Below are 57671 nucleotides of genomic sequence, written 5' to 3'. Positions count from 1 at the left end.
ATCTGATCTTTTTTTGCTTCACCTGAATGGTTCCTTTAATAAGGACACGGCGCAATGGAATGCCAGAGAAATAAGAAAGCGTGATGCACATGTGATCGGACCCGGCCACGAGGGGCATTCTGAACAAGCGCATTATTCCTTTATAGATAAGTACCGGCGAATGAACATTGCTAAAATGTCATTGCCCGAATATCTGAAGTTGCACGAGTACAGTCCTGAACGAAATGCGGAAATTGACGAGCTGGTTGATATTGAAGAGACAACCATCCAGTTGGAAATGCTGATTTACCTTAAGTTTTGGGAAGCTGATCTAATCATCAAGAAATTGTATCAGTTTGTCCGGCTTTTGAACGGTGAACATTATGATTGGTATTTCAGGGTTCAGGAATCATCCCGCGATGCTGATGCAACAGGATCGCGTCAGGATATTATACGCCTAAAGATCAGGGACAGGTTAAAGAAAATCTCTCCCACCATTTATCAGATGATAAAAGATACATACAAGACGCAACTTAGAAACAGCATTGCCCACTCCAATTATTCTTTTCTCAGTAGATACATCCACCCCAATAATTTTGTGAAAGAAGACCTTGCAGCACAACTGAAGGCAGTCTCTTTCGACGAATGGATTGATATTTTTCACAATACAATCAGTTTGCACAATCAGTACATCAATCTGGATAACATGATCCATGAGCACTATCGTGAGATTGCAAGGAAGAACAATAATGAGGTGCCGGTAAGAGTGACCGACAGTAAAGGCAATCAGTATTTACTCACAGTAATTTACAGAGAGGAATGGGATGACTGGAGATATAAGCAAACAGACGAAAAATAACTTCACGCTGTATATTTTAAAAGATCCCGGACGTTACGCTTCAGGCAAAAGTGTTCTCAATCATCAGGTCAATGGCTTGTATTGGCGGACAAAAAACTGCCTAGCTCTTAGGATGACAAGTGACTTGAAGTTGGTGCACCCGTTGCGCTTTTAAACAACACCATTTCCATCGCATTTCCTTCGCATTTCATCTTCCTCTGCATTCTGGCACCACGCCATCATGTTACTAAGCTGGGAAGAAACTGTTTTTTTTGGCCAGAGCAACTAGGTGGACTGCTGGTAAGGCATTCAAAGCAATAGGTTTGCAATATGGGCTGAGAAATCAGAAAATTGCTGAGGAAGGGTTTGATGCTATGAAAAAATAAAAAATAAATCCATCTTTTTAAAAAAAACTATTCAGTTATGAATATTCAAAATGACTATAAAAATGCACTAATAGCGGCGTGCGACGTAATCGGGCTAAAAATTCCATCTGCGAAGGAGGCATTTACACGTCTTGGTAAATTCGAAATGCGACATGGAAACTTCCCATATACCGCTACGGATATAAAAAATTTTGGAGCGATCCGACTTAGTCGTTTCCACAATAATAATCCATTTCTTATTTCCGTGATGGAAAAGGAGGAAGCTTTCAAATACTACAAAGTGGCGGATACTCGAGCGCTTAGCCTATTTCTTAGTAACTATTTAGATGGAATTCTATCGTTTTTATGGTTCATCAAAGACAATTCTATTGGAGCGGGCTGCCTACTAATAGAAGATCAGATTAAATTCGATGCTCCAGATAACTATATGCATATCGAAGATCGGCAAATACGAAATAGTATGGCATCGGGGATCTATCAACCAATGACATTCACTAAAGAAGAAATAGATCGGGCCTATGAAATCTACCAACGGGCTAAGGAATTAATGCCTAATCATATACTTGATAGGCACATACACATAGAAACACCAAATCCAATAGCAAACAAAAATCCATTGCATGCAGTTGATTATAATCGATTTTCAAGAATTGAGCGTTCGCTACAATTTCTGACTATTGCTCGATCCTTTTCTTTCCTTCCGCACAAGATCGCCTTCTATATGGCGATCTACGAGTGCTTATTTTCATCTGATAACGCCGAGATCGCTCATAAGGTAGCTTATCGTGCAAGTTGCTATTTAGGTGGAAAAAAAGAGGATAAAATTGCTAACTATGAGATTCTAAAAGATGCTTACAACTTAAGATCGCAATATATTCACGGAGCTTCTTTATCTAAGGGAATATTAGATAAATATAAAGGTATCGACATGATTTGTGTTGGCGTTGACACCCTAACAAGGCAGATATTAACAAAAGTCGTTATGGAGGATTATGAGAAATTCCTTTTGAAAAAAGAGGGCATCGATGATTGGTATAGCAGCTTAATTTTTACATGAAAAAAAACCTCAATTATCCAGGTGTAAATTTGTTACACTATTATATATCGAGAACATTCATTAACCACTTTGCATCTGTCCTAAAAAAGCCGCGCCGCTTTTTCCTGAGTTTTGGAGGATCGAGAACCTGTACCTGACAAGTGAGTTTGGTGCGTTAGCAGCGCCCGGATGGGACATTCCTCGGCAACCAGCGTTTCCTTGAATTTGCAGAACGAACTTGAGTGAATTTGAACTCGAAAAGCCGCTATTCAGAGAAAACGATGAAAGGGTACTAGCGTCAAACAAAAAAAGCCTTCAAAATCGCAGATTTTGAAGGCTTTTACTATTAAGTCGGGGTGAGATGATTCGAACATCCGACCCCCACGTCCCTAACGTGGTGCGCTAACCGGGCTGCGCTACACCCCGAGAATTCTACCGGTTTTAGCTGAACATTTCCAGCTACCCATTTCTCTTTTATCGGAATCAAAAACCTTGCATTTCTGCTCATTTTCGACCCGTTTCAAGCAAAACGGCTGCAATAATACTAAGAAAGATCAACTCTCAAAAGCCGATCGGCAGGCACTACTTCTTTTTCTTGTCCTTTTTCAGCGAATTGAAAAACTTCACCCAGTTGAATGGGTTCAGGAAGGGATTTGTAACGGGCTGGAATTTGTCGCTGGTAGAGCTGGCCCACTGGTTCAGGTAGTACCGTTGGTTTTGGTAGCCATCCATGGGGGTGGTCTTCAGCATTAGCGCCAGGAGCTCGTCATTGAAATTCCTTTTATCAATGCGCGCATCGTCGGCGGGCAGGTTCATGGCGAGAACGGCCTGTTTGAAAATTTCTTCTGTCGGGAACGGCACAACCACCACTTCGGGCAGCATGGTCGTGTCCTGTACCAGGCTGACAATGATGGTCTGGTATTCGGGGGCGTTCTCGGGAACTGTAAAGTAGCGGTGTTGAAAGCCTATGGAGCTGATGACGATCTCATCGCCCACCAGCACGGGCATGGAGAAAAAGCCTACGCTGTTGGACGTCGTACCGCGGCCGGCTTTGGGTACGTAGATGTGCACTCCAGGAATGCCGGAAACGCTGTCCTCACCCAAAATCACCCCGGAAAGCTGGATAACCCGCTTTCGTTGTTGCGCTTCCGCCGTCTGCAGGCCACTCAGGACTGTCAGGATCAGCACCAGGGCGAATAGGAGTCTCTGCTGGTTCTTTTTCACGTGTTCTTGAACTCTGATTTCAAATATAAAGATAAGCCCTATAACGCCCTAATTTCTATACCTTTGGCGGTAAAGGAAGGATGTACCATGCGCCTGAAAAGTTTTAATCTCACCCTCGGATCGCAGATTTTTAAAGCCTGCGCGGATGAAGGCCGATTGCGCATTCTGCACCTGATTTTTGTGAACGGCGAAATGTGTATCACCGACCTGGAAAAAATCCTCGATTTTACACAGACCAAAACCTCGCGCCACCTCATTTATCTGAAAAACGCGGGTATCCTCAGCCACAAACGCGACAACCACTGGGTTTTCTATTACATAAAAGACGAAGTCGGCGACATCATCAAACAGATCTTCCAATTTTTACGAAAAGATGTGCAGCTGCAAAAAGATCTGCAGGTGTACCAGACCATGTTCACCAACCGGGAGCTGGCCGTCAACAAGCGGCAGATCCAGGAGTGGCAGCAACGGGGCGGCGCCCGGGTGTAAGAATGACAACAGTGGAACGAAAAGTGATGAACGAAAGAAATATGCAGACGGCCGGAGGCGTAAGGAAAGGTTATAAATGTGTGCTTTTTGATCTCGACCACACCCTGTGGGACTACGAGACCAACTCCCGCGAGACGCTGGAAGAACTCTATGGCACATACAACCTCGCGGCCCGCGGTGTAACCGACTTCGAAAGCTTCATGACCAGCTTCCGCACGGTGAACCTGGCCCTGTGGGACCTCTACGACACGGGTCGCATCGACACCGAAACACTCCGCCGCGAGCGCTTCAAACAAGTGCTCGAACCGTTTGGCGCCTACAGTGAAGCACTGCTCGTCGACCTCAACCGCGACTACCTGGCGATCTGTCCGCAAAAAGCCAACCTCATGCCGCACGCGCACGAAATTCTGGCGTACCTGCACGGCCGCTACGCGCTGACGATCGTTACCAACGGTTTTGACGAAATGCAGCATACCAAGATGCGCGCCGCCGGCCTGCACCGCTACTTCGGCCACGTTGTGACCTCGCAAACCGCCGGCTGTAAAAAACCCGCGCGCGGAATTTTTGATTATGCCTTGCGCAGCAATGCAGCCGTGTGCCACGAAGCGATAATGATCGGCGACAACCTCGTCACCGACATGGGGGGCGCACGCGATGCCGCCATCGATCATGTGTTCTTTAACCCCGAAAAGAACAGCCATCAGGCCGTTGTAACACATGAAATTACCTGTCTTTCCGAACTGCGTCAGATTCTATGATTTCGATTACCTTTGCCCCCCTGAATAACGCATTAGTCTAATACCTACTTAACGGATCGAATTATGCCAAAAGGATTTTTTCAGGTTCCCTATCCCAAAAATGAACCGGTGCTGAGCTATGCCCCCGGCAGCAAAGAGCGCACAGCATTAAAGAAAGCAATTGAAGAGGCACGTGCACAAGAATTGGATATACCGATGTATATCGGTGCCGAAGAAGTGCGCACCGGCGAGAAAAAGCGCCTGGCACCGCCTCACGACCACAAACACACCCTGGGCTACTTCCACGAAGGCGACGCTGGCCACGTAGAGCAGGCGATCAATGCCGCCCTGGGCGCCAAAGAACAGTGGGCCAACCTGGGCTGGGAACATCGCGCCGCCATCTTCCTGAAGGCAGCCGACCTGCTGGCCGGTCCGTACCGCTATAAGATCAACGCCGCGACTATGCTCGGACAATCGAAGAGTCCGTACCAGGCAGAGATCGACTCTGCGTGTGAGCTCATCGACTTCCTGCGCTTCAATGTATACTTCATGACGCAGATCTACCAGGAGCAACCCGAGTCGTCTCCCGGCGTTTGGAACCGCATGGAATACCGTCCGCTCGAAGGCTTTACCTTCGCCCTGACACCTTTCAACTTCACCGCCATTGCCGGCAACCTGCCCTCCAGCATGGCCCTCATGGGTAACACCGTGGTGTGGAAGCCAGCCCATACACAAGTCTATGCGGCCAACGTCATCATGCAGGTGTTTCGCGCGGCGGGCCTGCCCGCCGGTGTCATCAACCTGATCTATACCGACGGCCCCGCGACGGGCGAGGTGATATTCAACCATCCCGACTTCGCCGGTCTGCATTTTACCGGCAGCACCAAAGTGTTCCGCGGCATGTGGAAGACCATTGGTCAGAACATCGAGAAATACAAAACCTATCCCCGCATTGTCGGAGAGACCGGTGGCAAAGACTTTGTGATGGTACACAACAGTGCCAACGCGCGCGAAGTAGCCACGGCGTTGTCACGCGGTGCGTTTGAATACCAGGGGCAGAAATGCTCGGCCGCATCCCGCGCCTACATCCCGTCCAACCTGTGGGAAGATGTGAAAAAATTCTTGCTGGAAGATCTGAAGACGTTCAAAATGGGCGGCACCGAAGACTTCGGTAACTTTATCAACGCTGTCATCGACGAGCGTGCGTTCAATACCATCACCGGCTACATCGAGCAGGCCCGTAAGAACCCGATGAACGAGATCATCGCCGGGGGTAAGTACGACAAGACAAAAGGATACTTTGTAGAGCCGACGGTTGTTGTCTCGAAAGACCCTTCGTCGGTTACCATGTGTGAAGAGATCTTCGGACCGGTATTGACAATCTATGTATACCACGAAGATAACTTCGAAGAAACACTTGAGCTTGTAGACAGCACATCTCCCTACGCACTGACGGGTTCGATCTTCTCGCAGGATCGGTACGCCATCGAGCTGGCAGCGAAAAAGCTGTCGAACGCGGCGGGTAACTTCTATATCAACGACAAACCCACCGGCGCCGTAGTAGGCCAGCAGCCTTTCGGTGGCGCGCGCGGTTCAGGCACCAACGACAAAGCAGGTGCCAAAGTAAACCTGCTGCGCTGGGCGTCTCTGCGCACCATCAAGGAGACGTTTGTACCGCCGGTAGATTATCGTTACCCGTTCCTCGACAAAGAATAAGAACACGATATACTGAAACAGAAACAGCAGGCCCCCTTCCTTGGCCTGCTGTTTTTTTTATAGACAACGGTATGAAACCCTATGAGCCCATAGGAGTATCCTGTGCAAGCACCTCTTCCTTGTACCACGTTATGTGGCGGGAGAAATACATGACCAACGCGATAACAATAAACAGTCCGATGCTACCCAATAACAGGGAATAGTCTTGCAACTGAATGATCACAAAAATGAAACCGTAGAAGAATACCAGTATAGCGCCGAAGAAAGCGATCATGCCACCCTTACGCAAGAAGCTGGCCGCGTACAAACTTACCAGCAATACCGTAGCACCAGATGCAATCAAGTAGGCGATGTTATAACCCACGTGTTCTGACAACGACAGCAGCAGGGTATAATAGATAATCAGCGCGGCACCGATGAGCAAATACTGAAAAGCGTGAATGCGGATAGTACGGATGATCTCTACCAGGAACAACGAAACGAACGTCAACAGAATGATCAAGATGCCATACTTCGCTGTGCGTATGCTTTTCTGATATTGATCGACGGGGATCAGCAGGCGTGTGCCAAAGCTGGCGCCGGAAAGCTCGGTGTTGGTGCCCGTCCACTCTTGTGCAAATGGGCGATTATAATGGAGCACCTTCCAATGGGCGCTGAAACCCTTGTCTGTAATCTCACGCTTCTCCGGTAAAAATTCACCGTCAAAGCTGGGGTTAGCCCACGGGCCGTTCAGGCTTACGTCGGTAGTTTTTCCAACAGGCACGAAGTATAGCAAGCTACTGCCTTTCAGGTTAAGCTTTGCGGTAACAGTGCCGTTAAAGTCGGCTTCGGTTTGCCACGGCAATGTAGTAACAATGCCGGTTCCGCTCGGCCCTGCGCTCTCGGCCGAAACAGCCGGGGTGTACGTTTCATCGCCACGATCGTCGTCCAAAAACGAAGACACACTTGCGCTGGGCGTAGAGAATCCGATTTGGTTGGAAGGCTCACCATTCAATACGGCTTTCCCGTTCATAAACACCGGATTGTCACTAATGCCGCGCAGATCGCTCAGACAGTAAGCCAGTTGAGCCTCACCCCAGTGAATATCCTGGGCGGCGACGCCAAGCTTTTTGAAATTAGGCTTTGCAAAGGTTGCTTTAAGATCAATGGCCGACTCGTACACGGCAGCGTCAAACAGTCCGCGGTGCAAGACTTGCGGGGAGACGTTACCGTTAACATCGAGTTGTTCTGGCAGGAAGTATGCTTCCTGTTTCCATTCGCGGATCTCGACACCGTTTTTGCCCTTGTCGATACGCTCGCGGTTCGTGAATGGAATGATGAGCACGGGGCCGGCCAGTGTTTGCGGTCCCGACCATTTCGAGGTGATCTCGTTTACAACGGAGCTGGCCCGGTACTGTCGCTCGCGGACCAATGACTCGATCCATGACTGCGGAATGAGCAAAATAAGCGTGAGGAAGCCAATGGTGAAAAGTTTTACAAAGACCGATTCGCGAAACCAGGCGCCGATGCGGTCAAAGATGCTGAGAGTTGAAGGTGTAGTTTCCATAAGAAGTTAGTTGTGTTATGCTATTGAAGGGTGAGGGTTGAAGATGCTGGGAGCGGCTGTTCGACTGCAGGCTCGGGTTTGGTGCGCACTTTTGCGAGAATCGCTTCCAGCAGCGGCAGCATATTCTCCAGGCTGCGGGTCTTGATCAGGACATTCCACAGGGGCTCGAATTTTTTCCAACCACCACTGTAGAGAAAATGTTTAAGCATGTGTTTGGCAGAATCGTGCGTGAGACTCGCTTTGGTAATGTTGCTCCAGCGATAGAATTCGCGATATGCCCAATGATACCCCTCCTCCAGGGCTTCGGCCGACAGGCGACGCGTTTGGTAGACCACGTGCCGGGTGTCGTACAAATCCCAGTTGTCCGTCAGTATACGTCCCTGCCGTTGCATGTCGGTATACAGCGCAGTGCCAGGGTAAGGCGTTAGAATGTGATAAGTAGAAGTAGTGATGCCGTTGCTGACGCCCCAGTCGACGGTGCGTTTAAAAACATCCGGACCGTCGTCGTCCAGGCCGAACACAAAACTGCCGTTGATCATAATGCCGAGGGAATGCAGGCGCTTGACCGCACGCTGATAGTCCTTTTGCAGGTTTTGTTTTTTGTTACTCTGCCGCAGGTTCTCGGGCGAGAATGTTTCGAAACCTACAAACACACTGCGCAGCCCAGCTTCTGCCGCCTGTTCGATGAGGTTACCCCGCAGAATGGAGTCAATGGTGGAGGCGCCCTGGAACACCCGGTTCATACCCTTCATGCCTTCGAAGAGCGCGGAGGCAAATTTTACATTGCCCAGCAAGTGGTCGTCCAGGAAATAGAGGTGGCGTCCGGGCAGGCGATCGATCTCCGCCAGGGCATCGTCCACGGCCTGGGTATAGAACGTTTTACCGCCTTCGAAAAATGCGTCTTTATAACAGAAGGTGCAATGGTGCGGGCAGCCACGTGTTACCACGATGGAATTGGGAACCAGGTAAAGATGGCGTTTGATCAGGTCACGCCGTATGGGGGGAATACCTTCCAGCGTACGAATCGCAGAGAAGTAGCGCTTCAGCGGTCTTTTGGCGCGGAAGTCGCGCAGGAACTGTGGAAAGGTTTCTTCCCCCGGACCGAGAAAGATCGTATCGGCATGCGGCGCGGCTTCTTCCGGTAATGAAGTTACGTGCAGCCCACCCAGTACAACATACGAACCCTTCGCCCGGTAGTGATCGGCGAAAGCATATGCGCGGTACGCATTCGTGATGTATACCTGTATCACGACCAGGTCGGGCCGGTCGTCGAGGTCGACGCGCTCTACGTGCTGGTCTTGCAGCTCGACCGTATCGTCCGGCGACAGATACGATGCCAGCGTCGCCAATCCCAGGGGAGGGAAGAGCGAATATTTGATTGGGCGCCAGAACGGACTCTCTGCTTCCGTCAGTGCAGGCAATATCATTTTAACCTTCATATATTACTACAGAAGTACTTTTAAATTGAAAGTGTATCGATAAAAAAAATCAGTCGCGTTGCTGCCTTACCACCGCCTCGAGGGCGTCGATGTGTTTCTTAAAGGCGTGCCGTCCATTCGCCGTGATCTTGTATTTTGTTTTTGGCTTTCGCTCGACAAAAGATTTTGTCACGGCCACATAGTTTTCCTTTTCCAGCGCTTTCATGTGCGAGGCCAGGCTGCCGTCTGACAATTTCAGCTCCTCTTTAAACGTATTAAAGTCAATAGCGTCGTGCATCAGCAGCATAGACATGATCTGCAGCCGCGTGCTGTGCTCTAATACCTTATCGAGTTGTTCAAAAGGGTTTTTCACGTCGTCGTTGCTTCACTCACTTCTCATATTTTCGATACATGATGCTGCCGTAGAAAATATGTAATAAACCAAAACCGATTGCCCAAAAGATCAAGCCGTATCCCGGAAAGCTCGTGGCGATGAGCCCGAGAATAATTTCCGAGTAACCCAGGTACCGAATCTCGTCCACTGTATTCGAGCTGCCGTGTATTAGCGCCAGCCCATAAAAAACGAGACAGGCCGGGGCGGCCAGACCGTAGTGTCCGGTACCCAACATGATCAGGACAAATATACCACCTGTAAGCAACGGTATCGATACACTGAGCAACAATCTGCGGCTGGCGGGAGTCCAAAGGCTGCTGCCGTCGTGCCGTGCCTTGCGGCTGCTCAGGATAATGCCCGTTGTCAGCGAAGCGATTAACACCACAACCGCTACGGCGATCAGCTTCAGCAATGTGGCAGGATCTTGTACAGAGTAAATACGGTACCGCAACGGTGACACCGGGTAATACGCAATAAAGTAAGCCGCTACCGCGCCGCCGAGGGCATAGATACCTGCTAACACACCCGACAGGCCACTCAGGGAGATGAACTTGGCGGATCGCTCCATCATCGTTCGGATCGATGCGAGATCCTTTTCATACTCCTGGATTTTCTTCATTGCTAAAGTACTTTGGGTAACAAAGTAAACTTACGAACAATTTGGATCAGAGTTGCCAAAACAGCAGACATTTTCTACAAGCACCTGCAACGTGTTGATATTCAGGTGGACTAATAACCGAGTTTTTTCAGCCAGGCCACGCTCAGATCCGGCCAGGTGTTCAACGCATCATCTTTTGGAGCCATGCCATAGCCGTGGCCGCCGTGGTCATAAACATGGAGACTGGCGGGTATGCCATGCTTGCGAAGGGCTTGATAGAAGAGGAGGCTGTTTTCCGGCGGCACGGCCTGGTCGTCGGTAGAGTGAACTAAAAAGGTAGGAGGGGTGTGTGCATCGACGCGGTTATAGGTCGAGAGCGAATCAACCAGGGCATCGTCAGGGTTCTTACCGAGCAACATCTCACAGCTGCCGCGGTGCGCCGCCGGGCCCGACAAAGCAATGACTGGATAAATCAAAATAGAGAAGGCCGGCCGCGAGTTGTATTGCTCCAACGGCGACTTTGCTTTCTTCACTGCCGGCAGGTGCATGGTGGTGGCCATAGAAGCCAAGTGACCGCCCGCGGAAAATCCCAGGATGCCGATGCGCTCGGGGTTCAACTTCCATTCTTTTGCACGCGACTTGATCACGCGCAGGGCTGTCGTCACATCGCGATATTGGTCGGGGAACCGATGGCCACTTTGGTCGGGCGAGTTCAGGCGGTAGTGCAGCACAAAAACATTGTAGCCATGCCGGTTATAAAAGGCCGCAACATCACGCCCCTCGTGCTGGTCGGCCAGGTGCGAATAGCCACCCCCGGGGCATACCAAAATGGTCGTGCCGCTGGCGGAGTCGGGCAGGGCCTTAAAGAACTCCAGGTACGGCGGTTCCTTATCTTTTTCAAACCCGTCGATCGTTGTTTTCTCCGTGGCGGGGTACAACGGAATTTTTTGTCCCAGGACGGAAAAAGCCATAAAAAGAACCGATAGCGTGTAGAATGATTTCAAAATGAGGCGCATAGATAGACCTGAATTTTTCCGAAGATGTTCATTTTTTTGGGCTACGGTGTCCTGCACGACACTTTTTTAAAAATTGTAAGAAAAATCTCCCCAGCTTTTGGATTATTCCCCCTCAACCTATTAATATTGCACTCCCAAATTTAACATTCCTCCTTAGCTCAGCTGGTTAGAGCATCTGACTGTTAATCAGAGGGTCCTTGGTTCAAGTCCAAGAGGAGGAGCCCTGGCAAGTCCAGAACATCAAAAAACCGCTTAAACATTTAAGCGGTTTTTTTTATGCCGATAATCTCTTCTCCCGGAAAAGTTAGCCGACGTGGTCCGGTCTTACAGCCAAAACGCACCGCCATGAAGTCGGGGAAATAGATTGTAACAGGGCGGCACCCCCCCCGTCCTTATTTTTATCGAATCAGGTTTTCCCTCATGTAAATAGTCGCAATAAGGTGCACTTTTGTTTGCGCCCGCCTATAACAAGGAATATCTATGCAGATTCAATCGACGGACCTATTTGTACCAGGTAAACTGATGGAGAATATCATCTCACTTCTGGTGGACGGGTTGCTTGTTCTTAATGCCGACAACTGTATTGAAGTCGGAAATGATATATCCTTAAAATTGCTCGGCTTTTCCTCGTCGTCGGAATTAAAAGGAAAACATATACGCAGTCTTTATGCATATCCCGGCAATGCGGAAAAAATAATCTGGTTGATGGGTATGAACAGCCATTTGTACAACTGCGAGGATACATTTATAACACGGTATGGGCAAAGTTTTATCTGCTCGTACTCTTGTTTGCAATTTCGGAATCCGGATGGAATTACTTTTTCTAAAATTATCCTTCTCCGTGATTTGACCGATAAAACGATTGCCGAACAGAAAATTGCCATGTATACCAAGCGTCTTAATGACAGCGCGGCACCGGACCAATTGAAGTATCTGGCATCGCACGAGCTTCAGGCTCCCTTACAGGCAATCTACAATCTTATTCTTTGGCTGCAGGAAGACACCGAACTGTCCTTATCTAATGGGAGCATCAATATCAATATACTAAAGGACAGGGTGACGAGATTTGGTCTTCTGATAAACGACATCCTGAAATACTCAACGGTAGGACAATCGGCGATCAACACAAGTGCGGTGGACCTCTATACGGTTGTTAAGGATGTTACGGACTTGCTCAGTCACCATCTCATAGGGGGTGGAATACCTTCCGAGAATAGTTACTACACGCGGTATTGACCGCGTGTAGTGCGCTTGTCATTATTTTAAATCACGATGCCTCACAGGGCTATTAATTCTGTATCCTTTACACTTATGCGCAGCCAATCGTTATGTATGAGTATGCCCTACTGTTTGTAATAATTCATAAGTGTTTAAATCACAGGGCAAATTTATTCGTGTTATTAATTCACTGATTTTTTTTCGTGCTTCACAAGTGTTGAAGTGACGGTGATAGTGCGTCATCTCGTGCAATTGTCGCCCGATTAGCTATTAATAGATGATTTTCCTACAGCACAGTAGCGATACAGTGGCGGGGAGTATATGCGGCATGAAAATGGGTACAATAAATAATGGTGAAAAGTGATGGGAATCCGGTCTCGCTTTAGTGACTCCTTGCAAAAAGCGCGCAGTTTACTTATCTTCAATAAGATGATCTTCGATACATAATAAGAAGGATTGCCCGCATACGCTGCGTTAGTTGAAGAAGAAATGCGTAGGGCCAACCTTACGTCCGATTTGTTTCGGGCTGTAGACGAGTATTTTTTTACATGAGCTCCATGGATTTGATGCCGATGTTGTACTGTCTTGGCGACTCACTGGTTGATATCAATGCGTATGAGACACGTAGCTCCGGCAGTTATATACTTTCACTAAGCATCTTATTCTGGTAACTGCAGTACGTCAGAGAGTATGCTGTTTAAATTATGTAAGATGGTGTGTTTAATGACGTGAGCAAATTTAAAAGAAATCATTTCATGCAGTTTGACATATCCCAGCAAAGAGAGTTAGAAAGCAGGTTTACGGCAGTTGCCAGAGAGTTGGCAAGTCTGATTGAAAATGCCAACGTTCCGATATTTGGGATCGATCGAAACGGATACATTAACGAATGGAACACGGTGATTTCTGGCCTGTCTGGAATGACCAAATTGGACCTTCTGGGCAAACGTTGGGTCAATGAATTCGTTGGAATAGAGAATAGGGCGGCGACAGAACACATGATCGCGCGTGTCTTGCAAGGCGATGCCATTAGCAATTTTGAATTGCCCGTGTTCACAAAAAATGATAAGAGACTTGTATTACTGCTAAGTGCTTTTCCAAGGCGAGACCCCGAGAAGATAATCAATGGAGCCATCTTTGTCGCACAGGATATTACCGAGCTTATAGAATATAGGCGAAACCTTGAAAAGATGGTGCAAGATCGGACACGTGAGCTGAATCATGCCTTACAAAAAGAAAAGGAACTGGTCAATATGAAGAGCAAGTTCGTTTCCATAGCCTCCCACGAATTCCGTACGCCGTTGTCGACAATCACCTCGGCCACGGAGTTTATCAAGAAATTAATGCCGCCGGGCATGCCGTTCGAGGTTGAGCAGAAACTTATCCAAATTGAGAAACAAGTTGCTCACATGACCCATTTACTCGATGATGTATTGACGATCGGAAAGATTGAGGGCGAAAAAATACCGGTACGATTATGTGTAGTCGACATTCGCGATTTTTTCAGGCGCCTAAGCCGCGAGATTGAGCAGAATACGGGTGGTACCCATAAGATTAGACTGATATATAATGTTTTATTCGACACGATTGAGTCGGATGAGAAGCTGCTCAGAAACATCGTCATCAATACGTTGACAAACGCAATTAAATTTTCGCCTGGCGCGAAGTATATTGACTTAACACTCGCCGGCGATGATGAGAAATTGACCCTCAACGTCCGTGACTACGGTATCGGAATTCCAGATGTGGACATGAAGCAACTTTTTGAACCATTCTACCGGGGCAGTAATGCAAACGCTATTCAGGGGACCGGGTTAGGATTGTCGATATTACAGAAGGCGGTGGATTTGCTTCATGGATACGTCGATATAAAAAGTGAAGTCGGAAAAGGTACCGAGCTTACCGTTACCTTGCCGCGAATGCACAAACCGCGTTACCCGGTCTCCGCATCGGCATGAAGCGCGATACCGGGCTCGCGTAAAACATAGATCATGTATATAGCATACTCGCGGACGACGCGGTAGCATGGGAATGATTTTTAAGCAATTCGTTGTATAGATGCAAAAAATGATAAAAGTTGTAATTGTCGACGATCATGGTCTCTTACGACATGGTTTGCGATCGCTGTTGAATACAGCACCTGATATTGAAGTGCTCGCAAGTATTAGCAGTGGAGAGGAGGCAATCAATCTGCCGGATATACTGCAGCCCGATGTATACCTCATGGATATTGTCATGAAGGGAATGAGCGGTATAGAAGCAACCCGTTGGATCAAGGAGCAAAATCCGGATGCGAAGGTTATTTTGATCTCAAGTGAAGTGACGAAGGATTTCGTTACGGCGGGGGTAGAGTCGGGTATAGATGGGTATTTGCCGAAGGATGTTGATCAGGATCACCTGCTTCAATCGATACGAACCGTTTATAACGGCGGCAGATACTTTAGCCAGGAGGTTATGTCACTTGTTTTCGAAGACTTCTATCTCAGAAAAACCGAAGGCAGAGGGCTTCCCACTAAAAAGTCGAGGGAGCTCACCCGGCGCGAGAATGAAGTTCTCGTTTTAATTGCGAGCGGAAAGAGCCTGAAGCAAATCGCCGAGGAGCTTTTCATCAGCATAAAGACGGTTGAAACGCATAAGCTGCACATTCAGGACAAAATGGGTTTCTCGAATACAGCGCAGCTGACAAAGTATGCGATAGAGCATAAGCTCATTTAGTGAATAGTGTCCGCACACTATCCAGCCACACCGCTGCGGGGGCGTTTGTTTGTGTTTTTTTAACACGTTTAATGTTGGGTGATACAATAAGTGTTAAATCAAGTGAAGTGGGCGATTACCAAATTATAGGCCGGCCGTACACGCCGTTGGGACATTACAGGCAATCCAAATATTCGTGTTTTCGGTTTTTTTTGATTCTGTCAGCATTCCTGATATTTCGGAAATCAGCTTTTTCCTGATTCCTCCAATCCGTCAAATGGAGACCTTTGGAATACCGAAATACTTATCAAATGATTCCAGATGAAATTTCCGGATCTTCTGTGTCAAGAACCCTTTTTATTGACTTTGACTTGTACACAGACGGCGATGAAGAATTTAAACAAGAGCTGATTGATTCGATGATCGATAACCTTGTGGAAATGCAGCAAGTATTGCAAGAAGCGTCGCAGCGCAATGACGCAGGACTTTTTCAGGGGGTATGCCATAAAATCAAGCCTACACTCGAGATGCTGGCAGACGTCGAGCTCCTCGACACCGTGAGTAAGTTAAAAGTTAATGTCACCGATCCTGCGAACATTACGTTGTTAAATAGAATATGTAAAGGCATCGTTCAAAGTCTTAAAAATGCATAACCGCCGAGCCGCCCTTAAAACAATGATGCAGAGGACGACAGTATTTGTATATATATGGAAGATGAGGTACTCGATAAAATTGATATTTTTCTTACCGTTGACAGGCAAACAATCAATAGTTATTTTAATATTCATGATCCCGCTCCAATTTATAAGCGTCAGCTGAGTCATCAGTTGGAGGAGTATATCAAAACGTGTGTAATTCCTGCGAAACGCTATACGGCCATATTTTATAAGTTTACATGCACGAGCGAAGTTGATAAGCAGTTTGCGGCGCCTTTGATGTATGCCATCAGGCGACATTACCTGCAAAAGAAACAGATACGGGAGAAGGAGTTTAAAAAATTCAGAAGCCGAAGCTGGCTGTTACTGATTGTTAGTCTGGTGGTCGTGCTTGTATGCCAGGGGTTCGTGCCGCTTTTGTTAGATCCGGAGAATCATTTCCACACAGCGTTTGGCAATAGCCTGGATATCTTTAGCTGGGTGCTTTTATGGCGCCCGATTGATGTACTGCTTTTTTATTGGAACCCTCATCTGAAGGATATTTTGTTGCTGAATAAACTATCCACATCTGAGCTAATAATAATTGACAATGAGAAATAAAGTATTGCTTGTTGCCGCTTTTGTTTTTGCGCAGGAGATACACTCATTTGCCCAAACCGGTCTTGAGCAATATTATTGGAGGGATAAGAATACAGCGACCTTTATGCCCGTCGTCCATTTTCAGAATGCGAAAAATTGGTATGCCGAGGCCCGCTTTAATTACGAGGAGATCGATACATACTCGCTCAATGTCGGGCGTACGTTTGAGCAAGAGAATAAATTCGGTTCTTACACCCTTACGCCGTTCGTGGGTGCTGTAGCAGGGGAACTGAAAGGGGGGTCTTTGGGTTTTTTGACGACCGGTGAATACCGCGACTGGTTCTTTTCTTCCCAATCTCAATGTACGCTATCGAGCCAGACCAGCGATGCGAATTTTTTGTATTGCTGGGCAGAGCTAGGTTATATCCCGGTGCGCTGGTTCTACTTCGGACCCAGCGTGCAGCTGACGCATTTCACGCGTCAAGGCGACACTGTGGCAGACCCGGGGGCTTTTATCGGCTTTGAATCCGGAAATTGGACATTTCCTATTTATGGCTTCAATCTTCAGAATGCGGGACGGTATTTTCTGGTAGGTTTTAATTTTACAATAGAAGGAAAAAAAACAGGTGACTTGTGATGCTGGCGTATACTTTTCCAAAGACAATCGACGTGTTTATGGTGTTACCGCTGTGGGCGAAAGTGACTACCATAGTCGTGTTTGTACTTTTAGTGCTGGTGTATTTCTGGAGAAGGATAAAGCAACTGACGCATGAGAAATTGGAGCTTCAGCGTTTGCTTGTGGAAAAGAATGAGCTTTGGTCCTACGCCGCTGAGCGGGAAAAGAAGGCGCTCGAAAAAGCGTCTGAAATTGATTCCGCGAAGAAGAAGTTGCTGTCCACGATAAATCACCAAATCCGGACGCCCATGAACGGTGTTATCGGGATGGTCTCGTTGCTTTCAGAAACACCGCTTACACCCGAGCAGGTAGAGTACAACGAAACGATACGAAGCTGTAGCGAGAATCTGTTAACGGTTATCAACGATATTCTATTGAGCGATGTCCTGGCGTATTCGAAAGTTGAGTCCAATTCAGATGAGTTTTCCAATAAGGATTTTAACCTGCGAAATGCAATAGAAGAGGTCTTTGATGTATTTGCAAGCCAGGCGGCGCAGAAGGATGTGGAATTGATTTATCGCCTGGAGAACAAGATACCCGCGCATGTTGTGGGAGATGACGCTCGCTTACGGCAGGTGCTGATGAATCTTTTGGAGAATTCTGTCAAGTTTACCAACCGTGGTGAGATATATATTGAGGTGTGGATTCGCGGCGAGGAGGCGGGGATACTGGACCTGGGTTTTGAGATACGTGATTCTGGAATCGGAATCCCCCCGAACGAGGTTAAATTTTTAATGCATTCCATTTCGCAGGCCGGCGCGCAGCGGTCCGGCGTTGGGCTGTTTCTCTGCAACCGGTTAGTGGCCAGCATGGGTGGGGCTCTTACCATCGATAGCCGGATCAACGAAGGGACTGTAGTCCGGTTCAATATTTTGGTGAGCGTCAGTACGGAGCCTCAGCGGATACATGTCGAGATGATGGGTGTGGAGGGTAAAAAGGTATTGATTGTAGAGGATAACCTAACGCTGAGAAATGTTCTCCAGCAAGAGTTACTAAATTGGAAGCTTGTTCCGATTTTGGCGGAATCCGGCGCGCAGGCGCTGGAGATCTTATCGGAGAAGCGAGGAATCGATTTGGTGTTGGCAGAAATGCAAATGCCTGAAATGGATGGTATGCAGCTCTCGCAAACTATCCGGATGCTCTATCCGGCGATTCCCATCATCCTGATCAGCGCCGTGAACGACGAAGGCAGCAAGCAGCACCCGGAAATCCTGAGCTCCCTGGTGCCGAAGCCTATTCGCCACAATATTCTCGCCCAACACCTTCTAACCGGGCTCATCCATGAAAGCCAGATCGCGGGTATAGAAAAGGCGATCGTAAAACAGAAATTGTCCAGTGACTTTGCTATAAAATATCCCCTTACCATACTCATCGCCGAAGACAACGTGGTGAACCAGAAACTGGCGATCCGTGTGCTTGGAAAACTTGGCTATAAACCCCATACCGTCATGAATGGCAAAGAGGTATTGGAGGAAGTAAGTCGTGTGGAGTATGACCTCATCCTGATGGATATCCAAATGCCGGAGATGGATGGCCTTGAAGCAACACGCATGATCCGATTGTGCCTTACCAATCAGCCGATCATTATCGCGATGACGGCGAACGCCATGCAGGGCGATCGCGAAGAGTGTATAAATGCGGGAATGGACGACTATATCAGTAAGCCCGTGAACATCGAAGAATTGGTTATTATTTTGGAAAAATGGGCACTCCAGGTAAAGGCAAAAAAATGATGAAGTTCGGTTTTGTTTTCGCTGTTATGGTCTTGCTGTTTTCCGGAACGGGCACGGCACAGATCCATACTATGAGGTTCGAAAACCTGTCCGTGAACGAGGGGTTGTCACAAGGCAACGTCAGCGCCCTGGGGCAGGATAAATTCGGCTTTATCTGGATTGGTACGGAGGACGGTCTGAACATGTATGACGGATATACCTTTCGGGTTTTTAGAAACGACATTCGGGATACCACGAGCATCAGCGACAACAGCATTACCAGTATCGTTGGCGATATAAATAACAATTTGTGGATCGGCACAAAAGAGGGGCTGAATTTTTATAATCGGGAAGCGGATCGGTTCGAACGATATATCTCCCGTAAGAATGATCCTGGATCCCTTAGCAATGGTATGGTGAAGTGCGTCTTTATCGATTCAAAAAGTAATTTATGGGTGGGGACTGAGCATGGACTTAATTTATATGATCCCCAAACGAAAAAATTCAAGCATTTTTTCCATAAAGCAGGCGACGACCAGTCGCTGGTTAACAGTTCTGTAAAGGCGATCGTTGAAGACGGTCAGCACCAGCTATGGATTGGAACAGCCAAGGGACTCAGCTTGTTGAACCCCGATCAAAAAACATTTACAAATTTTTTAAGTCGTAAGGATGATCCGACCACCCTTAGCAGCGACGCCATAACATGTTTGTTTGTCGATAAGGAACAAACATTATGGGTCGGTACAATGGATAACGGCCTGAATAAAAAAATGCCGGCCGGCCGGGGCTTTATCCGGTATGTGCACGACGACGCAAATACGGCCAGTATATCCAATAACTACATATACCACATCGCGCAGGACGCTGCCGGGAAATTGTGGATCGGTACAGACGGCGGGTTAATAGGAATGAATACCGTAGAGGATTCTTTCGCGCTGTATGATCATAATCCCCGGGACCGCAGTGGCATCAGCAACAATACCATTTCCGTGTTGATGATTGATGTAAACGATCGCCTGTGGCTGGGAACGCGCTATGCCGGGGTGAATGTTTACGATAAAAACCGGTATTCATTCAATAACTACAAGTTCGATCCCTCCAGTGCCAATAGTATCGGTAATGACGTCGTGTCTCACTTCGAGGAAGATAAGAATGGTAATTTTTGGGTTGCTACGGATGGCGGCGGGCTGAGCTATCTCGACAGGAAGTCGAACCAGTTTACGTCATACGGAGATATATTTACAAATAAGAAAATACTGGCCATTGAAAAAGATGCCGACGGAGGTTTATGGCTGGGGATGTGGCGTGGAGGATTAAATTATTATAACCGCGCTACGAAAAAAGTAAAAAAGTATCGCCATCACCCCTCGAAAGGAAACTCGTTAAGTGATGACAATGTATTTTATATCCGCCGGATGCGAAACGGCGACATCTGGGTGGGCACATGGGGCAATGGTGTTAGCAAGTACAACCGCAAGACGGACGATTTCACGCGATTCACGAATAATCCGGACGATACTAATTCAATCGCCAGCTCCGGGATAGCCTATCTACTGGAAGATTCGAACGGGCTCGTATGGATTGGCACCGAGGGGAACGGGGTAGATCGGTATGACCCGGCGACGAACATCTTTACGCATTTTAAAGCAAGTGCCGAAGCGGGCGCATTAAGTAATAATTTCGTAACGACTATTTTCGAAGACACGCAAAAGAGGATCTGGGTAGGGACATATCGCGGATTAAATCTTTTCGATCCGGCGACGCAAACGTTTAAGTCGTATCATGTGTACGACGGCATGCCGAACGAAGCTGTTGTCGGTATACAAGAGGACGGGGCGGGTAAATTGTGGGTCAGTACGAATTTCGGCATCACGTGTTTCGATCCGGTTCATAATAATTTTAAAAATTACACGGTTCATGATGGCCTTCCGGGGAGCCAATTTAACCGGTGGGCATCTGCGAAGCTCTCGACGGGTGAGCTGCTTTTTGGTGGAACTGAAGGCTTTACGCTGTTCCATCCAGATAGCATGAAGGTAAATACAATCAAGCCACCGGTGTATATTACCGGCTTTAGGGTCTTGAACAAGCCGGTCATGATTGGCGAAAATGAGATTCTGAAGAAAAATATACTGTGTACGTCAGAGATCGAGCTAAGTTATCTCGACAATGTTATTTCGTTCGAGTTTGCGGCGTTGAATTATCTTGAAGCCGACAAAAATCGGTACCGGTATAAAATGGAGGGATTTCAGGACGAATGGATCGAAGCCGGAAACGAAAGGAAAGCAACCTACACCAACCTGGCTCCGGGAGAATATAGGTTCCGGGTGATTGCCGCCAATAACAGCAGTGTTTGGAACGAACAAGGAGCCGCTGTTAAAATTGTTATTACACCGCCTTACTGGCGTACGTGGTGGTTCCGGACCCTCCTGGCAGTGGTTGTCGTGGGGGGAATCGCTTCGTTCGTGATGGCGCGAAATCGACATGCCGCAAAACTGAAAGCGACGCTGGAAGAGCAGATCCAAAAGAGCACGGAAGAAATAATGGGGCAGAAAGAGGCATTGGTCGCGCAGACCGAGGATATGCAAACGCTGAACGAGCAATTGCAGGGACAAACGATATTTCTGCAACAGATCAACAATGAGCTTGAAAAGCAGCGTGAGGAAGCAGAAAACGCGCGGCGTGAAGCCGAGAAAGCAAACCAGGCCAAAAGTATATTTCTGGCCACCATGAGCCACGAAATCAGAACGCCCATGAACGGCGTGCTGGGTATGGCGTCATTGCTGGCGGAGACTCCTCTTACGACAGAACAAAAAGAATATGCCGATACGATCAGGGGCAGCGGCGAAGCCCTGCTCAGGGTTATCAATGATATTCTTGATTTTTCTAAAATAGAGTCGGGCAATCTGGAGCTTGATAGTCACACGTTCGATTTACGGCAGTGTGTGGAAGAGGTAATGGATGTCTTTTCGACAAAGGCGGCGCAAAAGGGACTTGACCTTGTGTACCAGATCGATTATCAAATCCCGGCACAAATTATAAGCGATAGTCACCGGCTTCGGCAGATATTGCTCAACCTGATCGGTAATGCGATGAAGTTTACAGACCGGGGCGAGATCTTCGTCGGCATCGAGCTGTTGAAAATGGATCACAGCCATATTGAGCTGGCCTTCCACGTAAGAGATACGGGGATCGGCGTGCCGCCGGATAAACTCTCGCGGTTGTTCAAAGCTTTTTCGCAGGTGGATTCTTCCACCACACGCAAGTATGGCGGCACAGGGTTAGGGCTTGTGATCAGCCAGCGATTAGTGGAATTAATGGGTGGTTCTATTGCTGTGGAAAGCGAAGTAGGTGTCGGCACTTCGTTTGGATTTACGATAAAAGGCGAGGTGAGTCAGGAATCTATCCGTCAGTATGTACATACCAACATCACCGGTAACGAAGGAAAGAAGGTATTGGTGGTCGATGACAACAGAACCAATCTTAACATTTTGAAAGGCCAACTCGAGCAATGGAAGCTGGTACCGACATTAGCGTCTTCCGGAGCCGAGGCCTTGCAAATCCTGGAGAGTAGTGAAAACTTTGACCTTGTCATCACGGATATGCAAATGCCGGATATGGATGGTGTTCAGCTTACAAATCTGATTAAAGCGAACCATGCGTATTTGCCGGTTGTATTACTAAGCTCTATTGGTGATGAAAGCAAAAAGAACCACCCCGACCTATTCGCGGCGGTGCTCAATAAGCCCGTGAAGCAGCAGCAATTTAGCCGTGTACTTCATTCGGTTCTCCGCACGGGTGACGAGGGAGTACTGGTGGAAGAAAAGAAGTCGAAACAGGTGCTTTCAACAGAGTTTGCAGAACGGTATCCGCTCCGCATTCTCGTTGCGGAAGATAATCCGGTAAATCAGAAACTGACAACGCGGGTACTGAACAAACTTGGCTATATGGAGATCGTTATTGCTCCCAATGGCCTGGAGGCGGTCGAGCGGTTTCATGAGCAATTTTATGACGTGATCTTAATGGACGTGCAAATGCCGGAAATGGACGGATTGGAGGCAACACGGCTGATCAGGGCAAAACAATACCATCAACCTTACATTATCTCGATGACCGCCAATGCCATGCAGGGGGATCGGGAGATCTGCATGCAGGCCGGAATGGACGATTATGTCAGTAAACCCATTAAATTGGAAGCCGTCATTGTTGCCCTGGAAAAGGGCTATGAATTTATACATCGGAAAGTCGAGGAGGAGTAGGACGGGGCAATGCATGGTGTGCGTCCACGTTAGGGCTATTGTCCCTTGTTGCAACAACGAATAGTATGCACGCATAAAAGCTTTCAGAAAGGTTTTGATAGCCACGTGTATATTTTACAGTATATCCTGTTAATGCCTGATTTTTCCCGAATCAGCTTTTTGCTGATTTTTTTTATTGGCCCCTTCGATACCTTGAGGAATGCCCTCGGGCCAAAAATTATCATCATGAAAAGGACTTTAATCTTGCTGATCACCCTGGTGATAGCTCGGTATACGCATGCACAAAACGTAGGTATTAATGCAACGGGGGCGGCTCCGGATGCGTCCGCTATTCTCGATGTTGCTTCGACCAGCAAAGGCCTCCTGGTTCCCCGGGTGGCATTGACAGCTACCAATGCCGCCGGTCCTATTACTTCTCCCGCTACAAGTTTGTTGGTGTACAACACTGCCACGGCAGGGAGCGCCCCGAACAATGTGGTGCCCGGGTATTATTATTGGAATGGCACGATATGGGTTGTCTTTTCAACAGCCAGCAATACGGCCTGGACACTCACTGGAAATTCGGGATTAAACCCGGCCACCAATTTCATCGGGACCACCGATGACAAGGCGCTCATTTTTAAGTCGTTTAACAACTCCTTTTTAGAATTCGGAAATCGTGGAACCCTGGGATTAACGCAGGGATATCCGGATTATGATAACGCGACCGAAAAAGTGACCTATGTGCGTTCAGCCTTGCAGTTCGAAGCTGCCGCGGCCAACTTCTATAAACCAAAGATGTACACGGATACGGATGGGAATTTCAGGATCAAGGGAAGCTCTGCAGGCACAGACTTTTTTGAATTCGGCTCTACCGGTAGCAGTAACAGCGGTGGGTTTGAATTCGTCATAGGCGATGATGGCGATGAGCCGATGGTGTTTAAAAGCTACCACTATATTAACGGAATGTCGGAGATCATGCGCCTGCAAAGTGGAAGAATGGCCGTGGGATCTAACTCTTTTAATGCTACCAATCCCGAGAAATTGCTGATCGATGCCGGCGTTACCACGTCTTACAACCTGATGACAGGAAAGGGTAGCATTGACAATTATCTTCAGATCAACGTTCAGAATAGCTCCGCCACCGGAAGTGCCAGCTCGGATGTTGTCGCCACGGCGAACAATGGAACTGAGTCGGCTAATTACATCGACCTGGGTATTAATTCAGGGTCTTATACCAACACCAGTCTTCCGGTCCTGGGCGGCGCCAACACGGCCTATCTCTATGCTACCGGAAATGATTTTGTGATTGGTAATGGTACCGCGGCAAAGCCTATTCGTTTTTTCGCCGGCGGATTCGCGACGTCAGATGAACGCATGCGGATCAGTGGCACCGGCAATGTGGGCGTCGGCACAACCAGTCCCAACTCAACCCTGGACGTCAATGGGTCGGTAGCTTCTGCGATAACAATAACGGGCTCGAATATCACGCTAAACGCAACACACTATACAGTGATTCTGAACAATGGCAGTACACCCTCTGTGACATTGCCCGCCGCCGCCGCGAGTAATGCGCGGAGAATGTATATAATCGTGAACCAAACCAACGGCGCGCGAACGATCAGCAGCTATCGGGATTTTACGAATTCGGGTGTGACCACCATTCCTGCCAACAGTAGTATAACGATTCAATCGGATGGTAGTAACTGGTACCGTATAAATTGATCGTTTAGTCGGCAGGAGAGGGGTTATCAGATTGATAAATTGAAAATATGGTCAGGTCTTATCGCAATAGTTATAGGTTTTTGCTTTTTGGTTTGTGTATCACCTTGGCAGGCGTTGATGGGTTTTCCCAGGCACGGTTAATACTGGACAACGGAGCTTTTATTAATATCACCAATGGCGGGTACGTGGTGGTTGAGAATTCTGCTGCGAACGCCATTACCAGAACCAGTGGTTACATTAAGATCGAGGCGAATACCATGAGTAAGCTGAAGTGGAACATAGGCACGAACACTACTGCGCATGTGTTCCCTTTTGTCACGGCCGGCTCCGTATATGTCCCGTTTACCTTACAAGTTACGGCAGGTGACATCGGACATGTGGCGGTTTCTACTTATCCGACGGCTGCCAACAATACACCCTACCCCGCCACCGTAACGCATGTGGATATACTGGGAATGGATAACAGCGCGAACACGGTAGACCGGTTCTGGCAAATAGACAAAGACGGGCCCAGTGGCACCGCAACGTTAACATTTCAAGCTGCACCCGCCGAAGTAGGCACCGTCACGACGCTGCGCGCGCAGCGCTGGAACAGCACAACCAATGCCTGGGACGCTCCGCTTCCCGGCCAGACCAGTAGCGCGTCGAGCGTGACGGTTCCGGGTGTAACAACGTTTTCTCCGTGGGCCGTATCGGGAAATAATGCGCCGCTTCCGGTTCAATTGACAAGCTTTACGGCGAAGGGCGTCGACAAGTATGTCGAGCTTGATTGGATTACGGCGTCGGAGAAGAATAACGATTATTTTACGGTTCAGCGAAGTAAGAGCGGCGTCAATTTTGTAGATATCGACACCGTGGCTGCCGGACCGACGGGTTCCATGGTTCAGGAGTACAGCTACACAGACCTCAACGCCCTCCCGGGTAAGTCGTACTATAGGTTAAAGCAAACCGACCTGGACGGCACCGACGAGTTTTTGGGTATCCGGATGGTGCAGCTGGAGGAGGGCCCTCCGGGGCTAAAGGCTTACCCAAATCCGGTGACAAATGGTAAGTTGTTCCTCGACTTCATTAGCGAGCTTAAAAGCGAGGCCTCCGTCACAATCTCCGACCTTGCGGGAAAAGTTATATTCAGTACCGTCGTAGCAGTGGGTACACGTGTTTACACCATCGATCTGAGCCGGTCACCAGCCGGGGCATACATGTTAAAGGCCTTCACTGCTCAGTCAAACTTTCAGCAGGTAATTGTAATACGATAGTGAATGATAGGTGTGAATGATGCACTTATCACACCTGATAAAGCCTGATTTTCCAATGGTCAGCTTTTCACTGATTTATTAGAGGCTGATGATTCCGAACTTTGCTCACTACGATTTCTTATAAAATGAACATGTGAATTAGTGACTATGAAAAGTAAAATCTTTCTTCTTAGTTTTTTGATATGCTCTTTAACAGCCCAGGTCCATGCGCAGGTTAAAATAGGCGACAATTCCGCGACGATTGATGCCAATTCGCTTCTGGAGCTGGAAAGCACAAATAAAGGATTTCTGCCACCGCGGGTGGCATTAAACGATCTGAATGCTGTCACGCCACTGACCGGCACTGTACCCTCGGGAATGCTTGTTTACAGCAGCGGGGGCGCAGTAGCGGATGGGTATTATTATTGGAACGGGACGCAATGGGTTCCGTTTATCAACCTCGGTGAGGCTAGTCTTACAGTCAAGACAGCCACCGGTGCAATCGCTAAAAGCGAAACGTTCATCATCGCAAGCAACGATATTACACTGACACTTCCGGCGATTACTGCTGCCGACGACGGCCTTTCCATCACGGTCAAAAACGTCGGTACGCACATACACCAGGTAGACGTGGTGCCGGCGGGCGCTTCCACGATTGACGGTACGGTGATCTCCAAGCACTTCCGCTGGGTCTCTAAGACCTATGTGGCCTCCGGGGGCGACTGGCTAATAAAATTAAGTGAAGGCAAAGTAGATAATGTCTTTGACGTATCTGAAACCGGAAGTTGGACGACAATCGAGGAAATGATAGAATTTTTGGACGTGCACATGGAACAGCCTTCTGTTGTCAGATTGGTAGGGGGCGACTACACCGTTGACGCAACCCAGACCATCGATCTGCCGTTTCCCCTAACCATTCAGGGGAGCAGCTACGGCGCCGCAACGATTACAGCCGGCGCAGGCGTGTCGGGTAGTATGTTTGACTGTGCCACTGAAACCTATTTTAAAATGCTGGCGTTCGATGCCGGTGGCGTCTCTGGTATTGATGCGATTCATCTAACCAGTGCGAATGAGTACTATGAAGTAAAGGACTGTACCATTGATGGTTTTGCTAAGGGCATCGTGGCGCTGAGCAATGTCGAGGTGTGGATCTTTGAGCTTGATATTTTGAATGCTACAACGGCCGGCGTTGAAATTGCAGCCGGCGGATTAAGCGGGGTTTCGCTCAAGATTTCCGAGACGGACTTTATCAATTGCGGAAAAGGGATCAACCTTCTGTCGGGGACCAATCCAGTAGTATCCATTTTGAACTGTGGCTTCTATAACAATAGCGGTGGACAGATTGGAATAAACTACGTTCCCGCCACGTTTACCTCCCTCTCTCGTGTTTTTGTAACCAATAACAGTTGGAACAACACGGGCACTTTTATGAGTGGTTTTGATTTTACGCTGGCGTCGGGAAGGGATGCCAATACATTCATCAAGAATAACTCGGGCGGACAAGATAGAAATCCCAATAGCCGGATTAACGTCAGTAACAACGTTGCAACCACAAGCATTGCGGTTGCGGGAACGTGGTATAAAGCCAACTGGACTGCCGGTACGCAAACGTCGATCACTACGAAATGGACCATCGGCACAAACAGAATCACCTATCAGCCCGTAAACAGAAGTGATGGTTGGGCCATTATTACGGGTAATATAACGGTGCCCGCTAACAACCGAACCATATCCATCGCCATTGTCAAAAATGGCGTTACGACGACGCGGTATGGTGAAACCGATCTTCGCCTTACAACGGCAAGTGATCCGTATCAATTTGCGACGACAATCTACTTAGCAGATATAGGGCCTGGCGACTATTTCGAAATTTATTGTACGTCATTAACGTCCGGTGAAACGGCGACTTTCCGGGACGTTCAGTGGTTTACGGAAACCAAATAGACGGGCATACTTAATCCGAGTACGATGAGAAACCTACAGTTATCCATAGCGTTGATATTTGTCTGCACCGTTGCCCAGGCCCAGCACCAATTCACGAATACCGGAAATTTTCGGACGTTTCCCGGGGCGACAATCTCCTTTTTTGGCGATTTCGTTAACAATGGAGTATTTACCGATGGGGGACAATCGACCTCATTCAGAGGCGGGGCCAATCAATTTATCTTCGGGTCCACCACGCTTACATTTAATAACTTCATTGCGGATAATGCCGTGAGCGTAAGCCTGCAGTCGGATATCAACATTAGTAATACGCTAACCCTTACCGCAGGTGCGCTCGACTTAAATTCGCGGCGCCTGACTATACAAAATGCTTTGCCGACTGCGGTGACCCGAACCGGCGGGTATATTTTGAGTGAGAAGACTAACAATTCCAGTCAGCTGCGGTGGATAGTCGGTACAAACACTTCTGCCCACGTTTTTCCATTCGGAACGTCCACAGGAGTCTATATACCTTTTACGGTGTTGCTAACAGCCGGAAATCTGGGGAACGTAACGGTTTCCACCTATCCCACCGCCGCGAATAACACGCCGTATCCCACGGTTCCCGTCGCCGTCACCGACATGAACCGGCTGGGAGTCGACAATAGCGCGAACGTTGTAGACAGGTTCTGGCAAATCGATAAGGACGGCCCCAGCGGCACCGCCACATTAACATTCCAGGCTGCCCCGGCGGAGGTTGGCACCATTACATCGCTGCAGGCACAACGCTGGAATAGTACAACGGGCACGTGGGAAAACCCTCTCCCAGGTCAAACCAGTAATGCAACGGGTGTCACCGTCCCGGATGTAACAAACTTTTCTCCGTGGACCTTGTCCGGAAATAACGCGCCGCTCCCCGTGGAATTGCTTGCCTTTACCGCGAAAGCCGTCGAGACACATGTCGAGTTGGATTGGACAACAGCCAGCGAAAGGAATAACGACTATTTCACCATCCAACGAAGTAAGGACGGTCGCACCTTTTCGGATGTCGGAACGGTAGCAGCCGGCCCGAATGGGTACAATGTTCAGAAATATGCGTATACTGATCATGATCCCCTACCCGGCAAATCGTATTACATGTTAAAGCAAACAGACCTGGACGGCACCATGGAATTTTTGGCCATCCGAATGGTGCAGATGGATGAGCTCCCCCCGGGTCTGACCGTGTACCCCAATCCTGTAGAAGGTGGTAAATTCTCTATTGACTTCAAGAGCCCCCTTAAGCAGAATACCTTCGTTACAATTTCTGATCTGGTAGGAAAAATAATTTTCAGCGCTATGGTAGAGGCAGGGGCACGTTATTATCCCGTCGATCTGGAGAACTCACCGGCAGGCGTATATATGCTGCGAACAAACAGTCCGGAGTCTGGATTCGAGCTGAAAATTATGGTGAAATAGAACATCGCATGTCATAATTGCGATTGATAGGCGCGCGTTGTTATCTTGCGCCCATGTATCGAATTTCATCCCGCTGGCAGACGATCCTTTTGCCTGCTCTCTTCGCCCTGAATTTCAGCGCCTGTTCTGACGAGAAAACACAGCGTGAGCAATATGAGGATGCCACCAGCGGCATAACCTTCCGCGCCTACAAGACCACGTCGTCTACCGCCGTAGGACCCGCCGTAAAGCTGTACAACAGCCAGAAGACAGACTCACTCCCCCCCATTGATCCCACCTATGCGCACCTCTTGCTTGGATACGGCTGGACCGTCTCGGGTAAGCCTGCCATGGCATTTGCGGAAGCGGACCTGGCGCAAGAGGAAGGCGATACTACCGCGCAGTACCTGGCGCGGTCGTTGCGTTCCATCGCCATGTACGAGCAGGGGTGGGATAGCCTCGCGCACGAAGAAGCTGAGCAATCGAAAAAACTGCTGAAGCCTGACGCGGAGGCACAATACGAAGTGGCTACTTTTTATGTACTCATGGGACTGGCCCAGGCGTACGATAAAGACTTCGCACAGTCTAAGTTCTATTTTGCGGGGTTTGCCAACGAGACCGGTATACACTGGCCGTATAAGCTGACCGATGCCATCGACGATTTTCAACATAACCGTTTACAGGAAGGACTGGTTAAGCTCAAAGCCCTTTCGCAAGATCCGGCTGTGCCACCAGCGCTTCAGCAGGCACTCGCCGAGCAGATCACAGTGATCGAAACCCAGGCCGGCGACGTGAACTCATCGCTCTTCTGGCCAAGGCTTATTTCGGCGGTAGTGCTGGAGCAGTTGAAGAAATCTTCGAACTCCCAGATCGGGCAGGTCGTACAGATGGTTGAAAGCCTGCGTGCAAAGATCGGATAGGTTCGTATATTATCCCCATGAACCAGACTGCAAAATCTTATCTCGTTGTCGACCTGGAAGTGACAGACCCCGCCGGCATGGCGCGCTACAAAGAGCAGGCCTTTCCGATGATTGCCCGGTACGGAGGTCGTACCATTATTCGTGAGCTGAATCCCATCGCCCTGGAGGGCGACTGGAAACCCAAAATACTGGTCGTGCACGAGTTCGATAGCCGCGAGGCGGCCCTGCGCTTTTACAACTCCGAAGAGTATGCTCCGCTCAAGGCACTTCGACAGGCTTGCACGCGCACGAACGGTGTGATCGTGGATGGCGTTGTGTAGATCAATCGTTCTTCTCTTCCTTATATAGGATCATCCCTGCATGGTATAAAATACCCTCGCGGAAATCACCGTCGGCAGTAAACCCGGTGTCGTCCACATAGTCAATGTGGTTGCCGGTCATCGTATAACGGCCCTGGTAGGCGCTCTTGCGACGGCCGCGATCTTCGTCGTAGCGGCCGTTGGGTAACAGTGTGTGGCGGATGTGACCATCGGCCGTTACCCAGGTGCCGATGTAAAAAGGTTCATTCGGTTTCATAGAATATGTATTTACGATATTAAACATGCTGTTGGATCTTCAAGGCGTAGTGAAACAACTCGAAGACATAGTTCTGCAAGAGCTCCGTGCGAAAGGTATAGTCTGACTGTAACGCCTCGGTGATATTCTCAAAGACGTTGGTGAGGTAACGCTCATGCTGCGCAAGCAATGGAAGCGCCGGGGTGCTTTCACGGTTGAACATCGGCAAGGCGTGAAGATTCTCTTGCATGCCGGGCGTCAGGAACGAGTCTTTGAACATGCAAAAGAATCCTGCGCGGGCATCACACGGAACGTGGGGCATGCGCGAATGAAAGAACAGCAGGAGTGCTTCGGGGCGTCCTTGCGCAGTATCCAGGTACCGGCAGCGTGGAGCATTTTGCAACAGGCTGATGGTATAGAAATCTTCCGTACTGTGGAGCAGCGGCAACGCCTCCAGCGGTGGTGCGTCTTGCAACCGGTAAGCATAAAAGTTAGTCATGTCGCGAACCATACACAAAGGTACCCCCGGCGGGCGCGGCATCTTTGCAATATTCAAAGCGATGCTTGCAGGATTCAAGCACAATCACCCCTGGAGCAGCGCCGGATCACATGTTAACCACGTGTTGCATCAGTTTTGACTGGTTGTTTGGGAAATAATTCCGTTCGTTTGAAAAATGACATCCAGGGGGTGGCCGGGAGGTGGTCAGGAAAGTCGAAAAAGATCGAAAGCGAATCGAACGTGGGACCGGGAAAAGGGGAGGTTTGCCGGGGATAGTTCAAGTATCCCACAGGGTTCCTCCATAGATGTTCCACGGTTGAACCACGGATGATCTACGCTATAAAAGGGGTGGGACATTGTTGGGTCAGGTATGGCATCCGGGAGGTGCGGGCGAGGTTTACACGGGCATCGTCTGGCAATTCCCCGGACATTGCCAAACATAATGCTGGCGCAAGTTCCCAACTGGCAAGAGTTAGCGCGAAGCGCGTCTCTTGTGACTTGAGCTGTTGCCAGTCTTCAGACTGGCGGGGAGGTTTGTTCGCTGGCAGCCCCGACTTCGTCGGGGACACGGCAGTCTAAGACTGCATACAGTTTCAGGCACAAGTTCCGCGCCTGCGCTAACGCTCGGCGCTCAAACTTGCGCCAGCAATGCAGACTTGAACCAACCCTATACTGTGCGGTACGCCGTAGGCGTCATCGAAAAATGTTTCTTGAAAAAGTTGTTGAAATGCGCGGGTTCTTCAAACCCCAATGCATAACTGATCTCAGATATATTCCAATCGGTATGCTTGAGCAACGCACCGGCCTCGATTGCCAGCCGATCCAGGATATGTTCGGTCGTGGTCTTTCCCGTAGTCTCTTTAATAGCACGGTTCAGGTGATTGACATGCACTGCCAGCGCTTGCGCAAAGTCATTTGCCGAGCGCAACGTAAACCGTTGTGTAGGCGACTCGATCGGGAACTGACGTTCCAACAGCTCGGTAAAGATCGACGCAATGCGCGACTTGGCATTTGTATGTTGATAGAGCGTCTCCGACGGCTGCATCTTAAGCGCATAGTGAATGATCTCCGTCACATAGTTTCGGATCAGGTCGTACTTGTATGTATAGTCCGAAGCAATCTCATCCTGCATCTTCTGAAAGATTTGCGTCACCTGCTTGTCCTGCGCTTTGTTCAAAAAGTAAGCAGGCTTGGCTCCCGGGGCAAACATGGGAAAGTCGCTGATGCTGCCGCGGATTTTCTCGGTAAAGAAGGCTTCTTTAAAAATGCAGAAGAAGCCTGTGTTGGTACCGCCGAGACTTTCCCAGGTGTAGGGCACTTGCGGATTAAAAAACATCAACGTCGAGCCCGATACCTCCAGGCTTTTCTCAGCATAGTGGAAGATATTCCGGCCGCGGATCAGGCTGATCTTATAAAACGACCGGCGGCTGTATGCCCCGGCCGAGCCGTGGGTCATAAAGTCTTCCAGGCGGAATACATTGAAGTGGCCGATGTCCTGTTTCAGGTTCTCGGGCATCCACTGCAGCTTGCGCTGATAAAAGTCTTCGAGTGTTTCAGTCTTCTCCATACGGGTGTAATCTCGGATGATAGCGGTTGTAAAGGTGCAACGCGATTTGCCCATGGCGCTTATGCGGATCAAAGCAAAGCTTGCAAAATTCAAACATTTTCTGTTACCCAAGATAGCCACGAATTACATCCTGTAAAAGGAAATGGACCAATGAAAATAGCGGCCAGACCGTAAAATGATCGCCGGCAGCACGAAAATCAGCGGCCCGAAAACGCCTACCCGATGAAGGGTGATAAAAATTTTCAGAGTCTGACGGATTAATCCTGAACTGATTTCGTTTCAAAAGCAGGGGCTGTACTTTTGTTCACCCTGTAGCGGCTAAAAGAATCGGGCACGGATAAAAAAGCAAGTATGCGGAAAATGAATTCAACCAATGCCGTCAACGAACAGCAAATATTGCAGAGCTGCGGCATGGCCTATACATTGTCGCTGGTAGGAGGAAGGTGGAAGCCCGCGATACTGTGGGCGCTGGTCAACAACGGTGTATTGCGTTACGGGCAATTGCGCAAGATCGTCGTGGGGGTGTCGGAACGCGTGCTGGCGACGCAGTTAAAAGAACTGGAAGGCGACGGTTTAGTCGAGCGGATGGCGTATGCCGAAGTGCCGCCCCGGGTGGAGTACAAGCTCACACCGTTGGGGCAGACTATGGAACCGTTGCTGCACAGCATTTCTACCTGGGGCGAGCAACACAGAGAACAAAAGGCTATGCAACAGCAGGAAGCCTGATTAACCGTATATCTCGTTCAGCACGCTGGCCACGCGTATACCGGCCTGCAGCAGACGATAGCGCACGATGTGAAAATACTTGTACGAATACTGGTAGCCCAGTTTGCCGTTACCGTAATCATATACCTGCTTGCGATATGCCATGCTCTCGTAAGCCCAGTCTTTAACAGAAGAGTTTTGCCAGCCGGTCAGTTGCGCCGGGGTAGGTTTGTCGAGTGACTGTCCCAGCTCGCTGTAGCTAAGTTTGGTGTCGTCGATCATTTCGCTGTCCCATACGCGGTGCAGGTTGCTCTCGTTGCGGAACCACGAGATGCGCACATCGTTGCCACCGCGGTCGCTGCCACCGCCTACGTGCAGGGGCTGGTGAATGTCGCCGATCAGGTGGATCAGCATCTTCACGCGCCTGGTTTCTTCTTCCGGCGTCAGTGTCTTCGACTTCAGCTCCGTAATGATTTTTTCCAGGGCCTGGATAATATCCCCCTTGGGATTCTTCTCGCTTTGCTCATAGGTCTGGCCGTCTTGCAGCGTCACCCAGTGCCAGTCGGCCGTATAGTCGTATGCCGAGTCCGACCGGATCTCGTCCATCCAGGTACTGGCCATGGCGAGTGACTGTCCGCCCAGCACGCGCTCAATCTCCTTGCGGGCCTTTTTGTTGAGGTACTTGTCGGCGATCCAGCCTGTCACCCGGTGGCCGGTAGGTCCCCAGGCGTTAACGTGGGCATAACATACGGTAAACAATAGCAGAATGATGATTTTTTTCATGGTATATCAGCAATAAGCACGCAAATCTCAACGAAAAATCAGCTTTTCAAACACACTTTTTGTAAAAGATGACACCTTTTACACCTGTCTTGTTGTTTTAACTTTATAGATTTAAGAATCGTATGCCGCACACGGTAAAACTTTCCGCATTTCTTGTTGCCAACCAGTTGGATATAAAGGGTATCAAGGCCTTCCTGGATATCAAACCCCTGGCCGACTCCTCATCTGAGCTGTACTACAACTTCGTGGGCGACAAATACCAGTACTATTTCAACTATGGTGTGATGGTTTTTGCCGGCTACAACGAAGATGAAATGAAGTGGGCCATCAAGGCCATTGACAAATTCCAGAAAAGTCCACCCGCTACCTGGTTACGCGACGACCACGATTTGCGGCTGGAAGAACGCAACGACATCGCCTTTCAGTTTGACGAAGTAGTGCTGGGCCGGCTCGATGACAGGGTTATCCGCATTGCCATGTTCAACCTGGCGCAGTCAGTCGCGCTTGATTATTACCATGGCGTAAGCGAAACGCTGCTCACCGAAGTGAAGGGCTTTGCCAACCAGTTGCAGCTTACCGGTAAACTCAAGATCAGCCGCAATAACATGATGCGATTTATCGGCAAGGCGCTGAGCACACAAAACGAAATAGCCGAGAACATATACATCTTCGACGCACCCGAGCTTGTGTGGAACGATGAATACCTTGACACCTTACAACGGGGGCTTGCCAAACACTTCGACCTGCGCGTGCGCTTTAGCGAAGTAGAATACACCCTGCGCATTATAGAAGACAACCTCTCGGTCTTCCGCGAAATCATTCACCAGCGTGAAAACACCGTGCTGGAATATATCATTATCATCCTCATTCTGGTAGAAGTGTTTGATCTCCTGATCACCAAGATCCTCAAGATCGCCGGGTGATATCCGAATACTTCATTACCTTGCATTCAGGTATATGGTATCGGCAATCACAAAGTGCAGGATCGTCTGGGTCTGGTTGGCGTTGCTGTCCGCGCTGCCGCGGCTGCAAGCACAGCCCGGCCGCTACCAGTTCATGCACGTAGACGTGAACCAGGGCCTTTCCCACAACGAAGTATTGTGCTTCTACAAGGATCGCCGCGGCTTTCTCTGGGTCGGCACGGCCTCTGGTCTGAGCCGTTACGACGGTTACGGTTTCAAAGTATTCCAGCACGACGCCCGCGATTCCACGACCATTGCCACCAACCTTGTGCACGCTGTCGTGGAGGTGCCCGGTGGCCGCCTGGGGGTAATTACCGCCGATACCTTTAATATATACGATCCCGTTAAGGAGCGCTTCCAGACCAACGCCACATCTTTTTTTCAAACATACCACCTGCCGCTAAACCGGCTGCGCGATGTTGTGAAAGACGCCACCGGCCACTATTGGTTTGTGCACACTGCTGCCGGCCTGGTTCGCTACGATACAACTACCCGCCAAAGTCTGTCCCTGCGGCATGTACCCGGCGACACGAGCACCCTGGCGTCGGACAGCGTTACAAGCTTTCTGCAAGATGCCGCCGGCCACTACTGGGCACTCCATGCTAACGGCACGCTTGAGCGTATCGTCATCACAAAAGATGGCTACCGGATAGACTACCGGAACAAAGCCTTGTCTGGTGCCAAATTCGATTATCGCATGGCCGTCGATCCCGAAGGTGGCCTCTGGATCTTCGCACAAGACGAGGCCCTGGGCGTATACCACGTTCAACCCGCCACGGGCATGCTGCAACATTACACGGCTACCGGCCCGAAACCACGACTCAGTACCAATCTCGTACGTGCCATTACACCCGATGATCACGGGCGGGTTTGGATCGGCACCGATCACGGCGGCATCAACATTCTCGACAAAAAGAATCACACTGTTCAGACCATTGTCAACCGGGAAGACGATCCGAAAAGCCTTCGCCAAAACAGCGTCAATGCCTTGTATAAAGATGATCAGGGCATCCTCTGGATCGGCACCTATAAGCGCGGCATCAGTTACTATCACGAAAACCTGCTGCGCTTTCCGCGCTATGACCACACCGGCACGGGCCCGGGGGCATTGCCCTACAGCGATGTAAACCGTTTTATAGAGGACGACCAGGGCAATCTTTGGATCGGTACAAACGGCGGCGGCCTGATTTACTTCAATCGTAGCACGGGAGTCTATACCACCTATAAAAATATTCCCGGTAATCCCCGCAGTCTGAGCAGCAACGTGATTGTGAGCTTGTGGATCGACCACCGCAAGACACTGTGGATCGGCACGTACCTGGGGGGCCTCAACAGCTTCGACGGCAAGGGCTTTACACGCTATACGCACCATCCCGCAGACCCCTCCAGCCTGGCCGCCGCCAGCGTCTGGGAAATATTTGAAGACTCGCGCCAGCGCCTATGGATCGGCACACTCAACGGCGGTCTCGACCTGCTCGACACCCGCACGAATACGTTCGCGCACTATAAAACCAGCGACCCCCAGGCCATCCACTCCGACTACATCGCCGCCATTACCGAAGATCGCGAAGGCAATGTCTGGATCGGTACGTCGCTTGGCATCGACGTATTGAGCCGCGCGCGGGGACGCTTCCTGCACTACGAAAGCGAAAAGAACAACCCCGGCAGCCTCAGCAATAACAACGTATACGATATCCGCGAAGACGCCGCCGGGCGCATTTGGATCGGCACCGCCGGCGGATTGAACCTATACGATAAAAAGTCCAAAACCTTCCGCGTCTTCACCCTGGCCGACGGCCTTCCGCACAACGCCGTGCTTACCATTCTCGAAGACGACCAGGGCCACCTTTGGATGAGCACCCCCAATGGCCTGTCGCAGCTGGAGATTCGGCAACAGGCCGGTGGCAAAGTCACCTATACCTTTCGCAACTACGGTGAGGCGGAGGGCCTGCAAGCAAAGCAGTTCAATGAAAACGCCGCGCTCAAAACGCGTCGTGGCGAGCTTGTCTTTGGAGGGGCCAGTGGCTTCAACATCTTTAAGCCCGGCCAGCTTGGGCGCAACACGATACCGCCGCAAGTGGTGTTGACCGACTTCCAGCTCTTCAACAAAAGCATTCACCCCGACGAATCCGTCGATGGTAAGATATTGCTACCCGCCGCCATCACGGAAAGCCAGGCTATTGTCCTGCCGCCCGATAAAAACGTATTCTCGATCGAGTTCGCCGCCCTCAACTTCTTCCATCCCGAGAACAATACCTATCTCTATAAACTGGAGGGCTTTGACAACGACTGGCTACCGGCCGACAGTCGCTCGCGGCGTGTAACCTTCACCAACCTGGATCCTGGCGAATACACTTTCCGGGTCAAAGCTGCCAACAATGACGGCGTGTGGAATGAACAAGGTGCCCGGTTAAAAATCACTGTGTTACCGCCCTTCTGGAAAACACGCACGGCCTTGTTGCTCTATTTCGTGTTTGTCATTGCGGCGTTGCTCGTCACCCGTAAATTGATCCAGCAGCGTGAAAAGATGAAATTTATAATCGAGCAGGAGCGCCAGGAAGCCGCCCGCATGCACGAGCTCGATATGATGAAGATAAAATTCTTCACCAACGTGAGCCACGAGTTTCGCACGCCGCTTACGCTGATCCTCACACCGCTGGAAAAAATGTTGCGCCAGGCCACCGAGCCCGGACAGCAGCAACAGTTCCAGGTCATTCAGCGCAACGCGCGTCGTCTGCTGAGCCTGGTTAACCAGCTGCTGGATTTCCGCAAGCTCGAGGTGCAAGAGGTAAAATTTAATCCCTCGGAAGGCGACATCATTGCGTTTATACGCGACACGGTATACTCCTTTTCTGACCTGTCCGAAAAGAAAGATATCCGCCTGGACTTCCACACCGATGTGACCGCCCTCGAGACGATCTTCGACCAGGACAAGCTCGAAAAGATCCTGTTCAACCTGTTGTCCAACGCCTTCAAGTTTACGCCGGAGCATGGTGCTGTGACCGTAACGGTATCGCTGCAAGCAGGAGAGGGGACCGGTCAGCATATCGTTATTCGCGTGCAAGACACAGGCATTGGCATCCCGGCCGACAAGCAGGAACGGATCTTCGAACGCTTCTTCCAGCACGAGCTTCCGAAAAGCATGGTCAACCAGGGCAGTGGCATCGGGTTGGCCATTACACGGGAGTTTGTCAAAATACACGGCGGCACCATCACCGTACAAAGCAACGCCGGACAGGGCAGCACCTTCACCGTCACGCTGCCCCTACACGAAGTGATGCATATAGAGGAGGGTGTTGTCAACCAGGAGATTGAAGATGTAACGGAAGATGCGATCAGACAACCGACAGGAGTAGCCGAGGATGGCGAAGCGGCGGGAAAGAAGCCGCTGCTGCTGCTGGTAGAAGATAATGAAGACTTCCGGTTCTACCTCAAAGACAACCTGAAGCTGGAGTACCAGGTGCTCGAGGCGCGCAATGGCCGCGAGGGCTGGAAGAAAGTGCAAGAGCAGCTGCCCGACCTGGTGGTAAGCGACATCATGATGCCCGAAATGAACGGCATCGAGCTCTGCCACAACATCAAGACGGACCAGCGTGTGTCGCACATTCCCGTTATCTTATTAACCGCGCGGGCGGCCGAAGAGCAAAAGCTTGAAGGTTTCCGCACGGGTGCAGACGACTATATTACCAAACCCTTCAACTTCGAAATACTGGCTTCGCGCATTCGCAACCTCATCGCCCGGCGCGCAAAGTTTCACCAGGCCTTCCCCCGCCAGCTGGATGTCCGCGCAAGCGAGCTGCAGATCACGCCTCTGGACGAGAAGTTTATCCAGAACGCCGTCAAATGCGTGGAGGACAACATTGCCTCGCCCGAGTTCTCCGTCGAGGACCTCAGCCGCGCGCTCGGCATCAGCCGCGCCCACTTTTACAAAAAAATACTTGCCCTCACGGGCAAATCTCCGCTGGAATTCATTCGCACCATTCGCCTGCAACAGGCCGCCCAGTTGTTGGAGAAGAGCCAGCTGACCGTGGCGGAGGTCGCCTACCGCGTAGGGTTCAACAACCCGAAATATTTTGCGCGCTACTTCAAGGACCAATACGATGTCCTTCCTTCCGCCTACGCCGCCGGAAAACGTAAAGGCACCGCGTAAGACCGGTCGAAAGGCTTCAAAAGAAACATTCCGATACTATCTATAAGCGATTCTGTAACCATGTGCCGCCGGTTCGATTCTTAGCTTTGAACCATTCAACCAGCCGATGTCACACGATAAAAAAATCAGGCGCTCCATTCGCATCATGCTCGCCATCGAAATCACGATCTATATCCTGATCGCCGGCTCGCTGTCCTTTCTTATTTTCTATTAATCTAAAGTTTAAGACAGTAAGCTTACCCTGCGCGAGGCCTCGCGCAGGGTGCGTAGAGGCGGCTATTGTTACGCCCTTTCAGGGCTTATGTGTGGTCTGTGTCAGTTTACCCAGGCCTCCGCTGCCGCTCTGGCCTGGGCTATTGTATTGCGCCCCTTCGGGGCTGGCTGGACTTATCTGAACACTCTTGCATAAACTATAGAACTGCGGGCAATTTTAGTCTTGCGCTCGTTCTTTTTGTGACCGTGCCTTGCGGCCAGGCCGGTACTTTCCGCCGTGGACTCATAGGGCTTTGATAGGGCTTTAGTACGGCTTTAGTAGGGCTTTAGTAGGGAGTATCCCGCGCCTACTTTTTCCTCTTTCCCAAGTACTGCGATGGTCTCACTTTTTGCACCGCAACCGTTACCAGAATCCCAACCTTCCACCGCCCAAAGCGATTTCACCCCCTGTTCTGAAACATTTTGATACCTTCCGAAAACGTTTGAGCCTCCACGATCAGACAATTTCATACCCCCTCCAAAGCATCTTCCCAGCTACCTTTATCGCAACCGATTGCGCGAAATATTGTTTTCCAGGAACCGGTTGCAGAAAGGAGAAACGGATAGGATACTATGAAAAAAGTTATACTCGCACACCTCATCGTACTGGCAGGGCTCATCTCGTGTAAACCAACGAATGACTTTGAAAAGCTTGCCGACGGCGTCGTCCTGAAACCCACCCAGGGTCAGGCAACCCGGGCGGTCCGCCTTCAGGTTGTTTCAGACAATATCATTCACGTCACCGCCAGCACAGCGGACACGTTCGCTACCGCTCAAAGCCTGATCGTACTGCCCGGGCTGGAAGGCAAAAAAGATTGGAAGCTGGAAGAAACCAACGACGCCCTGGTGCTGGTGACAAGGTCCCTGCGGGCCACGGTGAAGCGCACGACCGGCGAAGTATCCTTTGCCGACTCCACCGGCCAGCTGATCGTACAAGAAAAAACCGGCGGCGGTAAAACATTTACCCCAACCACTGTCGACAAACTGGCCACACACCAGGTACAACAGGTCTTTGACTCTCCCGGTGATGAAGCTTTCTATGGCCTCGGTGCCCACCAGAATGGCCAGATGAACTATAAAGGACAAGACGTGGAGCTCATCCAGCAGAACATCGTCGATGTGGTGCCTTTTTTATACTCCAGCCGCAACTATGGCATCCTGTGGGATAATTATTCCATCTCGCGTTTTGGCGACCCGCGTCCCTACCAGGGGCTGGATGGCTTAAAACTATACGACAAAACCGGCAAAGCCGGTGGCCTGAGTGCCAGCTACTATGTAAAAGACAACGTCGTGAAGACAACCGTGGAGGACCGCATCGAATATGAGTTCCTCGAGACACCACAGGTAGACAACTTCCCGAAAGATGTAGCGCAGCAAGGTAAGGTAGTATGGGAAGGATCGTTCTCGTCGGCTACTGCCGGCGATCACAAATTCTTAGTATATGCGTCGGGCTATTTTAAAGTATGGGTCGACGGCGAGCAGTTGTTCGACAAGTGGCGCCAGGGTTGGAATGCAGGCACCAATAAATTTAACGTACGGATTACCGGCGACGAAAAACACACGATCAAGATCGAGTGGTCGCCCGACGGCGGCGCTTACATTGCTGTCAAACATCTCGACCCCTACCCGCAGGAAGACCAGGACAGGCTCACCCTGTCGTCTGAAGTAGGCGACGAGATCAACTATTACTTTATTAAAGGTCACGATGCCGACGATGTCATCGCGGGCTATCGTTATCTCACGGGCAAGGCTCCCATCGCACCGAAGTGGGCCATGGGCTTCTGGCAGAGCCGTGAGCGCTATCATAACGCCCAGGAGATGGTGGCCGTGGTAAAAGAATATCGCAAGCGGGGCATACCGCTCGACAACATCGTGCTCGACTGGCAGTATTGGGAAGATCCGAAGTGGGGCTCACACGAATTTGATCTGAAGCGTTTTCCGGATCCGGCCGGCATGATGAAAGAGCTGCACAACGACCTGCACGCACAACTGATGATCTCGGTGTGGCCGAAGTTTAATACGGGCACAGCCAACTACGACGAAATGAACAGCAAGGGCTTCCTCTTCGTGCGCAACGCCGAGAAAAAACGCAAGGACTGGGTCGGTACCGGCTACGAGTCTACCTTTTATGATCCGTTTAATGCAGATGCGGGAAAATTGTTCTGGCACCAAATCGACACCCACCTCAATAGCCTGGGCGTTGACGCATGGTGGCTGGATGCTACCGAGCCCGACATGCACTCGAACCTGTCGATCGAAGAGCGCAAGGTAAACATGAGCCCCACCGCACTTGGCCCCGGCGCGAAATATTTTAATGCCTACTCGCTGATGAACGCCAAAGGTGTATACGAGGGACAACGCCAGTCCAGCCCCGATAAACGTGTCTTTATCCTTACGCGCTCGGCCTTCGCGGGCCAGCAACGCTACGGCGCCGCTACCTGGAGTGGCGATATCGTATCGCGGTGGAGCGACTTCGCTGACCAGATCGCGGCGGGTGTAAACTTCGGTCTGAGCGGTCTTCCGTACTGGACGATGGACATCGGCGGCTTCTCTGTCGAGAAACGTTATGAGCAGGCTACCGGCGAGACCCTCAACGAATGGCGCGAGCTGAACACGCGGTGGTTCCAGTTCGGTGCCTTCTGCCCGATATTCCGCTCGCACGGTCAATATCCATTCCGGGAAATTTACAACATTGCGCCCGCGGGAACGGCCGAGTATAATAGCATGGTTTACTACGACAAGCTGCGGTACCACCTGCTGCCCTATATCTATTCGCTGGCCGGCCAAAGCTACTGGAACGACTATACCATTATGCGCGGCCTGGTTATGGACTTCAATGCCGACAACAAAGTACACAACGTCGACGATCAGTATATGTTCGGCCCATCTTTGTTGGTCAGCCCGGTACACACGTATAAAGAACGCTCACGCGAAGTGTACCTGCCGGCTACTGACGGATGGTATGATTTTTACACGGGCACCTATTATGCCGGTGGCCGTACACTGAAAGCGGAAGCGCCGCTGGAACGCATGCCCCTCTATGTGAAAGAAGGATCGATCTTGCCCGCAGGCCCTGCGTTGCAATACACCGCCGAGAAAGTTGCCGACCCGCTGACGCTCTATATCTTCACCGGCAAAGACGCTACCTTTACCTTGTACGAAGACGAAGGCATCAATTACAATTACGAACAGGGCGCGTATGCTACCATACCCCTGTTGTACAAAGAGTCTACCGGTACGCTTACCATCGGGGCACGCAAGGGCACGTACAAAGGCATGCCAGAGAAGCGGAAAATACAAATAGTTTGGGTTAAAAAAGACCACGCTGCCGGGGTGGGACTTGACGTCCGCCCCGACCAGGTGGTAGACTATACGGGCAGTGCGCTAGAAGTCAAATAACCCGGGAAGATGAATTCACTTTCCCGCAAGGGAATTGAAGATATACTCAATCAATAACCGAAAACCAAATTAACCTATGATGAAACAAATTTACCGAAGCCTGTGGTTTGCTTCTGTATGTTTTCTTCTGGCGGGGCTTTCCACAGCACATGCCCAGAAGCAAACCATTACCGGCAAGATCACGGATGAGACCGGTACTCCTATACCCGGGGTCAATGTGCTGGTAAAAGGAACCTCGTACGGAACGACGGCCAACATCGATGGCGGCTTTACGCTAGAGGCCGCTCCGACGGATGTGCTGGTGATATCGTTTATCGGCTACAAAACGCAGGAGGTTCCTGTGGGCAATCAAACGCAGATCAGTGTTACCATATCGGAAGACCTGACGACGCTGGATGAGATCGTGGTCGTGGGCTATGGCGAGCAGAAGAAGGCACTGAACACCGGGGCCAACCTGCACGTGAAAGGCGACGACCTCCAGAAGATGAGCACAACCAACGCGCTGCAAGCCCTGCAGGGCCAGGCGCCCGGTGTGCAGATCTCGTCTACGTCCGGTCAGCCGGGCGAGCCGATGCGTGTCGTGATTCGCGGCGTCGGTACAGTGGGTGCCCCGGGGCCGCTGTACGTGGTAGATGGAGTGTTGACCACCGACATCTCGTACCTGAACAATGCCGACATCGAGTCGATCGACGTATTGAAAGATGCTGCTTCGGCGGCCATCTATGGTTCGCAGGCCGCGAACGGTGTCGTGCTGATCACCACCAAATCCGGTCGTGGCAAGACGCAGCCGCAACTGACGTTCGACGCTTTCTATGGCGTACAGAACACTTACCGCGACGCGCAGCTGCTGAACGCCCGCGAGTATATGACGATCATGAACGAATCGGCCGTCAACTCTGGCAAGGCTCTACACTTTACAAATGAGGAGATCGATGCCACGTCGGCGCTATTGGGCGGTGGCACGGATTGGGTGGACGCCATGTCCGTAAAAAATGCGAAGACCCAGAACTATTCGCTCGGCCTGACGGGCGGCTCGGAAAACTCCATATACTCCACATCGATATCCTACCAGTCGCAGGAAGGTATCATGGGGGGCAAAGACCTCTCGTACTACGAGCGTTACAATTTCCGCATCAATACCGAGCACAAGCTCTTCAAAGATATCGTTACGCTCGGTCAGAACCTTACGTTCGCGTACGTAAACGATCGCGGCCTGAAAGTGGGCAACCAGTATAACAACTCGCTGCGCGCGGCCTTTAACGTGAGCCCGCTGCTGCCGGTATATGATGCCGACGGAAATTACACCGTTACGACAACAGACGACTGGACCGGTGGCTCGGAGGCCAACCCGTATGCCGAGATGGTGTATACGAACCAGAACCGCGGCAACAACCAAAAGTTGCTGGGCAATGTATACCTGCAAGTAGAACCGATCAAGGGTCTCAAATTCCGGACGAGCATCGGCATCGACTACTTTTCCGACGAAAGCCGTTCGTTCCTGCCGGAGTATAAGCTCTCGACCTACTCTTTAAACAACCTGGCGAAGGCCGACCAATACATGGGCAAGGGCCGCACGGTGATCTGGGACAACCTGGTGAGCTATGGATTCAATCTCAACACCGACCACCGTTTCGATGTGATGGCAGGTACGTCAGCCTATATGTACGATCGCTCGGGCCTTTGGGCCAGCAACACCGGCCTGGTGTTCTTCGACATCGACCACGGTTGGCTCGACAACGCCATCAATCGTAACGGTACTACCATTACCGTAGGCGGTGGTCCGACCGACCGGCCGTATTCGGCAGAAGGTCCGAAGGTTTACAACGAGCGTCGTCTGTCGTATTTCGGTCGTTTGAACTATAACTACAAGGAAACATACTTGCTGAATGCCACGTTGCGCGCGGACGGGTCCTCGAAGTTTGCAACGTCTAACCAATGGGGCTATTTCCCGTCGGTATCGGCAGGCTGGCTGCTTACCAACGAAGCGTTCCTGGCGGACCAAAATCTGTTCCAGGTATTGAAGCTTCGTGCGAGCTGGGGCCAGGTGGGGAGCCAGAACACGGTGGCGTATCAGTACATGTCGCCGGTTATTTTCTCCCGCACGAACTACATCTTCGGCAGCGTGGAAGGTGCCAACGGGCTGGTTCCGGGCGCATACCCGGGCCGTTTGGGCAATCCGGACCTGAAGTGGGAAACGTCCGAGCAGGTGGACATCGGATTCGATGCGCAACTGGTAGGCGGAAAACTGAGTGTGTCGGCCGACTGGTATAAAAAGACAACGAAAGACTGGCTGATCGTTGCCCCGATCCTGGCGACAGCCGGTGGTGACGCGCCGTATATTAACGGTGGCGATGTGAAGAACACCGGTATCGAGCTGGCGGTTGCGTACAATAACAGCCTGGGCGACCTGAAGTATACTGTTAGCGTCAACGGCGCGTACAACAAGAACAGGGTGGGCCGGATTCCGACGCAAGACGGTATCATTCACGGTGGTACGAACCAGCTGTACAACAACGCGCTGGAGTTCTACCGCGCGGAGAACGGCCATCCCATCGGTTATTTCTGGGGCTTGAAGACGAACGGCATTTTCCAGACGGCAGAAGAAGTTGCCGCGTATCGTTCGTCGGAAGGGACCGTTATTCAGCCTACGGCACAAGCGGGTGATGTGAAGTATGTAGACCGCGACGACAATGGCGTGATCAACGACCAGGACAGAACCGAGCTTGGTAGCCCGCTGCCCGACTTTACATTCGGGTTTAACGTGTCGGCTGCCTACAAAGGTTTCGACCTGACGATTCAGGCAAATGGTGTGGCCGGCAACCAGATCGTACAAGCGTATCGTAACCAGGCCAGCCAGTTTGCCAACTATACTACGGCAATTCTGGATCGCTGGCACGGGGCGGGCACCTCTAACGAGATGCCGCGTGTGACGGACGACAATCGTAACTGGATTCAGTTCTCGGACCTGTATATCCAGGACGGCGACTTCCTGCGCATCAGCAACGTGACGCTGGGCTACGACCTTTCCACGCTGCTGAAACGGAAGTATGTCAACCAGGTGCGTGTGTATGCGTCGGCGTTGAATCTGATGACGTTCACGAAGTACGACGGTATGGACCCGGAGATCGGCTACGGCATCGACAACGGCGAGCGTGACAAGTTCTCGTCGGGCATCGACCTGGGCTACTACCCGCGGCCGCGTACGTTTATGGTGGGGGTTAATGTTAAATTCTAAGAGATGATGACCATGAAGAAATTCACTTTATATATCGTATTGGCGGCGGGCCTTTTGGTGAGTGCCTGCGGCGATTTCCTGGAAGTAGAGCCGGAGACCCTGGCCAGCGGTGATACATATTACCGCACGCCCGAGCAGGCTTATCGTGCGCTGGTCGGATGTTACGATGGTTTGCAGTCGGTGTGGGCAAGCGGTGTTAGTTTGCCGGTGGCTTCGGAAGTACTATCCGATAATACTTTCGGCGGCACGGGCGCGACCGACGGTTGGGGCTACCAGGCCCTCGACGAGTTCGACCGGCTTCGTTCACCTTCGGATCAGAACCTGTTCGATCAGAACTGGATTGCCTATTACAAAGCCGTTTACCGGTGTAACGTACTGATCGGTAAAATGGACCAGATCGAGTGGGGAACCAGCGCGAATCTGCGCCCGCAGTACGAGTCGGAGGCACGCTTCCTGCGTGCATACCTGTACTTCGACATGGTGCGCCTGTGGGGTAACATTCCGCTGCTGACGGAGCCTTCGAGCGACAACCTTCCGCAGTCGCCGGTAGACGATGTATACCGTGTCATTGCCGAAGATCTGAAATATGCCGTCGACAACATGCCGGACGTGGCCTATTCGGCGCAGCCGGTGGCCGAGCGTGGCCGTATTACGAAGTGGGCTGCCGAAGCGTTGCTCGGACGGGTATACCTGTACTATACGGGCTATTACAGCAAGACCGACCTGGTGGGCGTTGTGACCAAGGCCCAGGCCCTGGAATATCTCGAGGATTGCATCGCCAACAGCGGTCATGCATTGGTAGACGACTTTGCTAAACTATGGCCTGCATCGCTCACGGCATATGCCGGCGAAGACAACATTGAAACGGTCTTTGCTATCAAATATACCTACACCAGTAACTACAGCGGCGATACCGACGGTAACCACTGGTTGGTGTTGCTCGGCATTCGCGACAAGTTCTCATTCCCGTATGGCAACGGCTGGGGTGGCGCGACGGTGACGAAGTCGTTGTGGGATGCTTATTCGACGACCGATACCCGCCGTACGGCGTCGATCATCTCGGTGACGGACGAAGCCATTTCGGTGCCGACCGAAGGTCAGCGTGAGTACACCGGTTACTATGGTAAAAAATATATACCGCTGGTGGACGAAGAGGGCAAGAGCATTGCGGTGGAGAACGGTGCAACCGACTTTATGATCGGCCAGTTCCAGGACTATGTGTCCATCCGTTACGCGGATGTGTTGCTGATGGCGGCCGAGCTTGGCAGCGGCAACGCGCAAGCATACTTCGACGACGTACGGGAGCGTGCCTATCAGGACGACTTTGTGTCGACTCCTGTGACGCAGCCCGCCCTGATGGAGGAGCGCCGCCTGGAATTCGCCCTGGAAGGGATTCGTTACTGGGACCTGCTGCGTCAGGGCATCGAGGTGGCGGCCAATGCGATTGCCACGACGGTAACCGTGCAGAACGGCGGCGTGGATACGCAGAAGCGGATCGTGGGGGACAATGTTCGCCAGACGGTGGGATTGCAGCAAATCCCCTATACACAGATCACGCTGTCGAACAACGTGCTGAAACAAAACAACGGTTGGTAATCGCGTGTATATTTTAAACATAACAGGCATGAAAAGCATTAAGACCATACTTTATACCCTGCTGGGCGCGACGTTCCTGGCGACGTCCTGCCAGGACGACGATCACTCGCTGGGCTCGACGCTCGACAAGAGCCAGCTGCAATTTGAAATCAAGCAGGCTTATGACATCGATGCGGGGGGCAATACCATTATTCTGCGGAATACGACACCGGGAACACTCACTTTGTGGGATTTCGGTTCGGGTACATCCACGCAGGCGATCGATACGCTGCATTTCCCGTTCAAAGGCTCGTATACCGTTACGTTATCGGTATTGTCGGGTGGAGGCGTAACGGCAGTCGATCCGGTAACGCTGGAGGTGACTGACGACAACTTTGCTTATGTGGACGATCCGCTGTGGGCGTTGCTGACGGGCGGTGTGAACCAGCGCAAGGAGTGGGTACTGGACGAGACCGCCAAGTTCTTTAACGGCCCGATGGCTTTCTATGGCACCGACAACGGATGGTTGCTGGGTGGTCTCCCGTGGGGCACTATGTCGACCGGCTGCTATGAAAAGGGCGGCGACTGTTGGAACTGGCCTCCGGACCTGGGCTTTATTTATGGCAATGCCATGACGCAAGCCGACTACGGTGTGATGGCATTCGACCTGATCGACGGCGCAAATTTCCACGCAACCAAGCTCGTAGAAGATACCGAAGAGACGGGCACCTTTACGATCCGCGAAGCCGACAAGATCCTGGTGATCAACGGTGGCTCTATCCTGCGGGATTACAAGCCTGCCAAGAATGGCATTACGGGCATCAGCGACTGGTCCAACTACCGCATCCTGACGCTTAACGACAGCACGATGCAGCTGGGCGTTATCCGCGACCGCGATGTGGACGGCGAAGGCCCCTGTATGCTTTCGTATAACTTCCTTTCGAAGGCGTGGGCCGATACGCACTAGTGGGCGAAGGGCTCCGGCCCTCCCTTGTTTTTACAACGCGTTAGACAAAAGACTCCGGTACGACGCCGGAGTCTTTTTTTGTTTGTAGCGTGATCTGATTTTTAAACTTTTTATTCTGACCGATATGGTACACTCATTTTTATCCCGTTGTGCTGTCATCCTGGCTTTCTTTTCTGTGTTCGCCTGTAGCTCGCCCGTGCCGCGCACGGTGGAGGATTTTACGGGGCAGTGGAAATTTCACTTGGGCGATACGTCCGGCGCGCAGTCCGAGTTGTTTGCCGACAACGACTGGCGTGTACTGACATTGCCGCACGACTGGAGCATTGAAGGAACGTTTGATGAGAAACATCCGGCTACTGCCGGCGGCGGTGCGCTGCCCGGCGGGGTGGGATGGTATCGCAAGTCGTTCGTGCTTACTACGGCCGACAGCGAAAAAAAGATCTTCCTGGAATTTGATGGCGTGTATCGCCACAGTGAAGTCTGGATCAATGGCCATTCGCTCGGCAAACGCCCCAACGGCTATATATCATTTCAATACGACCTTACGCCCCACCTGTACTTCGACGGTCGCCTCAACGTGGTGGCGGTGCGGGTAGACGACTCCCGGCAACCGGGCTCGCGCTGGTATGCCGGTGCCGGCATTTACCGCAACGTACGCCTGGTAAAGACCGGCAAAGTATATATTCCCTACAATGGTGTATTCATACGAACGCCGGCGGTGGACTCGATCCGTGCCACTGTACAAACAACGGTACAGATTCAAAACGACGAAGACACAGACCGGGACGTAACGGTAGAAACCATTCTCTATACGCCGACGGGCGAGGAGGCAGGCCGCACGGAGACAATCCAAACTATCAAAGCCGGTGCAGCAGCATCGCTTGATCAATGGTTGGATGTAGTACGGCCCGTACGCTGGTCGTTAGAATCGCCCGGGTTGTATAAGGCAGTGACAGCAGTGACGGTGGAAGGGAATGTGGCCGATGTTACGGAAACAACCTTTGGCATCCGCAGCTTTTACTTTGACAGCGCAAAAGGATTTTTCCTGAACGGAAAATCTGTCAAGATCAAAGGCGTATGCCTGCACCACGATCTCGGTTGCCTGGGCGCAGCGTTCAACACGCGCGCCGCCGAACGTCAACTCGAGATTATGCGCGGCATGGGCGTCAATGCCATTCGCACGTCGCACAATCCTCCCGCACCACAGTTGCTGGATCTGTGCGACCGCATGGGCTTTCTCGTGATGGACGAAATGTTCGACATGTGGAAAAAGAAAAAGTCGGAATACGACTACAGCCTCGACTGGGATGCGTGGCATCGCCGCGACCTGGAGGACTTCATTCGTCGCGATCGCAATCACCCCAGCGTCATGATCTGGAGCATCGGCAACGAGATCGGCGAACAATGGGACAGCACGGGTGTGCGTATCGCCCGTGAGCTTGCCGGTATCGTGCGCGCGCTCGACACCACGCGTCCGATCACCACGGCCAACAACGACATAAAACCCACGAACGCCTTAATACGCTCAGGCGCGTTGGACTTGATCGGCTATAATTACAATCACACCGCGTTTGAACGTTTTCCCGCGGACTATCCTGGCCAGCCGTTTATTGCTACCGAGACGACGTCCGCCCTGGCCACCCGCGGCCACTACGATGACCGCTCCGACAGCATCCGCCGCTGGCCCATCTCATGGGATAAACTGTTTACGCTCGGCAATCCTGATAACACCGTGTCGGCATACGACCATGTCAGCGCGCCGTGGGGTAGTACCCACGAAGAGACCTGGAAGGTCATGAAGAAGCACGATTTTCTATCGGGTATGTTCATCTGGACAGGCTTTGACTACCTCGGCGAGCCCACGCCCTATACATGGCCTTCGCGCAGCTCGTACTTCGGTGTAGTAGACCTGGCCGGCTTTCCGAAAGACGTATACTATATGTACCAAAGCGAATGGACGGAGAAACCCATGTTGCACGTCTTTCCGCATTGGAACTGGCCGGCCGGTAAGGTAGTCGACGTATGGGCCTACTATAATGCCGCTGACGAAGCCGAATTATTTCTAAACGGTGTATCACAAGGCATACGACGTAAAGAAGGAGACGCATTGCATGTGGTGTGGCAGGTACCTTTTGCGCCGGGAGTCGTAAAGGTCGTAACACGCAAGCATGGCACAGAAGTGATGCAGCAGGAAGTCCGCACGGCCGGCGCCCCGGCACAGTTGCAATTAACAGCCGATCGTATAGCGATCCATGGCGACGGCCGCGACCTGTCGTTTATTACGGTGCGCGTACTCGATGCCCACGGTACGGTGGTACCACAGGCGAATAACCTCATACACCTGGAGGTGACGGGAGCGGGTACACTCGTGGGCGTCGATAATGGTGATCCCGTCAGCCATGAATCGTTCCAGACAAACGAGCCCCGGGCATTTCACGGACTTGCCTTGCTGGTTGTCAAGAGTACATCGCAAAAAGGAACATTGAATATTCACGCATCCGCTCCAGGCTTACCGGCGGCAACTTTAACAGTACAAGTGAAATAACGCTGGTACCGTTCCCAACGCATGAAACAGCCCACCCTGCCGATGGGCTGTTTTCTTTTTTACATTCCGCTCATCCTCCGTGTGTTCCCCTCGCTATTATTTTAGTATAATTGGTGGCCGAAAACGTTAGATTAGGTCAAAAACAAGTTTATCTATGATAAAAGGATGTCTGATCGGGGCCATGCTGCTGTGCATCATAGCCCACACGTCTGCTCAAACGACAGGGTTTTCGCTTGTCCGCCTCGATGCCAAGAAGAAAGTCGAGGTATGGTATGATGGCAAGTTCCTGACGGCCTATTGTTATTTTGACTCGACCGAGAAGCCGGTGCTGTATCCTATCAAGACGGTATCGGGCACGACGATCACCCGTGGCTTCCCTATTGCGCCACGTGCGGGGGAACGCACGGACCATCCCCACCACGTGGGCCTGTGGCTGAATTACGAAAGTGTAAACGGTCTCGACTTCTGGAACAACAGCTACGCTATTGCGGCGGATAAGAAACCGAAGTACGGATCCATTCGCCACCAGCGTGTGCTTAGCGCCAATGCCCTGGTGCATAAAGGAAAACCCGAGGCGAAGCTTGAAACCCTCAGCCACTGGGTAGACATCAACGGCAACGTGTTGCTGGAAGAAATCACAACCTATACTTTCCAGGTAGAGAACAACAGCCTGATTATCGATCGCGCGTGTACACTCAAAGCGCGTGCGGAGCAAGTCGTGTTTAAAGATGTAAAGGACGGGCTGCTGGGCTTGCGTGTAGCCCGATCGCTGGAAATGCCCTCCAATCAGGAAGATAGTTTTGTCGACGCCCAGGGCAATGTCACCACGGTCAAGAAAATGGACGCCGAAGGTGTCACCGGGATGTATGTAAACAAAGAAGGTATACGCGGTGATGCAACCTGGGCCAAACGTTCTGTGTGGACGGTGTTGAATGGAAAGACAGGTGGAAAAGAAGTTTCCATCGCCATCATTGACCACCCCAGGAATATAGGCTATCCCACGTACTGGCATGCACGTGGTTACGGCCTGTTTGCCGCGAACCCACTCGGACAAAAGATCTTTAGCGAAGGCAAGGAAGAGCTAAACCTCACATTGAAGAAAGACGAGACCGTCAACCTGAAATACCGCGTCGTCGTGCACGAGGGCAGCACGTTCGCACCGACTGAGATCGATGCGCTGGCCAACGACTTCGCGAAGCGGTAACAGACAACGTATATAAATAGATACAGAAATAGAGCAGCATGAATTTGCAGACCAATCAACTTTTCTCACTGGCGGGCAAGACCGCCGTAGTGACCGGCGGCACGGGTGTGCTGGGACAAGCCATGGTAAAAGGATTAAGTGCCGCAGGGGCGTCGGTCGTCATTCTCGGGCGTCGTAAGGACGCTGCCGAGGATATAGCCAAAGCGCTGCGGGCGGCAGGCGGTAAAGCCCTCGGCGTAGGCGCCGACGTGTTGCAACGCGACCAGCTCGACGCTGCCTACGAACATGTGATAAAAGAATTTGGTACCCTCGACATCCTTGTCAATGCTGCTGGTGGAAACATGGCCGGTGCTGTCATTGCGCCCGACAAAAACTTTTTCGACCTCGACATCGACGCCTTTCAACAAGTAGTAGACCTGAACCTGCTGGGCACTGTGCTGCCGTCGCAGGTATTTTCGAAAGACATGGCGGCACGCCGCAGTGGCGTTGTGATCAACATCGCCTCCATGGCGTCGTTCCGGCCCATTACCCGCGTGGTGGGCTACTCGGCTGCCAAAGCCGGCATCGATAACTTTACGCAATGGCTGGCAGTAGAAATGGCCCGGAAATTTGGTGAAGGGCTGCGTGTAAACGCCATCTCGCCGGGTTTCTTTATCACCGAACAAAACAGAACCTTGCTGACAAACTCCGACGGCACCTATACCGCCCGGGGTCAGGCCGCGATCAATCAAACACCCTTCGGCCGCTTCGGTCGTCCGGAAGAGCTGGTCGGTACCTTGGTGTGGTTGTGTTCAGACGCTGCTGCCTTTGTAACGGGTGTCAACATACCCGTAGACGGTGGCTTTAACGCTTTCTGCGGCGTATAGCCTTATATACCGGGGAGTGTGTCACCAGACTCCGAAAGATCTTTTATCGCCACGCCCGAGAGCTTCAATCGCAACGACTCCTGGATGAGGTAACGCAACTTGTGCACGGCGGCGGCATACGACAGTCCCGCCGGGCGCACGTTGGAGATACAATTCCGTGCATCATCGGTTAATCCCACGGTGGGGTTATATGTGCTATAGATCCCCATACTATCCGGCGACGTCAGCCCGGGCCGTTCGCCAATCAGAATCACCGCCAGGCGTGCCTGCAACAAGCTGCCGATCTCGTCGCTGATCGCCACGCGTCCGTGCCCGACAAACGACAAGGGCGCCAGCGTATAGCCGTCCGCCAGCAACGTAGGAAGCACCAGCGCCAGCAATGCCGGCGCATGCGTGTTCACCGCCATAGCCGAAAGACCATCGGCCAGTATAAAGGCTATGTCATACGTTTTTTGTGTACGCACCGCCAGCACCTGCTCCCGTGATGCTTCGTTCAACTTGCGTCCCAGGTCAGGACGTTGCAGATACTGCTGGCGGGAAGTGGCCTGGCTCTGCAGCGTCAGCATGGGCAATCCGAAGGTATGCAGGCTTTCTTGCAATGCTGCGGTGTCTAACGATGAATACACCGCGTCGCGTGCATGGGCATGTGCCAGCCGGAAACCCAGCGACTCCGACAACGGTATGGATACACCTGACCGCCCCAGGGCGATGCGTGCCGCTGTAAAACGCTGGAGCGACGTCCAGGGATCCGGCAGGGAACCATTGGAAGAAATAAACCAGGGTAGATCGGATTTCATACAAGCGGTTTTAACAGGGCATGTGCAGAAGTCACCGGCAGGTGATTACCACCTGCGTCGAAGATGCGTTGCCGGATCAGCCAATCGTTAAACTCCGGGGCCGGCGCCAATCCCAGCGCCCGGCGCAGGTATAGGGCATCGTGAAAGGACGACGACTGGTAGTTCAACATAATATCATCGGCTCCCGGCACGCAAATAATAAAATTACACCCTGCCACGCCCAGCAAGGTCAGCAGGTTGTCCATATCGTCCTGGTCCGCTTCGGCGTGGTTTGTATAACAAACGTCAACACCCATGGGCAGCCCCATTAGTTTTCCACAGAAGTGGTCCTCCAGCGCCGCGCGAATAATTTGCTTGCCGTCGTATAAGTATTCGGGACCGATGAACCCCACCACGGTATTTACCAACAACGGTTTAAACCGGCGTGCTACAGCATATGCCCGCACCTCGCACGTCTGCTGGTCTACACCACCATGCGCATTGGCCGAAAGCGACGAGCCTTGTCCCGTTTCAAAATACATCACATTCTTTCCCACCGTGCCGCGCTGTAACGCGAGGGCCGCTTCATATCCTTCCTGCAACATCGCCAGGCTTACGCCAAAGCTGCGGTTTGTTTTTTCCGTGCCCCCAATAGACTGAAATACCAGGTCCACGGGCGCCTGTTGCTGCATGAGCTGCAGTGTTGTAGAGAGGTGGCAAAGAATGCACGATTGTGTCGGTATATCAAAACGGCGTATGAGTCCGTCGAGCATCTCGAGCAAGGTCCGTACGGCCCGCGGATTATCTGTCGCTGGGTTTATACCGATCACGGCATCTCCACTGCCATATAACAACCCATCGATCAGGCTGGCGGCCACGCCTTTCGGATCGTCTGTCGGGTGATTGGGTTGCAGGCGTGTGGCCAGGCGCCCCTTCAAGCCTATTGTATTGCGAAAGGCCGTCACCACTTCACACTTGCGTGCTGCTACAATCAGATCCTGGTTGCGCATCAGCTTGGATACGGCCGCGACCATCTCCGGTGTAAGTCCGGGTGCGAGCTGTTGTAATACGGCCGTGGTTACTTCATCTGACAAGAGCCAATCCCGAAACTGGCCTACGGTAAAATGGCTTATGGCACGAAACGCATGGGCATCGTGGGTATCCATAATCAGTCGGGTAACTTCGTCCTCTTCGTAGGGTATAATGGGCTCCTGTAGAAAATTCTGCAGCGGTACGTTGGCCAGGCACATTTGTGCCGCCACGCGCTCTTCATACCGTTCGGCGGCTACGCCGGCCAAAGCATCGCCCGAACGAAAAGGGGAAGCCCTGGCGAGCAGTACCTTCAGGTCTGCAAAGGTATAGGTCGTGTACCCGATCGTTTCACGATAGCTCATGGTGCTGCGAGCCTGTTTCTACCGGTGTACGAAGTGCCCGACCGGAGGCCCAGAATACAAGTATAGTCAATATCAGGCCGCCCAGGAACAAGAGACTGATAAATGGATTGTAATACACGATCGACAACAAGCTAACCACCGACAACACCAGGGCAGTGCCCGGAAAGATGGGGTAGAATGGTGTTTTAAAAGGCCGGGCAAGGTCTGGCGCAATACGCCGTAACTGAAATAAACTTACCATACTAATAATATACATGACCACGGCGCCCAGCGCGGAGAGAATAATGATCTGCCCGGTATTGGCAAAGAATAACATCAGCATCCCTGCGCCGCCGCCGGCCAGCAATGCCGCATGGGGTGTTTTAAATCGCCGGTTCACAGTCGCCAGTACACCCGGTAAAAATCCCGCGCGCGCCAACGCAAACAGCTGGCGTGAGTAGCTGATAATGATGCCGTGAAAAGAAGCAATGAGCCCGAACAGTCCGATGCCTGCAAAGAGCCGGGTAATAGTATTATCCTTGCCGAGCACCAGGCCGATGGCTTCCGGCAGGGGATAGTCTATGTTGGAAAGCGTACGCCAGTCGCCGATGCCACCGGTCAGGATCATGACACCCAGCGCCAGCACCGTCAGCGTTACAATACCCGCGATATAGCCGCGCGGGATATGACGTTGTGGATCCTTTACTTCTTCGGCCACCATCGCGACACCTTCAATGGCCAGGTAGAACCAAATGGCAAACGGCAATGCGGCGAAGAGCCCGCCCCACCGTAAAGGAAATGCATGGCGTGTAAAGTTTTCAAATGAAAAGGCGGGCGCTACAATGCCCATGAAGATGAGCAGCTCCACGACGGCGAGCAGCGTTACGACAAGCGAGAACATAGCCGACTCTTTAATGCCGAGGAGGTTGATGCAGGAGAATACGATATAACAAATTACTGCGGCGACAAGCGGCGTGATGGCAGGATATAAAAAATGAACATAGCTGCCCAGCGCGGCGGCTATCGCAGGCGTGGCAAATACAAATTCCACTACGGTAGCATAGCCCGCCACGAGCCCACCCCAGGGGCCAAAGGCTTTATGAGCATAGGCGAAGGGACCACCGGCGTTTGGGATGGCGGTGGTGAGCTCGGTGAAACTGAAGACGAAGGTGATGTATAGGAGGGTGACGACTAAGGTTACGATTAGAAATCCCACGGTGCCTGCGGCACCCCAGCCGTAGTTCCACCCGAAGTATTCGCCGGAGATGACCAGGCCAACGGAGATGGCCCAGAGGTGGATAGCGCTTAGTGTTTTTTGTAGTGCGGGTTGATTCATGTGCTATATAATTTTCTACGCCAGTCTGAAGACTGGCATTAGACAGGCACAAGTCGCCCTCCCTTCGGTCGGAAGACTTGCGCCAGGCGCGGTGAAAAAAAAGAAGCCGGGCATTTCTGCCCGGCTCCAAACTACAACCAGACGCCCTGAAAAATCTTAGTGTCCGTTCGTAGTGGCATATTCAGGAACGGATTTCACAGTCTTGATAATGCGGGCAGCGACTTTGTACGGGTCGGCTGCTGAGTTAGGTCTACGGTCTTCCAGCCAGCCTTTCCAGCCGTTCTCCACCGTGGCGATAGGAATGCGGATAGACGCGCCGCGGTCAGAAACACCATACGAGAATTTGTCGATCGATTGTGTTTCGTGCTTGCCGGTCAGACGCAAGTGGTTGTCGGCGCCGTATACGGCGATGTGCTCTTTTACGACAGGAGAAAATGACTGGCACACCTGGTCGTACACATCTTTTGAGCCGGCATTGCGCAGCAGACCGTTCGAGAAGTTTGCGTGCATGCCTGAGCCGTTCCAGTCGGTCGCACCC

The 57671-nt window shown here is 51.2% G+C and carries 43 protein-coding genes and 2 tRNA genes (2 of these 45 running past the window's edge); 30 read left to right on the top strand and 15 right to left on the bottom strand.

The annotated features are described in order from the left end of the window. Positions 1-838, top strand: partial view of a hypothetical protein gene (locus K7P01_RS09305; protein ID WP_267292138.1) — the 3' portion only. 95 nt of this gene lie to the left of the window's left edge; the window shows 838 of its 933 coding nt (coding positions 96-933); its start codon lies beyond the left edge, outside the window; it ends in the stop codon at positions 836-838. Positions 839-1240: 402 nt separating this feature from the next. Further along, positions 1241-2260: a HEPN domain-containing protein gene (locus tag K7P01_RS09300; RefSeq protein ID WP_267292136.1), complete on the top strand. Its 1020-nt coding sequence runs from the start codon at positions 1241-1243 to the stop codon at positions 2258-2260. A gap of 330 nt (positions 2261-2590) precedes the next feature. Here the strand turns inward: K7P01_RS09300 and K7P01_RS09295 are convergent. After that, a tRNA-Pro gene (locus K7P01_RS09295) sits at positions 2591-2665 on the bottom strand. Between the two features lie 156 nt (positions 2666-2821). Further along, positions 2822-3463: a carboxypeptidase-like regulatory domain-containing protein gene (locus K7P01_RS09290; RefSeq protein WP_267292134.1), complete on the bottom strand. Its 642-nt coding sequence runs from the start codon at positions 3461-3463 to the stop codon at positions 2822-2824. Between the two features lie 87 nt (positions 3464-3550). Between K7P01_RS09290 and K7P01_RS09285 the strand changes: the two genes are divergently transcribed. The 3 genes from K7P01_RS09285 to pruA all read left to right on the top strand — a co-directional run bounded on the left by K7P01_RS09285 (position 3551) and on the right by pruA (position 6405). Next, on the top strand, positions 3551-3952 hold the full coding sequence (locus K7P01_RS09285; RefSeq protein WP_267292132.1) for an ArsR/SmtB family transcription factor: 402 nt from the start codon (positions 3551-3553) through the stop codon (positions 3950-3952). Between the two features lie 26 nt (positions 3953-3978). Beyond that, positions 3979-4710: a YjjG family noncanonical pyrimidine nucleotidase gene (locus K7P01_RS09280; protein ID WP_267292130.1), complete on the top strand. Its 732-nt coding sequence runs from the start codon at positions 3979-3981 to the stop codon at positions 4708-4710. Positions 4711-4773: 63 nt separating this feature from the next. After that, a complete protein-coding gene (gene pruA, locus K7P01_RS09275; RefSeq protein ID WP_267292128.1) occupies positions 4774-6405 on the top strand; it encodes an L-glutamate gamma-semialdehyde dehydrogenase in 1632 nt (543 codons plus the stop codon). A 79-nt stretch (positions 6406-6484) separates the two neighbouring features. On the opposite strand, the gene creD is transcribed toward pruA, so the two are convergent. From creD to K7P01_RS09250, 5 genes are all read right to left on the bottom strand, one after another. Further along, a complete protein-coding gene (gene creD, locus K7P01_RS09270; RefSeq protein WP_267292126.1) occupies positions 6485-7951 on the bottom strand; it encodes a cell envelope integrity protein CreD in 1467 nt (488 codons plus the stop codon). 20 nt (positions 7952-7971) lie between these two features. Further along, a complete protein-coding gene (locus K7P01_RS09265) occupies positions 7972-9390 on the bottom strand; it encodes a B12-binding domain-containing radical SAM protein (protein WP_267292124.1) in 1419 nt (472 codons plus the stop codon). A gap of 49 nt (positions 9391-9439) precedes the next feature. Next, positions 9440-9742, bottom strand: coding sequence for a winged helix-turn-helix domain-containing protein (locus tag K7P01_RS09260; protein WP_267292122.1), 303 nt, complete (start codon positions 9740-9742; stop codon positions 9440-9442). A gap of 16 nt (positions 9743-9758) precedes the next feature. Next, positions 9759-10382, bottom strand: a complete 624-nt coding sequence (locus K7P01_RS09255) for a hypothetical protein (RefSeq protein ID WP_267292120.1) — start codon at positions 10380-10382, stop codon at positions 9759-9761. Positions 10383-10492: 110 nt separating this feature from the next. Further along, complete coding sequence (locus tag K7P01_RS09250) at positions 10493-11332, bottom strand: alpha/beta hydrolase (RefSeq protein ID WP_267292118.1); 840 nt, start codon at positions 11330-11332, stop codon at positions 10493-10495. A 192-nt stretch (positions 11333-11524) separates the two neighbouring features. On the opposite strand from K7P01_RS09250, the gene K7P01_RS09245 reads away from it, so the two are divergent. The 15 genes from K7P01_RS09245 (at position 11525) to K7P01_RS09175 (ending at position 30704) form a co-directional block, all read left to right on the top strand. Next, positions 11525-11598 (top strand) — tRNA-Asn (locus K7P01_RS09245). 301 nt (positions 11599-11899) lie between these two features. Further along, a complete protein-coding gene (locus K7P01_RS09240) occupies positions 11900-12613 on the top strand; it encodes a PAS domain-containing protein (RefSeq protein ID WP_267292116.1) in 714 nt (237 codons plus the stop codon). 737 nt (positions 12614-13350) lie between these two features. Then, entirely contained in the window at positions 13351-14550 is a 1200-nt protein-coding gene (locus K7P01_RS09235) for a PAS domain-containing sensor histidine kinase (protein ID WP_267292114.1), read from the top strand. A gap of 109 nt (positions 14551-14659) precedes the next feature. After that, positions 14660-15307, top strand: coding sequence for a response regulator transcription factor (locus tag K7P01_RS09230; RefSeq protein WP_267292112.1), 648 nt, complete (start codon positions 14660-14662; stop codon positions 15305-15307). Between the two features lie 320 nt (positions 15308-15627). After that, positions 15628-15939 (top strand): hypothetical protein, encoded by a 312-nt coding sequence (locus K7P01_RS09225; protein WP_267292110.1) that lies wholly within the window; start codon positions 15628-15630, stop codon positions 15937-15939. Between the two features lie 54 nt (positions 15940-15993). After that, entirely contained in the window at positions 15994-16542 is a 549-nt protein-coding gene (locus K7P01_RS09220) for a hypothetical protein (RefSeq protein WP_267292108.1), read from the top strand. Further along, positions 16532-17158, top strand: a complete 627-nt coding sequence (locus K7P01_RS09215) for a hypothetical protein (protein ID WP_267292106.1) — start codon at positions 16532-16534, stop codon at positions 17156-17158. Before K7P01_RS09220 ends, K7P01_RS09215 begins: the two co-directional genes overlap by 11 nt. Further along, entirely contained in the window at positions 17158-18930 is a 1773-nt protein-coding gene (locus K7P01_RS09210) for a response regulator (protein WP_267292382.1), read from the top strand. The genes K7P01_RS09215 and K7P01_RS09210 overlap by 1 nt, the downstream gene beginning before the upstream one ends. Beyond that, positions 18927-23165, top strand: a complete 4239-nt coding sequence (locus K7P01_RS09205; protein WP_267292104.1) for a hybrid sensor histidine kinase/response regulator — start codon at positions 18927-18929, stop codon at positions 23163-23165. The genes K7P01_RS09210 and K7P01_RS09205 overlap by 4 nt, the downstream gene beginning before the upstream one ends. Before the next feature lie 225 nt (positions 23166-23390). Further along, positions 23391-24869, top strand: a complete 1479-nt coding sequence (locus tag K7P01_RS09200) for a hypothetical protein (protein WP_267292102.1) — start codon at positions 23391-23393, stop codon at positions 24867-24869. 104 nt (positions 24870-24973) lie between these two features. Further along, complete coding sequence (locus tag K7P01_RS09195) at positions 24974-26125, top strand: T9SS type A sorting domain-containing protein (RefSeq protein ID WP_267292100.1); 1152 nt, start codon at positions 24974-24976, stop codon at positions 26123-26125. Between the two features lie 177 nt (positions 26126-26302). Continuing rightward, entirely contained in the window at positions 26303-28048 is a 1746-nt protein-coding gene (locus tag K7P01_RS09190; protein ID WP_267292098.1) for a pilus assembly protein, read from the top strand. 24 nt (positions 28049-28072) lie between these two features. After that, on the top strand, positions 28073-29485 hold the full coding sequence (locus tag K7P01_RS09185; protein ID WP_267292096.1) for a T9SS type A sorting domain-containing protein: 1413 nt from the start codon (positions 28073-28075) through the stop codon (positions 29483-29485). A gap of 53 nt (positions 29486-29538) precedes the next feature. After that, a complete protein-coding gene (locus K7P01_RS09180; RefSeq protein ID WP_267292094.1) occupies positions 29539-30384 on the top strand; it encodes a hypothetical protein in 846 nt (281 codons plus the stop codon). A 17-nt stretch (positions 30385-30401) separates the two neighbouring features. Beyond that, positions 30402-30704, top strand: a complete 303-nt coding sequence (locus K7P01_RS09175) for a DUF1330 domain-containing protein (protein ID WP_267292092.1) — start codon at positions 30402-30404, stop codon at positions 30702-30704. 1 nt (position 30705) lies between these two features. Here K7P01_RS09175 and K7P01_RS09170 read toward each other — a convergent pair whose 3' ends face one another. The 3 genes from K7P01_RS09170 to K7P01_RS09160 form a co-directional block, all read right to left on the bottom strand. Continuing rightward, a complete protein-coding gene (locus K7P01_RS09170) occupies positions 30706-30960 on the bottom strand; it encodes an Atu4866 domain-containing protein (RefSeq protein WP_267292090.1) in 255 nt (84 codons plus the stop codon). Between the two features lie 19 nt (positions 30961-30979). After that, positions 30980-31438 (bottom strand): hypothetical protein, encoded by a 459-nt coding sequence (locus K7P01_RS09165; protein WP_267292088.1) that lies wholly within the window; start codon positions 31436-31438, stop codon positions 30980-30982. Between the two features lie 667 nt (positions 31439-32105). Further along, positions 32106-33005: a helix-turn-helix domain-containing protein gene (locus K7P01_RS09160; RefSeq protein WP_267292086.1), complete on the bottom strand. Its 900-nt coding sequence runs from the start codon at positions 33003-33005 to the stop codon at positions 32106-32108. Between the two features lie 351 nt (positions 33006-33356). On the opposite strand from K7P01_RS09160, the gene K7P01_RS09155 reads away from it, so the two are divergent. Then, positions 33357-33731, top strand: a complete 375-nt coding sequence (locus K7P01_RS09155) for a winged helix-turn-helix transcriptional regulator (protein ID WP_267292084.1) — start codon at positions 33357-33359, stop codon at positions 33729-33731. On the opposite strand, the gene K7P01_RS09150 is transcribed toward K7P01_RS09155, so the two are convergent. Then, positions 33732-34493 (bottom strand): S1/P1 nuclease, encoded by a 762-nt coding sequence (locus K7P01_RS09150; protein WP_267292082.1) that lies wholly within the window; start codon positions 34491-34493, stop codon positions 33732-33734. Positions 34494-34615: 122 nt separating this feature from the next. Between K7P01_RS09150 and K7P01_RS09145 the strand changes: the two genes are divergently transcribed. From K7P01_RS09145 to K7P01_RS09105, 9 genes are all read left to right on the top strand, one after another. Continuing rightward, positions 34616-35416 (top strand): RMD1 family protein, encoded by an 801-nt coding sequence (locus K7P01_RS09145; RefSeq protein ID WP_267292080.1) that lies wholly within the window; start codon positions 34616-34618, stop codon positions 35414-35416. Between the two features lie 34 nt (positions 35417-35450). After that, the gene (locus tag K7P01_RS09140) at positions 35451-39605 is read left to right on the top strand and encodes a hybrid sensor histidine kinase/response regulator transcription factor (protein ID WP_267292078.1); all 4155 of its coding nucleotides are present in this window, start codon (positions 35451-35453) and stop codon (positions 39603-39605) included. Between the two features lie 825 nt (positions 39606-40430). Further along, entirely contained in the window at positions 40431-43256 is a 2826-nt protein-coding gene (locus K7P01_RS09135) for a TIM-barrel domain-containing protein (protein ID WP_267292076.1), read from the top strand. 76 nt (positions 43257-43332) lie between these two features. Beyond that, the gene (locus K7P01_RS09130) at positions 43333-46491 is read left to right on the top strand and encodes a SusC/RagA family TonB-linked outer membrane protein (RefSeq protein WP_267292074.1); all 3159 of its coding nucleotides are present in this window, start codon (positions 43333-43335) and stop codon (positions 46489-46491) included. 12 nt (positions 46492-46503) lie between these two features. After that, on the top strand, positions 46504-48087 hold the full coding sequence (locus K7P01_RS09125; protein ID WP_267292072.1) for a RagB/SusD family nutrient uptake outer membrane protein: 1584 nt from the start codon (positions 46504-46506) through the stop codon (positions 48085-48087). 28 nt (positions 48088-48115) lie between these two features. Further along, on the top strand, positions 48116-49033 hold the full coding sequence (locus K7P01_RS09120; RefSeq protein WP_267292070.1) for a hypothetical protein: 918 nt from the start codon (positions 48116-48118) through the stop codon (positions 49031-49033). Positions 49034-49157: 124 nt separating this feature from the next. Further along, complete coding sequence (galB, locus tag K7P01_RS09115) at positions 49158-51578, top strand: beta-galactosidase GalB (protein WP_267292068.1); 2421 nt, start codon at positions 49158-49160, stop codon at positions 51576-51578. A 154-nt stretch (positions 51579-51732) separates the two neighbouring features. After that, a complete protein-coding gene (locus K7P01_RS09110) occupies positions 51733-52782 on the top strand; it encodes a DUF6807 domain-containing protein (protein ID WP_267292066.1) in 1050 nt (349 codons plus the stop codon). A 38-nt stretch (positions 52783-52820) separates the two neighbouring features. Then, a complete protein-coding gene (locus tag K7P01_RS09105) occupies positions 52821-53648 on the top strand; it encodes an SDR family oxidoreductase (RefSeq protein WP_267292064.1) in 828 nt (275 codons plus the stop codon). Positions 53649-53650: 2 nt separating this feature from the next. Here K7P01_RS09105 and eutC read toward each other — a convergent pair whose 3' ends face one another. From eutC to K7P01_RS09085, 4 genes are all read right to left on the bottom strand, one after another. Then, positions 53651-54445 carry an ethanolamine ammonia-lyase subunit EutC gene (gene eutC / locus K7P01_RS09100; RefSeq protein ID WP_267292061.1) on the bottom strand — a complete coding sequence of 265 codons (795 nt, stop codon included), beginning with the start codon at positions 54443-54445 and terminating at the stop codon, positions 53651-53653. Next, the gene (locus K7P01_RS09095) at positions 54442-55818 is read right to left on the bottom strand and encodes an ethanolamine ammonia-lyase subunit EutB (protein WP_267292059.1); all 1377 of its coding nucleotides are present in this window, start codon (positions 55816-55818) and stop codon (positions 54442-54444) included. Before K7P01_RS09095 ends, eutC begins: the two co-directional genes overlap by 4 nt. Further along, positions 55805-57133, bottom strand: coding sequence for an ethanolamine permease (gene eat, locus K7P01_RS09090; RefSeq protein WP_267292057.1), 1329 nt, complete (start codon positions 57131-57133; stop codon positions 55805-55807). Before eat ends, K7P01_RS09095 begins: the two co-directional genes overlap by 14 nt. Positions 57134-57289: 156 nt before the next feature. Beyond that, positions 57290-57671, bottom strand: the end of a protein-coding gene (locus K7P01_RS09085; RefSeq protein ID WP_267292055.1) for a glutamine synthetase beta-grasp domain-containing protein. The gene runs 653 nt beyond the window's last position; only the last 382 of its 1035 coding nucleotides appear in the window; its start codon lies off the right edge, out of view — the gene reads right to left on this strand; it ends in the stop codon at positions 57290-57292.

Origin of the sequence: Parachryseolinea silvisoli (assembly GCF_021190955.1) — a bacterium.
Taxonomy (GTDB): Bacteria; Bacteroidota; Bacteroidia; order Cytophagales; family Cyclobacteriaceae; genus Ohtaekwangia; species Ohtaekwangia silvisoli.
This window is presented reverse-complemented; position numbering and strand designations above follow the sequence as displayed.

Bases quoted from the DNA above. Each gene is read 5' to 3' on its own strand.
- K7P01_RS09120 (WP_267292070.1), top strand. From the start codon at position 48,116: ATGAAAAGCATTAAGACCATACTTTATACCCTGCTGGGCGCGACGTTC.
- eat (WP_267292057.1), bottom strand. From the start codon at position 57,133: ATGAATCAACCCGCACTACAAAAAACACTAAGCGCTATCCACCTCTGG.
- eutC (WP_267292061.1), bottom strand. From the start codon at position 54,445: ATGAAATCCGATCTACCCTGGTTTATTTCTTCCAATGGTTCCCTGCCG.
- K7P01_RS09300 (WP_267292136.1), top strand. From the start codon at position 1,241: ATGAATATTCAAAATGACTATAAAAATGCACTAATAGCGGCGTGCGAC.
- K7P01_RS09110 (WP_267292066.1), top strand. From the start codon at position 51,733: ATGATAAAAGGATGTCTGATCGGGGCCATGCTGCTGTGCATCATAGCC.
- K7P01_RS09155 (WP_267292084.1), top strand. From the start codon at position 33,357: ATGCGGAAAATGAATTCAACCAATGCCGTCAACGAACAGCAAATATTG.
- K7P01_RS09150 (WP_267292082.1), bottom strand. From the start codon at position 34,493: ATGAAAAAAATCATCATTCTGCTATTGTTTACCGTATGTTATGCCCAC.
- K7P01_RS09255 (WP_267292120.1), bottom strand. From the start codon at position 10,382: ATGAAGAAAATCCAGGAGTATGAAAAGGATCTCGCATCGATCCGAACG.
- K7P01_RS09125 (WP_267292072.1), top strand. From the start codon at position 46,504: ATGAAGAAATTCACTTTATATATCGTATTGGCGGCGGGCCTTTTGGTG.
- K7P01_RS09160 (WP_267292086.1), bottom strand. From the start codon at position 33,005: ATGGAGAAGACTGAAACACTCGAAGACTTTTATCAGCGCAAGCTGCAG.
- K7P01_RS09210 (WP_267292382.1), top strand. From the start codon at position 17,158: ATGCTGGCGTATACTTTTCCAAAGACAATCGACGTGTTTATGGTGTTA.
- K7P01_RS09095 (WP_267292059.1), bottom strand. From the start codon at position 55,818: ATGAGCTATCGTGAAACGATCGGGTACACGACCTATACCTTTGCAGAC.
- galB (WP_267292068.1), top strand. From the start codon at position 49,158: ATGGTACACTCATTTTTATCCCGTTGTGCTGTCATCCTGGCTTTCTTT.
- K7P01_RS09230 (WP_267292112.1), top strand. From the start codon at position 14,660: ATGATAAAAGTTGTAATTGTCGACGATCATGGTCTCTTACGACATGGT.
- creD (WP_267292126.1), bottom strand. From the start codon at position 7,951: ATGGAAACTACACCTTCAACTCTCAGCATCTTTGACCGCATCGGCGCC.
- K7P01_RS09265 (WP_267292124.1), bottom strand. From the start codon at position 9,390: ATGAAGGTTAAAATGATATTGCCTGCACTGACGGAAGCAGAGAGTCCG.
- K7P01_RS09240 (WP_267292116.1), top strand. From the start codon at position 11,900: ATGGAGAATATCATCTCACTTCTGGTGGACGGGTTGCTTGTTCTTAAT.
- K7P01_RS09250 (WP_267292118.1), bottom strand. From the start codon at position 11,332: ATGGCTTTTTCCGTCCTGGGACAAAAAATTCCGTTGTACCCCGCCACG.
- K7P01_RS09165 (WP_267292088.1), bottom strand. From the start codon at position 31,438: ATGACTAACTTTTATGCTTACCGGTTGCAAGACGCACCACCGCTGGAG.
- K7P01_RS09235 (WP_267292114.1), top strand. From the start codon at position 13,351: ATGCAGTTTGACATATCCCAGCAAAGAGAGTTAGAAAGCAGGTTTACG.
- K7P01_RS09105 (WP_267292064.1), top strand. From the start codon at position 52,821: ATGAATTTGCAGACCAATCAACTTTTCTCACTGGCGGGCAAGACCGCC.
- K7P01_RS09170 (WP_267292090.1), bottom strand. From the start codon at position 30,960: ATGAAACCGAATGAACCTTTTTACATCGGCACCTGGGTAACGGCCGAT.
- K7P01_RS09180 (WP_267292094.1), top strand. From the start codon at position 29,539: ATGTATCGAATTTCATCCCGCTGGCAGACGATCCTTTTGCCTGCTCTC.
- K7P01_RS09200 (WP_267292102.1), top strand. From the start codon at position 23,391: ATGAAAAGGACTTTAATCTTGCTGATCACCCTGGTGATAGCTCGGTAT.
- pruA (WP_267292128.1), top strand. From the start codon at position 4,774: ATGCCAAAAGGATTTTTTCAGGTTCCCTATCCCAAAAATGAACCGGTG.
- K7P01_RS09220 (WP_267292108.1), top strand. From the start codon at position 15,994: ATGGAAGATGAGGTACTCGATAAAATTGATATTTTTCTTACCGTTGAC.
- K7P01_RS09135 (WP_267292076.1), top strand. From the start codon at position 40,431: ATGAAAAAAGTTATACTCGCACACCTCATCGTACTGGCAGGGCTCATC.
- K7P01_RS09280 (WP_267292130.1), top strand. From the start codon at position 3,979: ATGAACGAAAGAAATATGCAGACGGCCGGAGGCGTAAGGAAAGGTTAT.
- K7P01_RS09140 (WP_267292078.1), top strand. From the start codon at position 35,451: ATGGTATCGGCAATCACAAAGTGCAGGATCGTCTGGGTCTGGTTGGCG.
- K7P01_RS09285 (WP_267292132.1), top strand. From the start codon at position 3,551: ATGCGCCTGAAAAGTTTTAATCTCACCCTCGGATCGCAGATTTTTAAA.
- K7P01_RS09130 (WP_267292074.1), top strand. From the start codon at position 43,333: ATGATGAAACAAATTTACCGAAGCCTGTGGTTTGCTTCTGTATGTTTT.
- K7P01_RS09215 (WP_267292106.1), top strand. From the start codon at position 16,532: ATGAGAAATAAAGTATTGCTTGTTGCCGCTTTTGTTTTTGCGCAGGAG.
- K7P01_RS09205 (WP_267292104.1), top strand. From the start codon at position 18,927: ATGATGAAGTTCGGTTTTGTTTTCGCTGTTATGGTCTTGCTGTTTTCC.
- K7P01_RS09145 (WP_267292080.1), top strand. From the start codon at position 34,616: ATGCCGCACACGGTAAAACTTTCCGCATTTCTTGTTGCCAACCAGTTG.
- K7P01_RS09175 (WP_267292092.1), top strand. From the start codon at position 30,402: ATGAACCAGACTGCAAAATCTTATCTCGTTGTCGACCTGGAAGTGACA.
- K7P01_RS09185 (WP_267292096.1), top strand. From the start codon at position 28,073: ATGAGAAACCTACAGTTATCCATAGCGTTGATATTTGTCTGCACCGTT.